Source organism: Saccharopolyspora thermophila, assembly GCF_014646075.1.
Taxonomy (GTDB): domain Bacteria; phylum Actinomycetota; class Actinomycetes; order Mycobacteriales; family Pseudonocardiaceae; genus Saccharopolyspora; species Saccharopolyspora thermophila.
The window spans coordinates 1-56,570 of the sequence record NZ_BMMT01000022.1; the positions used below are offsets into that span (position 1 = coordinate 1).

General features: G+C 70.5%; 56 protein-coding genes and 2 riboswitches (1 of these 58 running past the window's edge). Of the genes, 29 read left to right on the plus strand and 27 right to left on the minus strand.

The genetic code is table 11. The features are described from left to right. Positions 1-231 precede the first annotated feature (231 nt). Entirely contained in the window at positions 232-426 is a 195-nt protein-coding gene (locus IEY17_RS22770; protein ID WP_188991107.1) for a hypothetical protein, read from the plus strand. 2,103 nt (positions 427-2,529) lie between these two features. Here the strand turns inward: IEY17_RS22770 and IEY17_RS22775 are convergent. From IEY17_RS22775 to IEY17_RS22785, 3 genes are read right to left on the minus strand one after another with little or no spacing between them, the layout of a single operon-like run. Beyond that, on the minus strand, positions 2,530-3,837 hold the full coding sequence (locus IEY17_RS22775) for a (Fe-S)-binding protein (RefSeq protein ID WP_188991109.1): 1,308 nt from the start codon (positions 3,835-3,837) through the stop codon (positions 2,530-2,532). Further along, the gene (locus IEY17_RS22780) at positions 3,837-5,102 is read right to left on the minus strand and encodes an FAD-binding oxidoreductase (RefSeq protein ID WP_188991111.1); all 1,266 of its coding nucleotides are present in this window, start codon (positions 5,100-5,102) and stop codon (positions 3,837-3,839) included. The genes IEY17_RS22775 and IEY17_RS22780 overlap by 1 nt, the downstream gene beginning before the upstream one ends. Continuing rightward, on the minus strand, positions 5,102-6,589 hold the full coding sequence (locus tag IEY17_RS22785) for an FAD-linked oxidase C-terminal domain-containing protein (protein WP_188991113.1): 1,488 nt from the start codon (positions 6,587-6,589) through the stop codon (positions 5,102-5,104). The genes IEY17_RS22780 and IEY17_RS22785 overlap by 1 nt, the downstream gene beginning before the upstream one ends. Before the next feature lie 267 nt (positions 6,590-6,856). On the opposite strand from IEY17_RS22785, the gene IEY17_RS22790 reads away from it, so the two are divergent. Genes IEY17_RS22790 through IEY17_RS22805 form a run of 4 tightly spaced genes read left to right on the plus strand, consistent with a single transcriptional unit; the run spans position 6,857 to position 9,670 of the window. Continuing rightward, positions 6,857-7,183 (plus strand): hypothetical protein, encoded by a 327-nt coding sequence (locus IEY17_RS22790; protein WP_188991115.1) that lies wholly within the window; start codon positions 6,857-6,859, stop codon positions 7,181-7,183. Further along, positions 7,180-8,340 (plus strand): WXG100 family type VII secretion target, encoded by a 1,161-nt coding sequence (locus IEY17_RS22795; protein ID WP_188991117.1) that lies wholly within the window; start codon positions 7,180-7,182, stop codon positions 8,338-8,340. The genes IEY17_RS22790 and IEY17_RS22795 overlap by 4 nt, the downstream gene beginning before the upstream one ends. A 23-nt stretch (positions 8,341-8,363) precedes the next feature. Further along, the gene (locus IEY17_RS22800; RefSeq protein WP_188991119.1) at positions 8,364-9,131 is read left to right on the plus strand and encodes a hypothetical protein; all 768 of its coding nucleotides are present in this window, start codon (positions 8,364-8,366) and stop codon (positions 9,129-9,131) included. Continuing rightward, positions 9,125-9,670: a hypothetical protein gene (locus IEY17_RS22805; protein WP_188991121.1), complete on the plus strand. Its 546-nt coding sequence runs from the start codon at positions 9,125-9,127 to the stop codon at positions 9,668-9,670. The genes IEY17_RS22800 and IEY17_RS22805 overlap by 7 nt, the downstream gene beginning before the upstream one ends. Positions 9,671-9,736: 66 nt before the next feature. Here IEY17_RS22805 and IEY17_RS22810 read toward each other — a convergent pair whose 3' ends face one another. The 3 genes from IEY17_RS22810 to IEY17_RS22820 form a co-directional block, all read right to left on the minus strand. Next, positions 9,737-10,888 carry an alkaline phosphatase family protein gene (locus tag IEY17_RS22810; RefSeq protein ID WP_188991122.1) on the minus strand — a complete coding sequence of 384 codons (1,152 nt, stop codon included), beginning with the start codon at positions 10,886-10,888 and terminating at the stop codon, positions 9,737-9,739. A gap of 25 nt (positions 10,889-10,913) precedes the next feature. After that, positions 10,914-12,056 carry an acyl-CoA dehydrogenase family protein gene (locus tag IEY17_RS22815; protein ID WP_188991271.1) on the minus strand — a complete coding sequence of 381 codons (1,143 nt, stop codon included), beginning with the start codon at positions 12,054-12,056 and terminating at the stop codon, positions 10,914-10,916. Positions 12,057-12,140: 84 nt separating this feature from the next. Continuing rightward, positions 12,141-13,274, minus strand: a complete 1,134-nt coding sequence (locus IEY17_RS22820; RefSeq protein ID WP_229680512.1) for a CaiB/BaiF CoA transferase family protein — start codon at positions 13,272-13,274, stop codon at positions 12,141-12,143. Positions 13,275-14,327: 1,053 nt separating this feature from the next. Here IEY17_RS22820 and IEY17_RS22825 point away from each other — a divergent pair. Together IEY17_RS22825 and IEY17_RS22830 are read left to right on the plus strand one after the other, a co-directional pair. After that, positions 14,328-15,044: a MerR family transcriptional regulator gene (locus tag IEY17_RS22825; protein WP_188991124.1), complete on the plus strand. Its 717-nt coding sequence runs from the start codon at positions 14,328-14,330 to the stop codon at positions 15,042-15,044. 110 nt (positions 15,045-15,154) lie between these two features. Beyond that, positions 15,155-16,873, plus strand: a complete 1,719-nt coding sequence (locus IEY17_RS22830; RefSeq protein WP_188991126.1) for an AMP-dependent synthetase/ligase — start codon at positions 15,155-15,157, stop codon at positions 16,871-16,873. A gap of 60 nt (positions 16,874-16,933) precedes the next feature. On the opposite strand, the gene IEY17_RS22835 is transcribed toward IEY17_RS22830, so the two are convergent. Further along, on the minus strand, positions 16,934-17,461 hold the full coding sequence (locus IEY17_RS22835; protein WP_188991129.1) for a MarR family winged helix-turn-helix transcriptional regulator: 528 nt from the start codon (positions 17,459-17,461) through the stop codon (positions 16,934-16,936). A gap of 115 nt (positions 17,462-17,576) precedes the next feature. Here IEY17_RS22835 and IEY17_RS22840 point away from each other — a divergent pair, with 115 nt between their 5' ends. Continuing rightward, on the plus strand, positions 17,577-18,812 hold the full coding sequence (locus IEY17_RS22840; protein WP_188991131.1) for a glycosyltransferase: 1,236 nt from the start codon (positions 17,577-17,579) through the stop codon (positions 18,810-18,812). Between the two features lie 37 nt (positions 18,813-18,849). Here IEY17_RS22840 and IEY17_RS22845 read toward each other — a convergent pair whose 3' ends face one another. After that, positions 18,850-19,431: an MFS transporter gene (locus tag IEY17_RS22845; protein ID WP_188991275.1), complete on the minus strand. Its 582-nt coding sequence runs from the start codon at positions 19,429-19,431 to the stop codon at positions 18,850-18,852. Between IEY17_RS22845 and IEY17_RS22850 the strand changes: the two genes are divergently transcribed. Further along, positions 19,388-19,666: a hypothetical protein gene (locus IEY17_RS22850; RefSeq protein ID WP_188991133.1), complete on the plus strand. Its 279-nt coding sequence runs from the start codon at positions 19,388-19,390 to the stop codon at positions 19,664-19,666. The genes IEY17_RS22845 and IEY17_RS22850 overlap by 44 nt on opposite strands. Positions 19,667-19,699: 33 nt before the next feature. On the opposite strand, the gene IEY17_RS22855 is transcribed toward IEY17_RS22850, so the two are convergent. From IEY17_RS22855 to IEY17_RS22895, 9 genes are all read right to left on the minus strand, one after another. Beyond that, complete coding sequence (locus IEY17_RS22855) at positions 19,700-20,152, minus strand: hypothetical protein (RefSeq protein ID WP_188991135.1); 453 nt, start codon at positions 20,150-20,152, stop codon at positions 19,700-19,702. Between the two features lie 177 nt (positions 20,153-20,329). Next, a complete protein-coding gene (gene tgmC, locus IEY17_RS22860) occupies positions 20,330-21,481 on the minus strand; it encodes an ATP-grasp peptide maturase system methyltransferase (RefSeq protein ID WP_188991138.1) in 1,152 nt (383 codons plus the stop codon). Continuing rightward, a complete protein-coding gene (locus tag IEY17_RS22865; protein WP_188991139.1) occupies positions 21,478-21,852 on the minus strand; it encodes an MvdC/MvdD family ATP grasp protein in 375 nt (124 codons plus the stop codon). Before IEY17_RS22865 ends, tgmC begins: the two co-directional genes overlap by 4 nt. Continuing rightward, the gene (locus IEY17_RS22870) at positions 21,782-22,423 is read right to left on the minus strand and encodes an MvdC/MvdD family ATP grasp protein (protein WP_188991141.1); all 642 of its coding nucleotides are present in this window, start codon (positions 22,421-22,423) and stop codon (positions 21,782-21,784) included. Before IEY17_RS22870 ends, IEY17_RS22865 begins: the two co-directional genes overlap by 71 nt. A 4-nt stretch (positions 22,424-22,427) precedes the next feature. After that, positions 22,428-22,664 carry a putative ATP-grasp-modified RiPP gene (locus IEY17_RS22875; RefSeq protein ID WP_188991143.1) on the minus strand — a complete coding sequence of 79 codons (237 nt, stop codon included), beginning with the start codon at positions 22,662-22,664 and terminating at the stop codon, positions 22,428-22,430. Positions 22,665-23,038: 374 nt separating this feature from the next. Beyond that, positions 23,039-23,299 (minus strand): hypothetical protein, encoded by a 261-nt coding sequence (locus IEY17_RS22880; RefSeq protein ID WP_188991145.1) that lies wholly within the window; start codon positions 23,297-23,299, stop codon positions 23,039-23,041. A 130-nt stretch (positions 23,300-23,429) separates the two neighbouring features. After that, a complete protein-coding gene (locus tag IEY17_RS22885; RefSeq protein WP_188991147.1) occupies positions 23,430-23,771 on the minus strand; it encodes a hypothetical protein in 342 nt (113 codons plus the stop codon). Beyond that, entirely contained in the window at positions 23,768-23,980 is a 213-nt protein-coding gene (locus tag IEY17_RS22890) for a hypothetical protein (protein WP_188991149.1), read from the minus strand. Before IEY17_RS22890 ends, IEY17_RS22885 begins: the two co-directional genes overlap by 4 nt. Then, on the minus strand, positions 23,977-24,240 hold the full coding sequence (locus IEY17_RS22895) for an HC3 family zinc finger protein (RefSeq protein ID WP_188991151.1): 264 nt from the start codon (positions 24,238-24,240) through the stop codon (positions 23,977-23,979). Before IEY17_RS22895 ends, IEY17_RS22890 begins: the two co-directional genes overlap by 4 nt. 176 nt (positions 24,241-24,416) lie before the next feature. Between IEY17_RS22895 and IEY17_RS22900 the strand changes: the two genes are divergently transcribed. Genes IEY17_RS22900 through IEY17_RS22915 form a run of 4 tightly spaced genes read left to right on the plus strand, consistent with a single transcriptional unit; the run spans position 24,417 to position 26,203 of the window. Next, entirely contained in the window at positions 24,417-24,617 is a 201-nt protein-coding gene (locus IEY17_RS22900; RefSeq protein WP_188991153.1) for a hypothetical protein, read from the plus strand. 2 nt (positions 24,618-24,619) lie between these two features. After that, positions 24,620-25,150: a DUF6879 family protein gene (locus IEY17_RS22905; RefSeq protein ID WP_188991155.1), complete on the plus strand. Its 531-nt coding sequence runs from the start codon at positions 24,620-24,622 to the stop codon at positions 25,148-25,150. 13 nt (positions 25,151-25,163) lie between these two features. Next, complete coding sequence (locus IEY17_RS22910; protein WP_188991157.1) at positions 25,164-26,012, plus strand: helix-turn-helix domain-containing protein; 849 nt, start codon at positions 25,164-25,166, stop codon at positions 26,010-26,012. A gap of 5 nt (positions 26,013-26,017) precedes the next feature. Continuing rightward, entirely contained in the window at positions 26,018-26,203 is a 186-nt protein-coding gene (locus tag IEY17_RS22915) for a DUF397 domain-containing protein (RefSeq protein ID WP_229680513.1), read from the plus strand. A gap of 348 nt (positions 26,204-26,551) precedes the next feature. Here IEY17_RS22915 and IEY17_RS22920 read toward each other — a convergent pair whose 3' ends face one another. Both IEY17_RS22920 and IEY17_RS22925 read right to left on the minus strand, forming a co-directional pair. Then, positions 26,552-26,779 (minus strand): hypothetical protein, encoded by a 228-nt coding sequence (locus IEY17_RS22920; RefSeq protein WP_188991162.1) that lies wholly within the window; start codon positions 26,777-26,779, stop codon positions 26,552-26,554. Positions 26,780-26,843: 64 nt separating this feature from the next. After that, positions 26,844-27,614: an MFS transporter gene (locus IEY17_RS22925; protein ID WP_229680515.1), complete on the minus strand. Its 771-nt coding sequence runs from the start codon at positions 27,612-27,614 to the stop codon at positions 26,844-26,846. Between the two features lie 276 nt (positions 27,615-27,890). On the opposite strand from IEY17_RS22925, the gene IEY17_RS22930 reads away from it, so the two are divergent. The 3 genes from IEY17_RS22930 to IEY17_RS22940 all read left to right on the plus strand — a co-directional run bounded on the left by IEY17_RS22930 (position 27,891) and on the right by IEY17_RS22940 (position 29,132). Further along, on the plus strand, positions 27,891-28,301 hold the full coding sequence (locus IEY17_RS22930) for an SSI family serine proteinase inhibitor (protein ID WP_188991164.1): 411 nt from the start codon (positions 27,891-27,893) through the stop codon (positions 28,299-28,301). Between the two features lie 103 nt (positions 28,302-28,404). Next, positions 28,405-28,791: a YidH family protein gene (locus tag IEY17_RS22935; RefSeq protein ID WP_188991166.1), complete on the plus strand. Its 387-nt coding sequence runs from the start codon at positions 28,405-28,407 to the stop codon at positions 28,789-28,791. A 2-nt stretch (positions 28,792-28,793) separates the two neighbouring features. Then, positions 28,794-29,132 (plus strand): DUF202 domain-containing protein, encoded by a 339-nt coding sequence (locus IEY17_RS22940; protein ID WP_188991168.1) that lies wholly within the window; start codon positions 28,794-28,796, stop codon positions 29,130-29,132. On the opposite strand, the gene IEY17_RS22945 is transcribed toward IEY17_RS22940, so the two are convergent. The 3 genes from IEY17_RS22945 to gcvH form a co-directional block, all read right to left on the minus strand. Further along, complete coding sequence (locus tag IEY17_RS22945; protein ID WP_188991170.1) at positions 29,116-29,712, minus strand: hypothetical protein; 597 nt, start codon at positions 29,710-29,712, stop codon at positions 29,116-29,118. The two genes, IEY17_RS22940 and IEY17_RS22945, sit on opposite strands and share 17 nt — an antisense overlap. Before the next feature lie 118 nt (positions 29,713-29,830). Next, positions 29,831-31,186 carry an L-serine ammonia-lyase gene (locus tag IEY17_RS22950; RefSeq protein WP_188991171.1) on the minus strand — a complete coding sequence of 452 codons (1,356 nt, stop codon included), beginning with the start codon at positions 31,184-31,186 and terminating at the stop codon, positions 29,831-29,833. 85 nt (positions 31,187-31,271) lie between these two features. Beyond that, complete coding sequence (gene gcvH / locus IEY17_RS22955) at positions 31,272-31,646, minus strand: glycine cleavage system protein GcvH (RefSeq protein WP_188991173.1); 375 nt, start codon at positions 31,644-31,646, stop codon at positions 31,272-31,274. Between the two features lie 53 nt (positions 31,647-31,699). Then, positions 31,700-31,798: riboswitch (glycine riboswitch) on the minus strand. Beyond that, positions 31,799-31,897, minus strand: a riboswitch (glycine riboswitch). A gap of 115 nt (positions 31,898-32,012) precedes the next feature. On the opposite strand from gcvH, the gene IEY17_RS22960 reads away from it, so the two are divergent. From IEY17_RS22960 to IEY17_RS22995, 8 genes are all read left to right on the plus strand, one after another. Further along, positions 32,013-33,569 (plus strand): PucR family transcriptional regulator, encoded by a 1,557-nt coding sequence (locus tag IEY17_RS22960; protein WP_188991175.1) that lies wholly within the window; start codon positions 32,013-32,015, stop codon positions 33,567-33,569. Between the two features lie 241 nt (positions 33,570-33,810). Beyond that, positions 33,811-34,926, plus strand: a complete 1,116-nt coding sequence (gene ald / locus IEY17_RS22965; protein WP_188991177.1) for an alanine dehydrogenase — start codon at positions 33,811-33,813, stop codon at positions 34,924-34,926. A gap of 567 nt (positions 34,927-35,493) precedes the next feature. Continuing rightward, the gene (locus IEY17_RS22970) at positions 35,494-36,033 is read left to right on the plus strand and encodes a hypothetical protein (protein WP_229680517.1); all 540 of its coding nucleotides are present in this window, start codon (positions 35,494-35,496) and stop codon (positions 36,031-36,033) included. Between the two features lie 113 nt (positions 36,034-36,146). Next, a complete protein-coding gene (locus IEY17_RS22975; protein WP_188991182.1) occupies positions 36,147-37,127 on the plus strand; it encodes an ABC transporter ATP-binding protein in 981 nt (326 codons plus the stop codon). After that, complete coding sequence (locus IEY17_RS22980) at positions 37,127-37,981, plus strand: ABC-2 transporter permease (RefSeq protein WP_188991183.1); 855 nt, start codon at positions 37,127-37,129, stop codon at positions 37,979-37,981. The genes IEY17_RS22975 and IEY17_RS22980 overlap by 1 nt, the downstream gene beginning before the upstream one ends. Before the next feature lie 207 nt (positions 37,982-38,188). Further along, on the plus strand, positions 38,189-41,959 hold the full coding sequence (locus IEY17_RS22985) for an ABC transporter ATP-binding protein (RefSeq protein WP_188991185.1): 3,771 nt from the start codon (positions 38,189-38,191) through the stop codon (positions 41,957-41,959). Positions 41,960-42,574: 615 nt separating this feature from the next. Next, entirely contained in the window at positions 42,575-46,198 is a 3,624-nt protein-coding gene (locus tag IEY17_RS22990; RefSeq protein WP_229680525.1) for a multifunctional oxoglutarate decarboxylase/oxoglutarate dehydrogenase thiamine pyrophosphate-binding subunit/dihydrolipoyllysine-residue succinyltransferase subunit, read from the plus strand. Between the two features lie 178 nt (positions 46,199-46,376). Then, the gene (locus IEY17_RS22995) at positions 46,377-46,553 is read left to right on the plus strand and encodes a DUF6104 family protein (RefSeq protein ID WP_188991189.1); all 177 of its coding nucleotides are present in this window, start codon (positions 46,377-46,379) and stop codon (positions 46,551-46,553) included. Between the two features lie 399 nt (positions 46,554-46,952). On the opposite strand, the gene IEY17_RS23000 is transcribed toward IEY17_RS22995, so the two are convergent. Then, positions 46,953-47,372 (minus strand): hypothetical protein, encoded by a 420-nt coding sequence (locus tag IEY17_RS23000; protein WP_188991191.1) that lies wholly within the window; start codon positions 47,370-47,372, stop codon positions 46,953-46,955. Positions 47,373-47,381: 9 nt separating this feature from the next. Between IEY17_RS23000 and IEY17_RS23005 the strand changes: the two genes are divergently transcribed. From IEY17_RS23005 to IEY17_RS23025, 5 genes are all read left to right on the plus strand, one after another. Beyond that, positions 47,382-47,615, plus strand: coding sequence for a hypothetical protein (locus tag IEY17_RS23005; protein ID WP_188991193.1), 234 nt, complete (start codon positions 47,382-47,384; stop codon positions 47,613-47,615). A 152-nt stretch (positions 47,616-47,767) separates the two neighbouring features. After that, entirely contained in the window at positions 47,768-48,115 is a 348-nt protein-coding gene (locus tag IEY17_RS23010; protein ID WP_188991194.1) for a hypothetical protein, read from the plus strand. 149 nt (positions 48,116-48,264) lie between these two features. Then, the gene (gene tdh, locus IEY17_RS23015) at positions 48,265-49,305 is read left to right on the plus strand and encodes an L-threonine 3-dehydrogenase (RefSeq protein WP_188991197.1); all 1,041 of its coding nucleotides are present in this window, start codon (positions 48,265-48,267) and stop codon (positions 49,303-49,305) included. Further along, on the plus strand, positions 49,305-50,492 hold the full coding sequence (locus IEY17_RS23020) for a glycine C-acetyltransferase (RefSeq protein ID WP_188991199.1): 1,188 nt from the start codon (positions 49,305-49,307) through the stop codon (positions 50,490-50,492). Before tdh ends, IEY17_RS23020 begins: the two co-directional genes overlap by 1 nt. Next, positions 50,489-51,394, plus strand: a complete 906-nt coding sequence (locus IEY17_RS23025; protein ID WP_188991201.1) for a LysR family transcriptional regulator — start codon at positions 50,489-50,491, stop codon at positions 51,392-51,394. The genes IEY17_RS23020 and IEY17_RS23025 overlap by 4 nt, the downstream gene beginning before the upstream one ends. Positions 51,395-51,480: 86 nt before the next feature. Here the strand turns inward: IEY17_RS23025 and hutI are convergent, their stop codons facing one another. From hutI to hutU, 4 genes are all read right to left on the minus strand, one after another. Then, the gene (gene hutI / locus IEY17_RS23030; protein WP_188991203.1) at positions 51,481-52,638 is read right to left on the minus strand and encodes an imidazolonepropionase; all 1,158 of its coding nucleotides are present in this window, start codon (positions 52,636-52,638) and stop codon (positions 51,481-51,483) included. Positions 52,639-52,682: 44 nt separating this feature from the next. Continuing rightward, positions 52,683-53,999: a formimidoylglutamate deiminase gene (locus tag IEY17_RS23035; protein ID WP_188991205.1), complete on the minus strand. Its 1,317-nt coding sequence runs from the start codon at positions 53,997-53,999 to the stop codon at positions 52,683-52,685. A 5-nt stretch (positions 54,000-54,004) separates the two neighbouring features. After that, positions 54,005-55,186 carry an allantoate amidohydrolase gene (locus tag IEY17_RS23040; protein ID WP_188991277.1) on the minus strand — a complete coding sequence of 394 codons (1,182 nt, stop codon included), beginning with the start codon at positions 55,184-55,186 and terminating at the stop codon, positions 54,005-54,007. A 68-nt stretch (positions 55,187-55,254) separates the two neighbouring features. Then, positions 55,255-56,570: the 3' portion of a urocanate hydratase gene (hutU, locus tag IEY17_RS23045; RefSeq protein ID WP_188991207.1), read on the minus strand. Its footprint extends 337 nt past the window's final position; 1,316 of the gene's 1,653 nt are visible here — the last part of the coding sequence; the start codon falls outside the window, past its right edge; it ends in the stop codon at positions 55,255-55,257.

Consider the following 56,570-nt stretch of genomic DNA (forward strand, 5'->3'; position numbering starts at 1 on the left):
CCGCCGACGCTGCGACGTCCTGTTCGCCATGCTCCGCAACAAGACCCTCTACCAGCCAACCCGCCCCACAACCCAACCCCCGGCACCCCCAGCCGCCGCTTGACAAAACCATAGGAACACCCCCCCCCGACCGGCACGGCCACCGGTCACCATGCCGGACCGTCGCGCACCGTGCAGATCACTCCTATCCGGTAACCCGCAACAGAGAAGCAAGCGAGTCAAACACCACCCATGAACGTCGAAGAGATCAAAGCCCAGCTTTCCGCCATACCCGAGCAAATTCTCGATGAAATCGTCGGTCCGCTCATGGAAATCGAGAACAAGTTCGAACAGCACTACATCCACATCCGGATGCTCACCCATGGTTCCAACGATCCTGGCGGCAGCGTCACCGAAATGTTGGGACTACTCGCGCAGGCCAAGTAGGACACAGCCGATCTCATCGGCTACGAGGATAGGATTCGCACCGCAATCCAGTCATATGTAGGCGGCCTGTGACCCCAGTTGTCCGAACAACACCACCGCTGGCAGCACCCAGGAAAAATGCAGACGCACGCGGGATGCTGGCCGAGGTCATGCAGGCCAATCACCTGCATGCGGTGCATTTTCGGCGCAACCATCACCGCCACTAAAGGCTACACGGGTCGACGGTAGCGGCCCGCTATGAAATGAGTTCACCGGTCAGCGCGGGGATCGGCGCAGGTCCCCGCGTGCATATCACCAAGAAGGAAACGATGCGCGTCAAAACATTAGGCATCCTCATCGCAGGAGCCCTTCTCGCGACTCTATTCGTGGAGGCGAGAACCCGTTACGAAAGCACTGACCGAGTTTCAACCGACCTGATGGCTGATCTCAATGACTCCATCCAACAGCTCTGGTGGGGAGTAATTCGGTGACACGCCCAAGCCCACGGCCATCGTCCGCGTGGGCGGAGGACGCCGCCTGTGAGGCGCGGGCGACGAACGGATTCAGATCGATATCGCGCCTGCCACGACTCTGAACCGCGGTGAAGCGGGTCGTTGCCGAATTTTTCTCTACAAGATCAAGGGGCGCCGCCACGGCGGCGCCCTGCCGGGGACCCGCGCGGGCTGCGCCTGCGGCCTGGCGGCCGACCGCGCCCGCGCACCCCGGCAGCCGCCCGGGACGGACGCCAGCCACGGGCCTGTGATCAACGGACGTGCTAGCCAGAGACCGACACCTTCGACGCAGCCTACGTACGTGATCCATCCCCGATCTCGCTTTCCAACACCCCCGGTGAGGCATCCTGCTCCGCATCGTCTGTGTGAACCACGAGTAGCTCAACCGAGGTTCGCCGCGAGTGGAACCTGAACGCCACCCGCCGCAACTTGCTTGCGTCGTCGCAGTGCCGAAGAACCCGGTAGAGCCCCCATGCTCCGAACACCAGGAACGCGACCGTCACGATGACAAGCACCGACAACGCAAGACCGACGTTGTGGAACAAGGCATACCTCAGACATCACCACCGCCCAGTTCCGCGCGCCTGGACAATGCTGGTTGCCATGTCCTCAACGCGCCAAGCCACGTGGGGGTGATCCGGCTGCCGCCCCTACGCGGAGCCTGGTCCCCTCCCAGATTACGACCAGGCGAAGGCGGCCAGCCACGTTCACCAACGTGAACGGCGGACCCTGACGCAACCCCCACGCCACTCAGCGTGTTCAACCATAAACAGGACGTGACGTCGCCCTGTGCGCGGGGCACGACTGGGGCGCTCGCCGCCCCCAGACCCCAGGCAGGCCAGCAGGAAAAAGGAGGAGCCCGCAGGCTGCGGTCCGTTCGCGGACCTGCGCTCTTCCCGCCGACCTCCCCAAGGGGTATCAGACAGCGTCAAGGGGCAGACCGCATCCACCCTCACGTAAGACGCGAAGAGCGCCCCTTGACACTGCCTGATACGGCTAGCGCCAGGTCGGCGGGAAGAGCGCGAAGGCCCCTCACTTGCAGGTGGAGACCACCTACCACGAAACGAGCGGAGCACGAGGCAGCCTCGCCACCCCGTGCCCCGCTCATACTCACGACCTGGCGCGTCCGCTACCCCCGCCGACGCCGAGCGACCGAGCCACCGCCGCACCGGAACCAGCCGCCGTCGAGCGTCCGCCACGGCCGCCTCCACGTTGCCGAGCACTTCCGCCAGCCGCATCCACTCGTCAGCCGGACCGCCGCAGACCACCCACTCGCCATCACCCATGTGATGGTGCGCGAGGTCCGCGACCATCACCGCCATCACCGAGCCCGCGTGAGCGATCACCGCAGCATCAGCAGAGCTGAAATAATCATCACGGCACCACCCCGGCCGATCTTGCCCACCGTCCGCCAGGCCGTCACCAGGCCGTCCGAGGGTCGGAAACCGTCCAAACACGTCGGTACTCCTCAGCACTGTTTGTGCTGGTCAGAGCCCATATATGGACTGTCGACGCAGGCCCCGAAGGCCCCCGATACAAAGGGAACCTTCCTGTCACTTCTGGCAGGAAGGTTCCCTTGCTGGCGAACCCGCGGCGCCGCAGGGGCGTTCGGTCAGCTGCGGAGGAGGGAATCCACTCCCGCGCCGCGGATCGAGGCGTCGAGGACCTGGACCGTGTGCGCCATCGGGAGGTGTTCACCTCGGCGTTCGAGGGCCGTGCGGATCTGCATCGAGCAGCCCGGGTTGGCGGTCACCAGCAGTTGGGCCCCGGTGGCGAGGACGTTGGCCGCCTTGCGGTCGCCGAGTTCGCGGGCCGCCTGGGGTTGCAGGAGGTTGTAGACGCCTGCCGAGCCACAGCACAGTTCGGCCCGGTTGATCTCCCGGACCTCCAGTTGGGGGATGGCGCGGAGGAGTTCCCGGGGTTGGGACCGGATGCCCTGTCCGTGGGCGAGGTGGCAGGCGTCGTGGTAGGCGACGGTCACCGGCAGCGGGTGCCGTTCGGCGACCGGGCCGAGTTCGACGAGGAGTTCGGCGATGTCGCGCACGCGTGCGGAGAACTGCTCGGCGAGTTCGGCGTACTCGGGGTCGTCGCGCAGCAGCCGCGGGTATTCCTTGAGCGTGGAGCCGCAGCCCGCGGAGTTGATGACGACGTAGTCCACATCGGATCGGCGGAAGGTGTCGAGTAGGTCGCGGGCGAACTTCACGGCTTCGGTTTCCCGCCCGGAGTGTTCGCTGAGCGCCCCGCAGCAGCCCTGGGCGGGTGGGATCACGACGTCGCAGCCTTCGGCGGCGAGGATGCGCGCGGTGGCGGCGTTGACGTCGGGGAAGAAGGCGCTCTGCACGCAGCCGGTGACCATGCCCACGACTGCCCGGCGTTTGCCGCGCGCGGGCACCCGGGTGCCGAGTTTGGGGGCGCGGGTGATGGGTGGCGCGAGGGATTCCATCACCTGCAGGGCGTCCGGCAGTTTCGCCATGAGCCCGGTCCGCTTCAGCAGCCGCCCGAGGCCGAGGCGTTGGTAGAGGGCGAGCGGTCCGCGCAACGCCCGGAGCCGCCGGGGGTACGGAAACAGCGTGAAGATCGCGGTGCGCAGCAGTTTCTCCCAGCCGCTGCGGGGGTGCCGCCGTTCCACCTGGGCGCGTGTCTCGGTGATGAGGGTGCCGTACTGCACGCCGGAGGGGCACGCGGTCACGCAGGCCATACAGCCGAGGCAGGCGTCGAAGTGGCCGACCATGGTGTCGGTGAGCGGTTCGCCTTCCAGGCCCTGCTTCATGAGGTAGATGCGGCCGCGCGGGGAGTCCATCTCCTCGCCCCACAGCTCGTAGGTGGGGCAGGTCGGGAGACAGAACCCGCAGTGGACGCAGTCGTCGATGAGTTCGCGCTGCGGCGGGTGCAGCGCGTCGAAGGCACCGGTGTCGGTCATCAGATCCCTCCCACGTACCGGCCTGGGGCGAGCCGGTGCTCCGGGTCGAACTGGTCCTTGGTGCGCCGCATCAGCGCGAGCAGCCCAGGGTCGACGGGCCCCCACGGGTCTGTAGCGGTGAGCACGATGCGGGGTGCCCGTTCCAGCACCGTGTATTCGGTGCGGGCGCGCAGCGCGGCGAGGAGTCCGGCGACCGCGCTGGGGTCGGCGTCGCCGGGGAGTCCCGCGTGCAGCACGCCGAGTCCGGCGGCGCCTCGCACCGCCAGCGGTAGGCCGTGGGCGGACGCCGCTTCGCGGGTGGCGGTGAGCAGTCGCGCGAGCGCGGCGGGTTCGACGCCCATCCGCAGCCCGATGCCCGCGGCCGGGTCGAAGGGGTATTCGCCCCACCATCGCGGTGCGCGGTCGAGGACCTCGGCGCCGTGCCCGATGGCCGCGGCGAGCGCGACCGCGCGGTCGTGGGTGGCGGTGGGTCTGCCCTCGAGTTGCGCGCACACCGTGATCGGCCCACCAGGGTCGGGCTGGTCGAGTTCGATCGCGGTGGGCATGGCCTGGGAGTGCCGGACGGTGTCGGCGGCTTCGGCGGCGGTCGCGGGATCGTCGGTGGTGAGGGTGATCCAGCGGTGTTCGGCGGCGAGCGGGTGCAGACGGAACACCGCTTCGGTGATCACGCCGAGGGTTCCGTGGGAGCCGGTGTAGAGCTTGCCGAGGTCGTAGCCGGCGACGTTCTTGACGACTTTGCCGCCGGCGGTGGTGACCGTGCCGTCGGCGCGCACCACGGTGATGCCGATGAGCAGATCGCGGACGCCGCCGAAGAGGTGGCGGGCAGGACCCGCGGTGCCGGTGGCGATCACGCCGCCGACGGTGGCGGTCGGCAGCGGCTGGTCGATGGCGAGCTGCTGGCCCGCGGCCCGCACGGCCGCGTTGACCTCGGCGAGCGGTGTTCCGGCGAGGGCGTGCACGACGAGGTCGCCGGCGGCGTGCTCGACGATTCCGGTGGCGGCCGAGACGTCCAGCAGCAGGTCGACCGATCGCGGCGGCGCGCCCCAGTCGAGTTTGCTGCCGGAGCCCTTGGGCACCACCACCAGGCCGTGCTCGGCGGCGACCTTCATCGCCGCCGAGGCGCTTTCGGTGCCGTCCACGGTGGCCACCCAGCGGGGCTGGACCCCGCTGATGGCGTCATCAGCTGTCGCGTCCCGCACGTGTTCCGCGCCGAGCGCTGCAGCCAGCGCGTCCCGCGCGGTGTTCTCGGTTCCGGTGGTGTGCATCAGAACTGGTCCGCCAATCCCGCTTCGGTCAGGGGGTGCACGCCACGCCGGGGCCCGGGGACCTCGCCGCAGAGCCTCGGCGTGGGGAAGATCTTGCCCGGGTTGCAGATGCCGACCGGGTCGAAGGCGCAGCGCACGCGCTGCATGGTGTCGAGGTCGTCGGCGGTGAACATGCGGCCCATGTACTTGACCTTGTCCGCGCCGACGCCGTGTTCACCGGTGATCGAGCCGCCGTGCTCGATGCACAGGTCGAGGATCGCGCCGGAGACCGCCTCGGCGCGTTCGCCGGCGCCGGGTTCGGCGTCGTCGAACAGCACCAGGGGGTGCAGGTTGCCGTCGCCGGCGTGGAAGACGTTGGCCACCCGCACCCCGGTCTCGGCGGACAGGCGAGCGATGCGGCCCAGCACCTCGGGCAGCGCGGTCCGCGGGATCACCCCGTCCTGCACGATGTAGTCGGGGCTGATGCGACCGACCGCGGCGAACGCCGACTTGCGGCCCTTCCAGATCATTGCCCGATCGTGGTCGTCGGCGGCGACCCGGATCTCGAACGCGCCGTGCTCGCGGCAGTGCCGCTTCACCTCGGCGAAGGTGTGTTCGACCTCGGCGGCCGGGCCGTCGAGTTCGACGACCAGCACCGCCCCCGCGCCCGGCGGGTAGCCGCACTGCACGGCCTGTTCCGCAGCCTCGATGGCCAGGGCGTCCATCATCTCGATCGCCGCGGGGGTGACGCCGTCGGCGATGATCGCCGACACCGCCGCGCCGGCCTCGTCGGTCGAGGCGAACCCGGCCAGCAGGGTCTGCACGGCTTCCGGTTTCCGCAGCAGCCGCACGGTGATCTTGGTGACCACGCCGAGCGTGCCCTCGCTGCCGATGAAGGCACCCAGCAGGTCGTAGCCGGGGGCTTCGCGGGCGGGGCCGCCGAGTTGCACGATCTCGCCGTCGGGTGTGACGACCTCCAGGCCGAGGATGTGGTTGGTGGTGAAGCCGTACTTCAGGCAGTGCGCGCCGCCGGAGTTCTCCGCGACGTTGCCGCCGACCGAGCACACCTGCTGGCTGGACGGGTCGGGCGCGAAGTAGTAGCCCTGCGCGGCGACGGCGCGGGTGACGTCGAGGTTGATCACCCCGGGTTCGACCACGGCCCGCTCGTTGGCCAGGTCGATCTCCAGGATGCGCCGCATCTTCGAGGTCACCAGCAGGACCCCGTCGGCGTGCGGGAGGGCGCCGCCGGACAGGCCGGTGCCGGAGCCGCGGGCCACGAACGGCACCCGGTGTTCGGCGCAGATCCGCACGACCTGCTGGACCTGTTCGGCGGTTTCGGGCAGCACCACGACGGCGGGCACGACGCGGTGGCTGGTGAGCCCGTCACACTCGTAGGTGCGCAGCTGCTGGGGGTCGGTGATCACCAGGTCGGGCGGCAGTGCCTCGTGGAAGCGCCGCACCACCGCGGGGAGCGCGGGCCGCTCGACGTCGGGGCTGGTCGACTGCATTGTCAGCCTCCCGATGGAATTCCGGGCTACGGAAGAGCTGTTCCGATCACCGGGAACCCTAGGTTGTTCACAAGATAGATACAAGAGGTGGACCAGATGTCCGCTCCGCGCCCATTGTCCCCCGTGGGAGGATTGCGCCGATGATCTCGCGGCGCCACCGGAGCCCGGCGCCGCGCAATCGGACGGAACCGAGCGAACCCGGCGAACGTCAGAAGCCGACAACCAGACCCTACGACCGGAACCGGTCTGGCGTTGGGAGGTGACGACGTGGGTGGCCAACTGCAGGTGACGCCCGGGACGCTGTCCGGGCACGGCGGCGGCTGCGAAAGCCTCGCCGACAAGTTCGGGCAGCTGGCGCAGCTGCTGGAGCAGGCGCGCACCGACGACCAGTGCTTCGGCCCGGTCGGCAACGCGATCGGCATCAGCGACAGGTACTTCGAAACGCTGCAGGGCTGTCAGGAGACCGCCCGCAAGGCGCGGCAGTTCCTGATGGAGACCAAGCAGGCGCTTGAGGACACCATCAAGGACTACGACGAGACCGAGCGCAAGATCATCGAGGTGCTGAACAAGGCCGGGGAGGGACTCGCAGGATGACCGGACCGGGAACCTTCACCGAGCTGAACCAGGGCGACGCCACCCGCAAGAACTGGGCGGAGCAGACCCTCTCCCGCGGGTCGTCCGTGGCCAACGCGGCCTACGGGGTGCGCGACGCGGCGCTCAACACCAACGGCGACAACCTCACAGACGGCTCCGCCGCGCCGGAGTGGACCTCGGCGCTGATCTCCGGACGTCAGGAGACGCTGCAGCTCCTGCAGAATCCCGGACAGGCCCTACTGGACAACGGCCTGGGCTTTTTGGTGTCGATCGTGCTGACCCCGCTGATCGAGATCGCCGAACAGGCCATCGGCGACCCCGAGCAGATGCGCGCCACCGGCAAGGGCTGGGAGCAGGTCGCCCGGTGGCTCGACGAGGTCGCCGAGCAGGAACCCAAGCGCGCCGCGGCGACCGCGAGTACCTGGGTCGGCCAGGACGGCGACGCGTTCCGCAAGCAGATGACCGAGTTCGGCGCCGGGGCCAAGGCGCTGGCCGAGGACGTCCGCGGGCTCAAGGACACCCTCGACGGCATCGCGGACATGTTCGACATGTTCGTCGAGCTGGTCATCAACATCATCACCGAGTTGATCATCAGCCTGATCATCCAGTGGCTCGCCGCCCTCGCCGCGTCCTGGATCACCGCGGGCGCCTCCGTGGGCGCGGCCAGCGCCACCACCACGGCATCGGTCGGCGTCACCGGCGGCCGGATCGCCGCCCAGGTCGCGAAGGTCCAGGCACAGCTCTACAAGTGGCTGAAGAAGCTCGAGGAGCTGCTCAACAGGATCCGGTCCCAGGGCCGTTTGCAGCGGTTCCTGGTCGACCGGCTGGCCAAGACCAAGAGCAAGGAGATCGGCACCAACCCCGACGGCACGCCGATCTTCGCGTCCAAGACCAGCAACGTGTTCATGGGCCGGTTCGGAATGGAGAAAACTGGCGAGGCAGCCTTGGCGGCCAGCGTCAGCGGCAAGGTGATCGGCGGGGTGCTCGGCGGCAAGGACTCGCTCGGTAAAGCCGCGATGTCCGGTGTCGTCGAAACCGCCGAGGGCCAAGCCGTCAAGCAGATCCCCAAGGAGATGTACGACCAGGCAAACCAGCGCCTCAACGGCCAGCTCACCCCGGAGGAACGGAAAGCCGTGCAGGAGAAGGGCTTCTCGTGATCACGTTAGGAGTCCGCTGACCGGTGTACTACTCCCAGGAACACCTCATGCTCAGCGCGCGCAGGTGGTGGTGCGAACCGGGGGAACCCATCGTGTGGGCGTTCCCCGACCCTTACCACACCCCGCTGTTCGAGGTGCGTGGCCTCACCGAACACGGCAAGAAGCGTCGCAACATCCTCACCCGCGCCGCTTTCCAGGCCGGGGCGCTGCCGATCCGCATCAACGCGTGGCTGTTCGACAGCGCCGAGCAGGCTGACCAACGTTCCCGCCCGACCGCGGTGGTGTCGGCCCGGCAGGTCGACAGCCTGGCCGTGCGGATGACAGCGACCTCGGGCGAGGCCGTCCCCGGCGAGCTTCCCGGGATTCTGGTCGCCACACCTGCTCGCCTGGCACTGCTGGAGCTCGCCAAGCTTCCCGAGCAGCCGCGTGACGCTGTCGACAAGGTGCTGGACAAGGTCGACGCGTTCGTCAAGGGCAACCCGGTCGGCAGGCTCCTGGAGGACTTCACCGCCACCATGGGCTCCGTCGACAACTTCAAGGGCCGCATCATCCCCAAGGAGGGGGTGCCCGAGGTCGTCGAACGCGCCTGCGTGCGCACCGATCAGATCAGCGGCTACGAGGTGGTGCGGCGGGAGTTCCGCTGGCTCGGCTACGACAGGGACAACCGCGACGGCCAGTACCTGCGGATCACCTTCACCGACGGGTCGCGGCTCGACCTGCACATCCCCTCGGGGGCGGAGCCGGATCTGGTGCTGGGCCTGGTACGGGGCAACGGGGGCGGAAGTTGGTAGCGACACCGAACGACCTCACGCAGCTGGCCGGGCAGGGGTGGCTGCGCCCGGGCGAGTCGCTGCACCGGATCTTCGAGCGGCGCCCGGGGTTCCTGGCGTCCACAGTGGCCGGTCACAGCCGCGTGCCGCACGCACCGGTCAACCCGGTACCGACGTGCACGCAACCGGTGTCGGAGGACTACCCCGAGCCGTCCGAGCTGGTCGCCCGCGGGGAGCACCTCGGCGACGAGTGGGTGCACGACCGCGGGATTCGCGGGTGGGCGACGGCCGCCGAGGGCCGCCAGCTCGCCGTGCAGGTCGCCGACGTGCTGACGGCCGGAAACGGCTACGCCTGGCTGGTCGCCACGACGCAGCGGCTCGCCGTGGTCATCCCGGCCCGGTTCGTCGAGCAGCCCCCGGCCCCGCTGGTCACGTGGTGGGAACAGCCGCCGAGCGCGGTGCGGGGTGTCCGCGACGTGGTGCTGGGCCGCACGTTCCTCGGCGCACCGTTCGCGCAGCTCGACTTCGCCGACGGCTCGACGCTCCTGCTTCGCCGGTAGTCAGGTCCGCGACAGCGATCCCGGCCAGCAGGTCGCCGGGTCACTCACCGCGGCCCGAACAGCCCCTCACCCGCCCAGCACCAGCACCGGGACCAGCTGCTCGGCGGAGGTCAGCGACCCGTGGTGGCCGCGCAGCGCCGACTCCCCCGGCTCCACCGCGGAGCGGATCACCGCGCTGTCGCGCATGATCGCGAGCACGTCGCCGATGCGGCCGCGCACCCCGTCGCCGACCACCGGCCCGAACCAGCCGTCGTCGATGGCCTGCTGGCCGGTGATCACGACACCGCGGTCGCCGATCGTCTCCGACCACGTCGCCTGCACGTCCACCAGCGCCCCGGGTTCGACATAGACCTGGCGGGCGCGTGGTTCACCGCCGAGCAGGCGGACCCCGGCGCGCAGCGCGGGATCGGTGTCGGCGTCGAAGGCGTCGGCGGGGTCGACGGCGACCATGCCGTGGTCGGCGACCACCGCGAGCACCGCCGACGGCGGCAGGTGCTCGGCCAGCGTCACCACCAGCCGGTCGATCTGGGTCAGTTGCAGCCGCCACGGCAGCGAACCGGGCCCGTGGACGTGCCCGAGCAGGTCGAGGTGCCCGTGGTAGCCGTAGCACAGCGCAGGGCCGCCGGCGCCGAGCGCGGCCAGCAGTTCGGCGGCGAGGTCGCCCAGCGCGCTGACCCCGCGGAACTCGCCGCCGCGCAGCGCGGCCCGGGTCAGGCCGGTACCGCGGAACTCCCGCGGCACCGCGGTGCGGACGTCCACGCCCGCGGCGGCCGCGCGCTCCAGCACCGTCGCCGTCGGCTGCGCCTGCTCCGGCGGCCACTGCTCCAGCAGGCTGCGGCGGTTGCCGGTGGTGCCGTGGGTTCCCCAGCTCAACGGGTGCAGCAGCCCGCCCGAGGGTTCGGCGAAGGTGTAGCCGACGACGCCGTGCTCACCGGCGCAGCGGCCGGTGCCCAGCGAGGTGAGGCTGGTGACCGTGGTGGTCGGGAATCCCGCCTTCAGCGGTGGGGACGTCAGCAGCGAGGCCATGAACGGCGCGTCGGCGGCGTGCTCGCGCAACAGGTCGTGGCCCAGGCCGTCGACGAGCAGCACCGCGGCCGTGCGGCAGGTCGGGAAGCCGATGGTGTCGACGAAACCCGCCACCCCCATCGCGCCCAGCAGCGACGGCAGCACATCGGCCAGCGCACGCCCGTCGTGGTCGGGGGCGACGATCCAGTCCATGGCTGTGCCTCCTGCCGGCCGCGGGTCAGAAACCCATTCCACGCCCGATGATCTCCTTCATGATCTCGGTGGTGCCGCCGTAGATCGTCTGGATGCGCGAGTCCAGGAACGCCTTCGCGACCGGGTACTCGGTCATGTAGCCGTAGCCGCCGTGCAGCTGCAGACAGCGGTCCACGACCCGCTTGTTCAGCTCGCTGAGCCACCACTTGGCCATCGCCGCGTGCTCGCCGTCCAGTTCACCGCGAACGTGGTCCTGGACGCAACGATCGGTGAACACCCGGCCGATCTCCACCTCGGTGGCCATCTCGGCCAGTTCGAAGCGGATGTGCTGGAACGTGCCGATCGGGCGGCCGAACGCGGTGCGGTCCCGGCAGTACTGCTTGGTGAGCTCGAGGACCTTCTCGGCGGTGGCGGCCGCGGCGACGGCGATCGACAGCCGTTCCTGGGGCAGATTCTGCATCAGGTAGATGAAGCCTTTGCCCTCCTCGCCGAGGAGGTTGCGGGCGGGCACCCGCACGTCGTTGAAGAACAGCTCGGCGGTGTCCTGCGCCTTCTGGCCGATCTTGTCGAGGTTGCGGCCGCGTTCGAACCCGGGCATGCCGCGTTCCACCACCAGCAGGCTGATGCCCTCGTGCCCGGCGTCCGGGTCGGTGCGGGCCACCACGATCACCAGGTCGGCGAGGATGCCGTTGCTGATGAAGGTTTTCTGCCCGTTGAGCACGTAGTGGTCGCCGTCGCGGACCGCGGTGGTGCGAATGCCCTGCAGGTCGCTGCCCGCGCCCGGTTCGGTCATGGCGATCGCGGTGATCAGCTCGCCGGAGCAGAACCCGGGCAGCCAGCGCTGCTTCTGCTCCTCGTTCGCCAGCGCGATCAGATAGGGGGCGATGATGTCGTTGTGCAGCGGTGAACCGAACCCGGAGACGCCGGCGGCGACCAGTTCCTCGTCGAAGACGACATTGAAGCGGAAGTCGTCCACGCCGCCACCGCCGTAGCGCTCGTCGACAGCGAAGCCCAGCAGCCCCTGGGCGCCGGCGGCCAGCCACGCCTCGCGGCTGACCACCCCGGCGGCCTCCCACTCCTCGGTGTGCGGCACGAGTTCCCTGGCGATGAAGGCGCGCACCGTCTCGCGGAACGCCTCGTGCTCGGGTTCGAACAGCTCCCGGCGCATCAGGTCACGCTTCCTCTCGATGTCCAGGCCCGCGGTGAGCAAGGGAACGTTCCTGCCACGGGTGCGAGCATGGGAACTTTTCTGTCACTCACCGGCGGGCAGGATGGCGCCGGATTCGGCCAGTTCCGCGGGGATCTTCCAGTCCTGCAGCACCTCGACAGTGTCCGCGCCCGGCCGGGCGACCGGTCCGGGCGGCGGGTTGGGGGTGCGGCTGAAGCGGGGCGCGGGCGCCGGTTGCAGGACACCGTCGCGCCGCACCAGGGTCCGCCGGGCAGCGATGTGCGGGTGCGCCTCGGCTTCGGTCATCGACAGCACCGGGGCGACGCAGGCGTCGGAGTCGGCGAACAGCTCCGCCCACTCCTGGCGGGTGCGCTGCCGGAACACCGCGGCGAACCGCTCCCGCAGCGCGGGCCAGTTCGCCGGGTCGTCGCGGTCGGGCACCTGGCCGGTCAGGCCGAGGCGCTCCAGCAGCTCGGCGTAGAACTGGGGTTCGAGAGCGCCGACCGAGACGTACTCGCCGTCGAAGGTCTCGTACACGTCGTAGTAGGGCGCTCCGGTGTCGAGCAGGTTCGTGCCACGCTCGGTCCGCCAGTCTCCGGAGGCGAGGAAACCGAACAGCATGGCGCCCAGGTGCGCGGCGCCATCGACGATGGCGGCGTCGACGACCTGGCCGCGGCCGCTGGTGCGGGCCTCCAGCAGGGCGGCGAGCACCCCCACCGCCAGGTAGAGGGCACCGCCGCCGAAGTCACCGAGCAAATTAGCCGGGACCTGCGGCGGACCGCCCCGGCGGCCGATGGCGTGCAGCATGCCGGTCAGCGAGATGTAGTCGATGTCGTGCCCGGCGGTGGGCGCCAGCGGCCCGTCCTGCCCCCACCCGGTCATCCGCCCGTAGATCAGCCGCGGGTTGACCGCCCAGCACTGCTCGGGCCCCACGCCCAGGCGTTCGGTGACACCGGGCCGCAGCCCTTCGAGCAGCACGTCCGCCCGCTCGGCCAGGGCGAGCACCACGGCCGCGCCCTGCTCGTGTTTGAGGTCGACCCGGAGGGACCGCTTGCCCCGGTTGAGCAGGTCGTGCGCGCCGCTGACGGCGCCGGGTCGGTCCACCCGCACCACGTCGGCGCCCAGATCCGCCAGCAGCATCGCGCAGAACGGAGCGGGGCCGATACCTGCCAGTTCCACGACCCTGACCCCGGCCAGCGGGCCACCCGTCCCCGTCACGCCACACCCCTCCAAGCCCTGTGTCGCGCACCACGAAGCACGACGCGACCAGTGTTACACCGCAACTGTCACGGAGGTCAACACGCGACCCGTCCGGGCAGCGTTCTCCGGAAGAGCACCTGATCAGCTGCATTGTCCTCCACTCCACCGCCGCACCGAAGCCTTCGACGTCATGAGCAGCGGTGGCACGGATGCATCCGCACTCGTTGGGGCGCGCGGCTGATCAGCGCATGGCAAGGGTGATGTACCCCGGCAGCAGATCGAGGAGGCCCTGATCGCGGTTCTCGACGCGAAGCGCTGGCCGACCAGTTCATCCTCGGTGCGGGCGCGGCCAGGCTCCGGAGCGCCGCGAATCCCGGCGGGAGCCAGACGTTCCGCGCACGGCTAGCGCAGCCTCGGGGGACGGGTCCGGAAACGCGTAGGTGCTTCTTCCTGACCGCGGGCCTGGTCGACCGCGTGCTCGAGCTGGTCGGTTAGTTCTCTGACGAGCCGTTGCAGGGAACCACTCCACTCTGGACTGACCCCGAGGCGGACCACCCGCCGCTGGAGGGCGCTGAGGAGGTCGCGGATCTCCGCGTACTCGCGCTGCAACTCGTCGATCACATCATCAGTATGAGTGGCCTGCACCACACGGGCAGACATCGTTCCGGTAACCGTTCGGGCAACAGACCCGGTCGTAACCGCCGCAGCGCGACCATCGCGCGTCAGACCTGCCCGGGGCGGAGCACCGTCGACGCGGTGGACTGCCGGACCCTCTGGGGATGGAGACCGTCCGCCCCGGGCAAGCCGCGCGCCGGTTTCCCGGCACCGCCGATCGTGGGACACGCGAGCGAGTGAACAGCAGAGCACAACGTCCCGGGACCACTCTCGGACAGAGGTAAGCGCCTCCCGGCGGTGGACACCCGGACTGCGGCCTTGGTGATCACCACCAGGTCCCCCAACACCGGGTATCAACTCCCGCGCCCTGGCAGCGAGACGACCTCGGAACGCGATGATCACAGCACTGGTGCGACATCGTTGGTGTTACAGCAGCCCGGAGGTAACGTTGCGGGCATGCTCCGAACTGCGGACGAAGAGCTCACCATCGACGAACTGGCCGCCCGCGCCGGAGTCACCGTGCGGACCGTTCGGTTCTACTCGTCGCGCGGCCTGCTGCCGCCGCCCCGGCTGCGCGGGCGCCTCGGCCTCTACAGCGGCGACCACCTCGCCCGGCTCGAGCTGATCCGCGAACTGCAGGGGCTGGGCTTCACGCTCTCCGCGATCGAGCGCCACCTGGAGCGCATTCCCGCCGACGCCTCCGCCGACGAACTGGCGTTGCAGCGGGCGCTGATCGCCCCGTGGACCGACGAACACGCCGAGGACCTGGAGCGGCACGAACTGGACCGCCGCGCCGGTCGGCATCTCGACGACGCGCTGATCGACCAGCTCGTCGAGCTCGGCATCCTGCAGCGCATCCCCGACTCGACGCGGCTGCGGCTGCCCAGCCCGGCGATGCTCGGCGTCGGCCTGCAGATCCTCGACCTCGACCTGCCGCTGGACATGCTGGTGCAGGCCAAGGGAATCGTCGAGCAACACACCGCGCAGATCGCCGCGGAGCTGCGCGAGCTGTTCGCCGCGAACGTGCTGCGCCCCTACGTGGAGCGGGGCCGTCCGGAGGACGAGCGGGAACGCGTCCGCGCGGTCACCGACCAGCTGCGTCCGCTGACCATCCAGGTGCTGGTCAACGGGTTCCAGCGGGCGGTGAACGACGTCATCCGCGACCACGTGTGACACCGGTGGCGCCGATTGCGGCTTTGGGTGCTGGCCAACATCGCCCCGGATGAGGTTTCATCGCGTCGTGACGCACGTCACCTGGAGGGACCGAGGGGAGACCCGCTGCGATGAGCGATCCGCCGAACTGGGCCGAGACCGCGGTGAACACGACCGTCCCCCGACTCCTCGCCCGCAACGCCGCGCACTATCCGGACCGCCCCGCGCTCACCGACGGTGATCGCCGGTCGCGCACCTTGACGTGGGCGCAGGTGCAGGACGACGTGCACGTGCTGGCCGCCGGACTGGCGGCGCTGGGCCTGCAGCGCGGCCAGACGATGCTGATCATGATGCCCAACCGGGCTGAGCACTGGCTGGTGGACGTGGCGGCCACCCACCTCGGTGCGGTGCCGAGCACCCTGTACCCGACGCTCAGCCAGGACCAGGTGCACTACATCGCCCACCACAGCCGGGCCCACATCGTGGTCCTCGAAGGCGCCGACCAGGTGCGCCGCTGGTCCAAGGTGCTGCGCAACGCCTCCGCGGTCGAGCACGTGGTGGTGCTCGACGAGGCGGCGATGGTCAGTGCCGACCACCGGTTCCGCACGTGGGAACGGCTGCGGACACTCGGCGAGCAGCGGTTACGGGAGGACCCCGGGCTCGTACAGCGGGCGGGCGAGTCAGTCGCCCCCACCGATCCGGCCGCGGTGCTCTACACCTCGGGCACCACCGGTGAACAGAAGGGCGTGGTCCTCACCCACCGCAACATCTGCTTCGCGGCCGCCGCGCTGCACCAGGTCACCCGCGCCATACCGCATGCGCCGCGGTTGTGCTACCTGCCGCTCGCGCACATCGCCGAACGCGTGGTCGGGCTCTACTCGGCCCTCCACGACGTCGCCCACGTGCACTTCTGCGCGGACCAGGAGCGGATCGCGACCGCGTTGGCCCGGGTCCGGCCCGCGTTGTTCTTCGGCGTGCCGCGGGTCTGGGAGAGGCTCGCCGCCGTCGTCCGCACCGCGCCGCCCGAGCAGCGCGCCACCCCGCAGGGGCTGCGGCAGTTGCGCGCGCGCATCGGACTGGACCGCGCGGTGTGGCCCGCCAGTGGGGCGGCGCCGATCGACAGCGCGCTGCTCGATCTGTTCAGCGACATCGGCGTGGACATCCACGAGCTGTGGGGCATGGCCGAGACGACGGGCTGCGTCACCACCAATCACGCGGGCGCTCGCCGCCGCGGCACCGTCGGCCGCGCCGTGCCCGGTGTCGAGGTGCGCATCGCGCCGGACGGGGAGGTCCTGGTACGCGGCCCGCTGGTGTGCGCGGGATACCTGCAGGCGGACGGGGTGGTGCGGCCCGTGGTCGACGCCGACGGCTGGCTGCACACCGGCGACGCCGGATTCGTCGACGAGGACGGGTTTCTCACCATCACCGACCGCAAGAAGGAACTGATCATCTCCTCCGGCGGCACGAACATCGCCCCCACCCTGGTGGAGAACGCGCTGCGCGCGCATCCGCTGGTCGGGCACGCGCTGGCGTTCGGCGACCGCCGCCCGTACCTGGTGGCGCTGGTGGTGCTCGACGAGGAGACCGCGCCGCGGTGGGCGCGGGAGCACGGCATCGAGTTCCGGGACCTCGCCGAGCTCGCCGAGCACCCGGCGGTCCGATCCGAAGTGGACCGCGCGGTGCGGGACGCGAACGCCCGGCTGAACCCGCCCGAGCAGGTCAGGCGGTACCGGATCCTCGGCCAGCAGTGGGGCGTGGAGGGCGGCGAGCTGACCCCGACGCTGAAGATCCGGCGGCACGTGATCCAGCAGAAGTACGCCGACCTCCTCGACGAGCTGTACCGGGGCTGAGCGGAGCAAGGGAACTTTCCTGTCACTCCGCTCCCGGTGCGCCGGGACGCCGGCTCGGGCTCACCGGCCGATGTCGTCGCCGCGGTCGCCGGTCCGGTGCTCCGCGTCGTGGCGCGGGCCGCGGTCGCGGTCCGCCGGTGTGGCCCGCAGCCGCGCCAGTTCGGCCGCGCTGTTGTCGTGGACCCGCTGGATGAAGCGCAACACGGCGGTGAGTTCGGCATCGGTGAAGTCAGCGAGGTCGTCGCGGGTGTGCGCGGCCAGCTTGGCGTAGTAGGCGCGGACCCGCTCGAGTCCTTTGGCCGTGGGTTCGATGAGCACCCTGCGCCGGTCGCCGGGATCGCGGACCCGCTCGATGCATCCGGCCGCGTCGAGCCGGTCGATCATGCGCGAGACCGAGCCCGACGTCAGCCCCACGCGCTTGGCCAGGTCGGCCGCGGTGGCGGGTCCGTGCTTGTTGAGCGTGTGCAGGCAGTCCAGGTCGCTGAGCGTGACGCCCATCCGCTTGGCGATCTCGGCGTTGAGCTGGGAGGTGGTGTTCCCCCAGTCCGGCAAGGCGGCCAGCACCCGTCGGATCGCCGTGTCGCTCACGTCCGCGTTGCCCTCCCATCCGGCTTGCGGCCCGGACCCTAACACCACTAACCTGCGTGACGCAATTACTGCGTCACGCAGTTAATGTGCGACGCAGCTTTCTGAGGAGGTTCGCATGCGGGTGTTGTTGTCGACGATCGGGTCGCGCGGGGAGGTCCAGCCGGTGGCGGCGTTGGCCTCGCGGTTACAGGCGCTCGGCCAGGACGTTCGCGTCTGCGTGTCTCCCGACTTCTGCGACTGGATCGAGGACCTGGGGATTCCGGCGATCCCCCTCGGCCCGGCGATGCGCCCGGCGGCGACATCCGGGGAGCGGAGCTGGGACCTGTCCTCACCGGAGGGACGGCGTCGGGCGGCAGCGGACGCCGTGGCCGCGCAGTTCGCAACGCTCCCGGAGGCCGCGCGGGGGTGCGAGGTCCTGGTGGCGTGCGGGGCGGTGCTCGTCGCTGGGCGGTCGGTCGCCGAACTGGTGGGGGCCGGCTACGTCCACGTCCACTACTGCCCTGCCACCGTGCCGTCGCCGCACCACGCGCCGGCCCCGTGGCCGGGATGGCCGCAGGACGAGACGGGCCCCCACCGCCAGCGGTGGGCGTGGGACGCTCGGCGCTGGAACGACACATGGGGCCCCGCGCTGAACGCCCACCGCGCCCGTGCCGGTCTGGCCCCGGTCGAGGACGTGCGAAGCCACGTCCTCGGCGACCAGCCGCTGCTGGCCGCCGACCCCGTGCTGGGTCCCTGGCCCGAGCCCGACGACCCCGCCGTGCGCCAGACGGGCGCGTGGATCCTGCCGGACAAACGCCCGCTGCCGCCCGAACTGGCGGCCTTCCTTGACGCCGGCGAACCACCCGTCTACTTCGGACTGGGCAGCATGAGGTCCCCCCACGAAGACGTCAGCCGGGTGCTGGTCGACGCGGCCCGCGCGCTCGGCCGCCGTGTGATCATCTCCCGCGGGTGGGCAAATCTGCCGCTGCCGGACAAGGGAGACGACTGCCTGCTGGTCGGAGAGGTCAACCACCAGGCGCTGTTCCGCCGGGTCGCCGCCGTCGTGCACCACGGCGGCGCGGGCACCACGACCGCCGCCGCGAAAGCCGGGGCTGCCCAGGTCGTACTCCCTCAGGTCTACGACCAGCACTACTGGGCCCGGCGGGTCGACCACCTCGGGATCGGGGTCGCGCACCCGCGGGGCGTGCCGACGGTCGACTCGCTGACCGGAGCGCTCAGCCGCGCCCTGGCACCGGACGTCGCGGCCCGCGCCCGGGATGTCGCCACGACGATCCGCACCGACGGCACGAGGGTGGCCGCGCAACACCTGCTGGACCCACAGCTGCGGCCATCACGCGAAAGCCGGCCCTGATGCCCCACCCCGGCCGGAGTTCGATGTGGACCGTCGGTCACGCCGGTGCGGGCTCAGGTTCGCGGGCCCAGCGGGTCGGGTCGCCGGTGATGATCAGGCACGTGACCGTGATCAGCGCACCGACCACGAGGTAGGCGGCGATCGGCCAGGACGCCCCGCCCGACAGCGTCAGCAGGCTCGTCGCCAGCAGCGGGGACAGCCCGCCGCCGAGCACCGAACCGCCCTGGTATCCCAGCGAAACCCCGGTGTAGCGGACGTTCGTGGTGAACAGCTCCGCGCAGAACGCCGCCATCGGGCCGAACACCGCGGCCGAACCCGCGTACCCGAACGTCATCGCGAGCACGATCAGCGCCGGGTTCGCGGTGTTGAGCAGCCAGAACATCGGGAACGCGTACACCGCCAGGAAGATGCCGCCGCCCAGCATCACGCGGGTGCGGCCGAGCCGGTCCGACAGGTGCGAGAACAGCAGGATTCCGGCGATCTGCGCGGCCGATCCGCACAGGCTGCCCAGCAGCATCAGGTCGCGGGTCGCGCCGAGCTCCTCGGTGCCGTAGGTCAGCAGGAACGTGGTGAGGATGAAAATGAACGTGTGCCTGTCCCCGATGGGGCTCGCCAGGATGGAACGCGCCTATCTCCCACGTATCGAGGCAGCCGAGAAGCGGGCCGCGGAACTGCGCATCCCGTCCGTGCTCCGCCACGTCGTGCGACCGGACATCGCCCGGCATTGGCCGACGTTGGACATGAACCAGGAACGCGAAGTTCTGCGGGCGCTCATGGAGATTCACGTGATGCCGGCCGGGCGGGGGCGCAGGGTGGACCCCGTCGACCGGGTGAACATCACGTGGGTTCGGTGAAGCTCGGCCTCACCGCGAGATGCTGGGGCGCCGTCACGATGCGGGCGATTCGGTGGCTACCGAGGCGACCAGGGGTGCGCGGTTCTGCAGGATGTGGATCGGGACGTTGGGAACCGTAGGCGGTTCCGTCTGCTCGCCCGGCCGTCCCTCGATGTTGGGCTTGGCCATGCCGATGCTCGCGACCGCGGCCAGGGTCGAGGCGACAGCCGTGGTCGTTGCTGGGTGTTCGCGGGCGTACCCCTGAAGGCGCCCGGCGGGTCCCGTGCTCTTGACGCTGCGCAAGTGGCGACGATGCCGGGGCTGCGATGGGGCGGGTTGGTCGACCAGTCGCAACGCGGCTTCGTACTGGTCAATGCGCCGTTGCGCCCGGTGCGCATCCTGCCGTGCCTCTTCTGCATCTTGGCGAGCGCGGCGCGCACAGCGGATCGCGCAGACAGCTAACGCGATGGTGACCACCAATGCCGCTGTGAACATCAGTTCGAGCATGAGCCGATGCTCTCTCGCGGGTGGCGGTCGATGCCAGATTCAACCGGCCGCGCTGACCGAGGCCGCGAGGGCGTCGAGCGTCCTCCGGGATGACCTGCACGACGAACACGCCCCGCACCGGTCACCAGGTGCGGGGCGCATTCCCGTTCTGCCGCGGCGCAGCCGTTCAGCCGCCCATCACAGGTCGGTGACCGGGTTCGAGGGTTCGTCGAGCCAGACGCGGTGTTTCCCAGCCTCGACGGTGAGGCCGAACCGGTCGCGGGCCGGGCTGCCGAGCGCCTGCCATTGCTGGTGCGCGCGCTCGATGGTGTCCCACAGCCGGGCGGGGCCGCCTTGGCGCACGAGGTGTCGGCCGAGCTCTGGGGTGGTGTGGCAGACCCATGATCCGTCCGGGCGGATGAGCCAGGTTTCGGGCGCAGAGCCGTCGGCGGAGGTGAAGCCGATCCGGCTGTACGGGCCGGTGTGCAGGGCGGCGAAGAACTCGAACTCCCGCCCCGTGGCGACGTCCACGGCCAGGCTGGTCGGCTCGGGTTCGGTGGTGGCGGCGTCTCGGTGCGGGATGGTGGCGGCCGGTATCTGCTGGTCTCGGGTGGGCATGAACATGCCCGCGTCCGGGAGGAACGCGCCCTCGGCCCGGCCGTCGTCGACGGTGAGCCGAGCCAGCAGCCCCCCGACCGTGAGCGGGGCGAGGATGATGCCGCCGGGGCGGGTCTGGTCGATCCACGCGGCCGGGATGCGGTGCACGCCGACGGTGGCGATGATCCGGTCGAACGGCGCCTGCTCGGGGCAGCCGTCGCGGCCGTCGACGGCGGCCAGGTGCGGGGTGTAGCCGAGCTTGACCAGGCGGTCGCGGGCGAAGTCGACCAGCACGGGGTCGACGTCGACGCTGGCGACGTGGTCGCTGCCCAGCCGGTGGCAGAGCAGGGCGGCGTTGTAGCCGCTACCGGTGCCGATCTCCAACACCCGGTGCCCGTCGTGGACGTCGAGGGCTTCAAGCATGAGCGCCATCAACGACGGCGCCGAGCTGGAGGATGTCGGCTGACCGGTGACGGTTTCACCGCGCCGGGCGGCCAGCACCCCGTCGGGGTTGTTGTCGATCTGGGTGATGTGCGCGGCGTTGCGGTACACCCCATCGCGCCATTCGTCGCTGCGCTCCAGCAACCGCCAGCCGGGCCGGTCGGTGCGCGCCTCGAAGTAGTACGGGACGAACAACCCGCGGGGCGTGTCGCTGAACGCGGCGATCCACGCGGGGTCGCGCAGGTAGCCCTCGCCGGTGAGCTGGGCGACGAGTCGGGCCCGCAGGGCTTCGGTTTCGGTCGTGGTGGTCACAGAGGTCTCTCCTGGGTCAGGGCGTCGGCGAGCGCGGTGGTGATCTGATCACGTAACGGGTGGTCCCAGGCCCATTGACCCGCCGGATTCGCCTCAAGGAACCACCACCGGCCGTCGTGGTCGACGGAGAAGTCGCACGCGGCGAACCGCAGGTCGAGGCGATCGAGCAGCACCACCAGGCGGGCCCGCACCTCGGCCGGGATCTCGACGGCCTGCCAGGTGTTCGCCGCGTGGTCGACCCGCCAGTCCAACTGCGCCGCACCGGATTCCGTGCGCGGGGCGACCGCGAACACCCGCCCGTCAACGCGGGTGACGCGTGCGTCGAATGCCTTGTCGATGCGGTGCTGTAGCAGGATCGGGGCCACCCTCACCGACTCGGCGTGGCACTGCTGCGGGGGTGACCTCGGTGGCGTAGAACAGCCGCGGCTGCCCGTCGATCTCAACCGGGATTCCCCGGAACGCCTTGTAGAGCACCGGGTTCGCGCGCTCGGCGAACTCCGCGGCCTTCTCCGGGTCGTTGGTGATCAGCGTGTCCGGGACGGGCAAACCCGCCTCGGCGGCCTGGGCGAGCTGGTAGGGCTTGTGCTCGGCGGCATGCACCGCCGGGGGCCAGTTCACCCACGTGGCGCGGGGAAGGGCTGCGAGAAGACCCCGCAGCCCCCACCGCTGTTCGGTCTCGATCCACTTGGCGGCATCCCCGCTCACACCCTCCGTCGCGGTCGGGTTGGTGGGCCGCCGGTAGTAGATGCCCGTCACGTCGTCGACCTTCACCGCGTGGTGGCGGGTGGCGAGAACCCCGCTCCAGCGCGCGCCGTCGAGCTCGGCGGACACGATGAGGTCGCCGAGGTCGGCCCGCACCAGCGGCACCCCGCGCCGGTTGAGTTCGTCGATCACCACATCGGCGGTGGCGTCGAAACGCTGGGGCAGAACGAGAACCGCCACAGGATCAGTCCTCGGTCCAATCCGTGTCGGTCTCGGGCCCGCCGTGCCCGTCGGCGTTGGAGTTGGTCGTGGTCTGCCCGTCGGAGTGCTTGCACCACGGCGTGTTCACCCCGTCCTCGCCGGGGGCGAGCATGATCTGCCGCTTCGGGTCGAACACCAACCGGGTCAGATCCACCTCGCTGACCGGAATCGGCTTGCGGGCCGCGACTTCCAACCCGAACGCGGTCACAGATGCACTCATGCTGCCATTCCTTCCTCTTCCGTGATCCCTGGTGATCCTCGATGGGGTCCACCGGGGGCGTATACCCCTAGGCGGGTGGCTGTCGCCGCGGACGCATACGCCGAGCCCGGCGGGTTCCCCGGCGCGGTCGGGGCCGGTTGCGGCCCACCTGCCGCGCGTCGCCCCGTCACGGGCGCACAGGCCAGGCAACCCCGAGCCTGGCCCGTCCCGAATCCGCGGCCGTGCCGCGCCGGGGGCTGGGGTGGTCGGGCGACCGTCGGGGGGCTCGCCAGTCGCCCGACCGTCCGGGTGCCCATCCCGCCCTGGGGGATCGACGGTCAGGGAACCCGGATTCCGAACCGGTCGGCGCGCCGGGGGAAGCGCCGACCGGCAGCTCAAAAGGTCGCAATCAGGTTGCGGATCAGCGTCCGTACGCGATCCTCCCCGCCCTCCAATGCGAACGCGGCTTGCTTGTTCGCGTTCAGTTCTTCGAGCAGCGCGGCGACGTTCGGGTTGTTGCTGCCGGTCATCAGACTGCTGACCGTCACGTATGCCTGCTCGTACGCGGCGGTGACCGCATTCGCGGCGGTGCCCACGGCAAGGATGGCCTCAGGCACCTGGAGCAACGCCGCCTTGACGTCCTCGATGGAACTCATCAGGTCCTCTCGTGCTGGGCGCGGTCTGCGCCAATGTGGAACCCGGCGGGGCGGTGAACCGAGGGGCGATCCACCGCCCGCGCCGGGGCGACTCGGTGCCGGTCGGGGAAGTCACGACACCGAGCCGGGCCTACAGGTCTTCGAGCTTGGCCAGCACCCGCCGCAGCAAGCCGGGATGCTTGGCCATGGCGTGACGGTCGTCGACAGGTAGGCCGGATTCGACGAGCGGCAGGAACCGCGTTTCCTCGACGGCGAGCGCGTCGGCCAGGTCCCCGCGCAGCTGGACCGTGCGCGGCTCGCGCAGCCGGTGACGGCCGCCGCTCGTCTCGGCCTCGACTCGCGCGACCAGGTAGGCGACGGTCAGCGCGCCCTCGCCTCCACCGGCATGCCGCGCCGGTACGTAGTAGAACGTCGCCCACAACGCCAGTGCGCCGACGCCGAGCAGTCCGGCGGCGATCAACGCTGTGATCATCGTTCTTCCCTCCCGTCGACCACGCGGGGCGGCACGTAGGTGGCGGAATGGTCGCGCAGCGCTGCGGAGACCTCGTCCAACAAATCGGCCATCTCGGTGAGCTGGTGGTCGGTGGCGCGCCGCTCGCGCACGTCGTCGGCCAGGTCCTCCAGCACGGCCGCCGTGCGCACCAACAGCGTGTGCAGGGGCGTCGTAGGTTGCTCGCTCATCGCGCGCCGCCCGTCTTGGCGACCGCAGCGCCCAACATCGGCGGGAGCCCGGCGAGCACCCGCGCCGCGGCGTTGCAGTCCGGGCACGTCTCCCACAACCAGGCGAGTTCATCGGTTTCGGCCTTGACGCGGCGCTCGCACAGCGTCGTGACGTCGGCTCCTGTGGCGTACACGTTCCCGGCGCTGTGCGGGTCGGTGCTCGCGTGCCGTTGCCCAGCGGCGGGCACCCAGTGGAACGGGTGAGGCCGGTATGTGGCCATGGTGACCTCCTGTGGTGCTCGGGCCACGCTGAGCATGGACCACAAGAAACATCCGCGAAGCTTCGCGAACAACTCACCCAGTTGGGCCAAGGCGTGCGTGTGGTTCCTGGCGTTCGCTGGTGGTTGCGCGAACCGTGCGCGCTTGGTTCACTACCGGCCGACAAGGAGAGACCGACATGAAGCTCACCCACCTCGGCACCACGAGCGGCGGCGGCGGCTGCCCGGAGCTGTACGAGACGGACCGGGACACCTACGTCGTGCAGGGAACGCGAATCACCGACCCCGAGGCGTTGGCCACGCTGCGCGAACGGGGGCTACCGGACCACGAAACCGCTGTCGAGATCCCGAAGGCCCTGCTGCGGTTTGCGAGGGACTGACCATGGTTGATCTGGTCTCAGGTGCGGAGTTCGACCGGCTGTTCCGAACGTTCCGCGACACGGCGTTCCGGCTGGAAACCCAAGGCGTCTACCGGGAACCAGTCGAGGACGAGCCGCTGCGGCGGTTCCTGAACGGTGAACCGCCGGACGACTCGTGGCTGGCGCCCTGGACCGACAACGTCCGGGCCGCGACGAGCGAGGGACGCAAGTTCCAGCGCGTCCGGGTGCTCACCGAGCCGTTGACCGACTACCTGCGGTTCGAGATGGACCTGGCGCTGCGGGCGAACCTGCCCGCAGGAGAAGAGATCCGCAGCTTGTCGATGTCCAAGGCCGAGTCCCTGGGGTTGCCCATCGGGACCGACTTCTGGATGTTCGATGACGACCGGGTCGGCGTGATGCACTTCGGGGAACGGGGGATGCTCGGCCTTGAGATGATCACCGACGTGACCGAGATCGAGCGGTACCGGCAGTGGCGGGACCGAGCGTGGAGCGCCGCGGCACCAGCCGAGGAATGGGCCGTGCTGGTGCGGTGAGGAAGAGGAGAGCGTGACCAGCTTCGAACAGCGACGACAGGACTTCGGCGAGCGCTTGCGCCGCTTCCGAGAAGAAGCGGGCATGACCGGCCGCGAACTGGCGTCTGCGCTGGGCTGGCCGCACTCGAAGATCTCCAAGTTGGAGAACGGTAAGCAGACGGCCGAGGACTCCGACGTCACCCAGTGGCTCGACGCGCTCGGTGCGCCGGATTCCTCGGTCCGTCAGATGCTCGACGAACTCGCCGAGCTGCGCATCAGCAAAGCCGCGTGGCGGGCGCAGCTCCGCGCCGGACACCGGGCCCGGCAGCAGCAGAGCTTCGACCGCGAGCACGCCGCCGCCCGCATCCGCAACGTCGAATTCGGTGTCGTCCCGGGCCTGCTCCAGACCGCGGACTACGCACGGGCGGTGTTCCGCACCCAAGCCGAACTACTCCAAGTGCCCGACTCCGACATCGAAGCGTCGGTGCGCGTCAGGATGCAGCGACAGCAGGTGCTCTACCAGGGCAAAGACATCGAGATCATCGTGTCGCAGCACGCGCTACGGCATCCTGTCGCGGCGCCGGACGCCATGCTGGGCCAACTCGACCGGCTCGTGTCCGCCGTCGACATCCCAGGCTTGCGGTTCGGTGTGCTGCCCGAGTTCCGACGTCTGCCCAACATCACGATGAACGGCTTCACCATGCTCGACGACCTGGTGCAAGTCGAGCACGTCTCCGCCGAACTCAGCATCGACGACCCCGACCAGGTCGCCATCTACCACCGGCTCATGGACCGGCTGTGGCAGGTCGCATGCGAAGGAGACGACGCCCGCGCCATCCTGCAACAACTCGCCGCCGAGTACCGGCACCAGACCGAAGGGTGACGTCCGTGTCCGTCAGCGCGTGGAGGAAGTCCAGCCACAGCGGAACCCACAACTGCATCGAGGTCAGGCGCTTCGGTGACGGCGCCGCGGTGCGCGACACCAAGAACCGCGCCGCAGGGTACTTCACCACGACCGCGCCGCAGTGGTCTGCGTTCGTCGACGCGATCAAGGGCGGCCGGTTCGACCGCTGACCGCAGATAGAGAACCGCCCCCGGCATCCGTGGCGCCGGGGGCGGTTCCGTTCACATCATGAAGCGCGGCCCGACTGGGCAACGACCCGTTCCGGGTCCGGCACTCGTGGTGCATCCCTCAATGGATCACACTCGGCCGGGGCGTTCGTCGTTTCGATGCTCACCAGTGATCGGCGGGAAGCTCATCAACGGGCACGATGCGCTCGCGGCATGCCTCGATGTCCCAGATGCGCGCGAACGTCCGGGGGCGCATCACCTGGCATTCACCACGTTCGTCGGGACTGACCGCCCATTCCTCGTGGCGGCATCCGGCGCGTTCGGCGTAGGTAGTCGCGTGGAGGCGCAACGTCAGGCACGGGAAGGCGTCCCCGCAGGCGCGCACCCGTCCTCGCCGGGCCGGTGCAACATGATCTGCTGGCGAGTCACCCACGTGTACCTGCACAGCACCTCGTCCGGCTGCTCGCCGTACTCGTCTCGCAGGCACTCGCGCCACAGCCACACCGGCAGATCGCCGGTGAGCCAGTCTGGCAGACCGGTCTGGTCGGAGTCCTCATCGAAGATGCGCCGCTCGCTCACCTCTACACCCCACCTCTTTCAGCCGCTCACAGGACCGACGGCGAAGATCAGCAGGAAACAGGGTCTAAGAAAACCTGAGCAACCCGAGGTTCACTCCGGCGGCGAGCAGAATCTGCCGCCACGAGCGGGACAACGCCTCGGCGACCGGCAGCCGGGCGCGCTGGCCGCGCTGCCGCAGCCGCGCGAACTCGGGGCTCTCCCCCAGCCGCAGCCGCACGTAGAGGCCCACGCCCACGAGCACCAGACTCACCAGGAACGGCACCCGCCAGCCCCAGGCGAGGAACTGGTCGCCGGAGATCGCGGTGGCCGCCGCGAAGGCCCCGGTAACCAGAAACATCCCGGTCGGCGAGCCGAGGAACGTCCAGCCCCCGTACCAGCCATGGCGGTGCGGTGGCGCGTGCTCGACGGCCATCAGCACCGCGCCGCCCTGCTCACCGCCGAGAAAGAAGCCCTGCACCAGCCGCAGGGTCACCAGCATCAGCGGCGCCCACACCCCGACCTGCCCGTAGGTGGGCAGCAGCCCGATCGCGGCCGTGCACAGCCCGGTGACGGTGAGGGTGATCACCAGCATGAGCTTGCGGCCCACCACGTCGCCGAAATGGCCGATCACCGCGGCGCCCAGCGGGCGGGCCAGGAACCCCGCGCCGAACGTGGCGAACGCCAGCAGAGCGCCCACCCACGGGTCACCGGCGGGGAAGAACAGCTTGGTGAACACCACAGCCGCGGCGGTGCCGTAGATCAGGAAGTCGTACAGCTCGATGGTGTTGCCCACCGCGCTGGCGAACGCCGCCTTGCGCACCGTGGCCCTGCCCGGCTCTGCGAATGCCGTCGCCATCAGGTCTCCTGTCGCTGTCGGACGGGGTCGATCTTGTGCACCACAATGACCAGTCGACGACGAAAGGTCCACCATCTTTTCGAGGCAGTACGCCGCTTTCGAGCGACCTGCCGAGCGGCCGTATGCCCGTGTTTCGTGACGAGTGGTGACCAAAGCCGGTTCGAGTGAAACACCTTCCAGTGATCTGGAAGGTCATCAGCGAGCAACCGGGGCAGCTGCGGCGATAAAGGGAAGCGAACGTACCCAACGCACCCTTCGGAGGAGGGGATTACCACAATGGCTGCACAACAGCTGTTCGGCCGCGCTGTCCTCGTCGCTGCGACCCTCGCGGGGACGGTGCTGACCCCGGCGCTGGCCTCCGCCGAGCCCACCACCGCTTCGGCGGGCAGCATGCTGCACCTGTCGGTGCAGGGCACCGCGCGCGACGACCTGCCACGCACGGTGGTCCTGACCTGTGACCCGGCGGGTGGCTCACACCCGTACGCCCCCGCCGCCTGCCAGACCCTGCAGGCGGTCAACGGCAACCTGGACCTGCTCAACAGCGGGCACGCGATGTGCACGCTGAACTACGCGCCGGTGACGCTCACCGCCCGCGGCCACTGGCACAACCGGCCGGTCACCTTCGAGAAGACGTTCCCCAACGCGTGCGTGGCCGAGGCCGCGACGGGCAAGGTGTTCGCGTTCTGATCCGGGCACGGGTGCCGGGCCTCGCCGCGTGCGGGGTCCGGCACTCGCTGTGCGGGGTCGGCGCGGGGCTCATACCACGATGTGGGCGGGCTACCGTGAGGCCATGGCGCGAGACGACGAGGATTCCCGCTGGCCACGACGGCTGTACCAGGACGGCGCGGAACCCGATCCTCGGTTCACGCTCGCCAACGAGCGGACGTTTCTGGCCTGGATCCGGACCGCGCTGGCGCTGATGGCCGGCGGGGTCGGGATCGAGGCGCTCAACGCCGTGTCCGGCCACCCTGATCCACTTCGGACGGCACTGGCGGTGCTGCTGCTGCTCGCGGGAACACTGTGCAGCGCAACGGCTTTCACGCGTTGGATGATCACCGAGCGGGCGTTGCGGCTGGGGCGTCCGCTGCCCGCGCCGCGGTTGGCGCCGGTGCTGGGATACGGGCTCGGCGTGATCGGGCTGCTGGCCTGCGTGCTGGTCTTCCTCACGGGGTGGTAGGCATGTCGACACCGCCGAGGAGCCCGTGGGACCCGGGGCTGCAGTTGGAGCGGACCACACTGGCCTGGCTGCGCACCACGCTCGCGTTCGTGGTGGGGATGATCGTGCTGCTGCGATTGCTCGGCCACGCGAACGCGGTGGCGGCGGTGGTGTGCGGGGTGCTCACCCTGCCGCTGGCGGCGGTGGTGGTGTTCTGGCTGGTCTGGCGGCGCCACGTGCTCGGCGACCGCTGCCTGCGGGCCCGGCAACCGCTGCCGGGCGGGGCGCTTCCGGCTGCTGTCGCGGCGCTTTCCGTGCTGGTCGCCTGCTCGGGTCTGGTCTACGTCATGGTGACCGCGTAGCCAACGGACCGCGGCTGCGGACCAGCTCGTCGACGAGCTCGGCGACGCGGCCCGGGTCAGTGTCCTCGTTGACCACTGCCTTCAGGCGCTGGGCTTCGGCTGTCGTCGGCAGGAATCCCACCAGCAGGGCGGGCAGCAGCAGGCGGCGGACGAGCACTTCCGGTGCCGAGGTCGCCTGTGGTCGGCGCACGACGGAGACGTTCACCCGCACCGCGTGTTCGTTGCCGGGTGGAACACCGGGTCGGTCGGTTTCGATGGCGGCATACCGCAAGCCGTGGGCGAGCTCGCACGCGGCGCAGTCGACCGGGCCGCGGCCGAGCCGGTCGCCGCACCGGTCGCAGGTGATCCGGTCCAGGGCCGCGTCCACCACCCGCCAGTCGTGCCGGTCGGGTTCAGCCGCGACGAGCTCGGCAACCTCGGTTTCGGGGACGTCGCGCCAGTCGGCGAGGAACCTCCGCCACTCGTCCTCGACGATGCCGTCCACCAGCTCGGCGCACCGGCGGCAACCAGGCGCGCCAGCGTGTTCCCAACCGCCGCACTCGTCGCACCGGACCAGGACGGCACCCACCGCAGGTCGCACGGCCCCATCATCCCGCGACGCCGATGATCACGACCACTGGTTTTCGACGCGCCACACCGTCATCCAGGCGCCGACCGCCGCCTCGCGATCTTGGCTGGTCAGCGCGGTATCGGGCCGGTCAGCATTCGATGACGTTGACCGCGAGACCGCCGCGGGCCGTTTCCTTGTACTTGACCTTCATGTCCCGACCGGTCTCCCGCATCGTCTTGATCACCTTGTCCAGGGAGACGAAATGCGTGCCGTCCCCCCGCAACGCCATCCGCGCCGCCGTGATGGCCTTGACCGAGGCCACCGCGTTGCGCTCGATGCACGGGATCTGCACCAGACCGCCGATCGGGTCGCAGGTCAGCCCCAGGTTGTGCTCCATCGCGATCTCCGCGGCGTTCTCCACCTGGCGCGGCGTGCCGCCCAGCACCTCGGCCAACCCGGCCGCGGCCATCGAACACGCCGAACCCACCTCGCCCTGGCAACCGACCTCGGCCCCGGAGATCGAGGCGTTCTCCTTGAACAACACCCCCACCGCACCCGCGGCCAGCAGGAACCGCACCACCCCGTCCTCGTCCGCGCCCGGCACGAACCGCATGTAGTAGTGCAACACCGCCGGAACGATGCCCGCCGCACCGTTGGTCGGCGCGGTCACCACCCGCCCACCGGCGGCGTTCTCCTCGTTGACCGCCAACGCGAACAACGTCACCCACTCCAGCGGATCGTCCTGCGGGGTCAACGTGGCGGCCAACTCCGCCGCCCGACGCCGCACCCGCAGCCCACCGGGCAGCTCACCGGTGTTGCGGCACCCGTTGTCCACGCACTCCCGCATCACCCGCCAGATGCCCAGCAGCTCCTCGCGGACCGCGTCCTCCGAGCGCCACGACAGCTCGTTGGCCAGCATCACACCGCTGATCGACAATCCCGACTCCGCGGTGCGGGCCAGCAACTCCGCCCCGGTCCGGAACGGATACCGCACCGCGGTCTCATCCGGTTTGATCCGGTCCGCACCGGTGGCCTGCTCGTCCACCACGAACCCGCCACCCACGGAATAGAACACCGCGCTGTCGACCTCACCGCCGTCGGCGTCGGTCGCGGTGAACCGCATGCCGTTCGGGTGCAGCGGCAGCGACCTGCGCCGGTGCATCACCAGATCCCGCTCGACCACGAACCGGATCTCCCGGTCACCGTCCAGCCGCAACCGGCCCGTCTCGCGGATCTCCGCGACCCGGCCTTCCACCGCTGCCGGATCGACGGTTTCGGGGCGGTGGCCCTCCAGGCCCAGCAACACCGCCTTCGGGCTGCCGTGACCGTGCCCGGTCGCCCCCAGCGACCCGAACAGCTCGACCTTGACCCGGACCACGTGCGACAACCGACCCGCCGCACGCAACCGCCGGACGAACATCCCCGCCGCACGCATCGGACCCACGGTGTGCGAGCTGGATGGCCCGATCCCCACCGAGAACAGGTCGAAGACGCTGATCGCCATTGACCGCCTCCTCTTTCCCCACAGGTGTCGAGCGGACCGCGCCGCAGCCGGCAAGCTCCTGGCGGCCAGTCCGCAGAAGGTCGGGTCAGCCTTCGATCAGGGCCGCGTACTGATCGGCGGTGAGCACGGCACCGGTGGCGGTGGCCCGCACCTCCAGCAGCCAGCCGCCCTCGAACGGCTCGGAGTTGACCAGCCCGGGGTCGTCCACCACGGCCTGGTTGGTCGCCACCACCTCGCCGGTGACCGGCGCGAACAGGTCGCTGACGGACTTGGTGGACTCCAGTTCCCCGCAGGGCTGACCGGCCTCGACCTGGTCGCCCACCTCGGGCAGCTGCACGTAGACGATGTCGCCGAGGGCGTCGGCGGCGTGCCGGGTGATGCCGATGCGGACCAGGTCGTCACCCCGGTCCGCCAGCCACTCGTGCTCTTCGGTGTAGCGCAGGTGCGTGGGAACGGACATCTCGGGAGGCTCCGTCACTGTCGGGGGGCACGGTCGTGCCCTCGTTGGTCTGGGCCTCCCCCTCTGTTTCGGGACCTGAGAGCTTCACCGCGGCAGCCGCGGCTTGCACCGTGGGTGGCGCGTCGGCGGCGACGCGCGCTTTCCAGAGTTGCCTCGCCCGAACGGTCGTGGGTGCCTGAGAGTTTGCGGGGAGTCTTGCTCCTTCGGCGCCCGGTCAGCACGGCTGGCCGGGTCTCTCCCGCACGGGGTCGACGGCCGGTATGCGATTGTCGGTGATGCTCAGCAACGATAGACGGGTCCGCCCCGGTGTCAACGCCCCTCCCCCGGTGCGAGGGCGGTCCGATGTGCTCGGCGAGGAGGCCGGTGATGCTGGACATCCGGGCGCTGGTCGAACGGGTGGGGCCCACCCTGCTGCGGCCGGTGGTGCTCCCGGAGCCCACCTCGTGCGTCGGGGACGTCGTGATCGCCGAACCCGGCGAACCGGTGAACCCGGCGGGCGGTGACCTGGTGCTCGGCGTCGCGGTGTCCGACGTTGAGCCCGCAGTGGCGCTGATCGAGTCCTGCGGCGCTCGGGACGCCGCCGCGGTGCTGCTCAAGCCACCGGTCGCCACGCAGCAGGCGGTGTCCGCGGCCGCCGAGCGGGCCGGGGTCGCGCTGGTCGAGGTGCGGCCCGGCACGGCGTGGGCGCAGCTGGTGTGGCTGGTCCGGGCCGCGCTGGCGGGCACCGGCATCGAGGACGCCGACGCGCGCGGCCCCGGCGTCAGCGACCTGTTCCGCCTCGCCGACGCCGTCGCGGACGTGGTGGACGCGCCGGTCACGATCGAGGACGCGCACTCCCAGGTCCTGGCCTACTCGGCCCGGCAGGACCTCATCGACCCGGCCCGGGTGTCCACCATCATGGGCCGCAGGCAGCCCGACGACGTGCTCGCCAAGTTCCGCGCCCGCGGCACGTTCCGGCAGATCAGCAAGGGCAGCTCGGCCATCTTCGTGCCCGCCCAGCAGGACGGCACGCTGCCGCGCCTGGTCGTGCCGATCCGGATGGGCGGCGAACTCCTCGGCTCCATGTGGGCGGTCGTGCCCGGCGAGGTGTCGGAGGAGCGGTCGACGGCGTTCGCCGAAACCGCGCCGCTGGTCGCGCTGCACCTGCTGCGGTGGCGCGCGGTGGCCGACGCGGGGCGGCGGCGGACCGCCGAGCAGGTGCGGCTGCTGCTCGAAGGCGGCGAGGGCTGGCGGGCCGCCGCCAACGAGCTGGCCGTACCCAGCGAGGCGCACCGCGTCGTCGCCATCGAGACACCCGCCTCCGCCGGGCCCGCCGAAGGCCACCGGCTGGCGATGTGGGAGTGGATCACCCGCGGCATCGGGCGGCGCCCGCTGGTCACCGAGATCGGCACCCTGCTGTATGCGCTGGTGTCCGACCGCGCCGGGCCCGGCGGCTGGCCGGACCTGCGGGCCGCGCTCGCATCGCACGACGTGACACCGCGCCCCCTGATCGCCGTGGGCACCGCCGTGGCGGTCGCCGACCTGCCGCGGTCGCGGGCCCAGGCCGAGGAACTGATCAGCCTGCTGCGCGCCGGGCACCTGCAGCAGCGGGTGGCCGTGTACGAGCAGAACTGGCACCGCGTGGTGCTGAGCCGCATGGCGGGTGCGGCGACCGACGCCGGGGTGGGTGCCCTCGGGCCGCTGCCGGTGCTGCGGGAGCACGACCGCACACAGGGCACCGACTATCTCGCCACGCTGCACGCGTGGCTGCGCCACCCCGGCGATCCGCGGCAGGCCAGCCGGGAGCTGAGGGTGCACCCGAACACCTTCCGGTACCGGATGAAGCGCCTCACCCAACTCGTCGACATCGACCTCGACGACCCGGAGATCCGCTCCGCGCTCCTGGTCCAACTCCTCGCCGACCGCTGGGCCCAGCACGGCTGAAATTGCGAACCCACACGCCCGCACGCGCCGGGATGAAGCTCCCAAGTTTGTTTGCCGAAACCTGGGAACCAACACGCCCCCGCGTGTCGGGGCGAGACTCCCAACTTTGCCGAAACCTGGGGACGGATGCGCGTTGTGCTGCGAGCACAAAGCAGCCGGGGCAATCTCATTGCGCGGGAATGATGCGCCTCCGGCAGCGGCAGCGGATCGTTGTCCGCAACAGCCGAGAAAGGATTTCGTCGTGAAGATCGCAGTTCCGCGCGAGATCAAGAACCACGAGTACCGGGTCGCGATCACTCCTGCGGGTGTGCACGAACTCGTCTCCCGCGGTCATGACGTCTTCGTCGAGACCAACGCGGGCGCCGGCTCCTCGATCCCCGACGAGGACTATCTCTCGGCGGGCGCGAAGGTGCTGCCCACCGCCGAGGACGTCTGGGCCGAGGGCCAGCTGGTGCTCAAGGTCAAGGAACCCATCGCCGAGGAGTACCCGCGGCTGCGCCGTGACCAGGTGCTGTTCACCTACCTGCACCTGGCCGCCTCCGCCGAGCTGACCCAGGCGATGCTCAGGTCCGGCATCACGGGCATCGCCTACGAGACGGTGCAGACCGCCAACGGAGCCCTCCCCCTGCTTGCGCCGATGAGCGAGGTCGCTGGCCGTCTCGCCCCGCAGGTCGGCGCGTATTCGCTGATGCGCCCGAGCGGTGGTCGGGGCGTGCTGCCTGGCGGTGTTCCGGGCGTGCACCCGGCGCGGGTCGTGGTGATCGGCGGCGGCGTCGCGGGCCTCAACGCCGCCCGCGTGGCCGTGGGCATGGGCGCTGACGTGGAGCTGCTGGACACCAACGTCGACAAGCTGCGCGAGATCGACCGGGTCTTCCACGGCCAGATCCGCACGGTGACGTCCAACCGGTACTCGGTGGAGCAGGCCGTGCGGGCCGCGGACCTGGTCATCGGCGCGGTGCTGATCCCGGGCGCCAAGGCCCCGAAGCTGGTGTCCAACCAGCTGGTGTCGGAGATGAAGCCGGGTAGCGTGCTGGTGGACATCGCGATCGACCAGGGCGGCTGCTTCGCCGACTCGCGACCGACCACGCACGACGACCCGACCTACCAGGTGCACAACTCGGTGTTCTACTGCGTGGCGAACATGCCCGGCGCGGTGCCGAACACGTCGACGTACGCGCTGACCAACGTGACGCTGCCCTACGTGGTGCGCATCGCCGACCAGGGCTGGCAGCAGGCGTGCCGGACCGACGCGGCGCTCGCCGGTGGCCTCAACACCTACGACGGAAAGCTGGTCAACGCGCCGGTCGCCGAGGCCCACGGTCTCACCAGCACCCCCATCAGCGACGTCCTGTCCTGATCGGCGACCGCACCGGCGCCGATTCAGCGAGGGAACTTTCCTGCCACCCGCGCGGCAGGAAAGTTCCCTCGCTCGTTTTCCCGGGGACCTCCCGTGCCGCTGGGGTGGCAGGAAGGTTCCCTTCCGCACGTCGGGCCGGGCCTGCTCCGGTGGCAGCGGAGTTCCCTTGCTCGGGTTGGGGGATAGGGCCACTGGACGCTGTGCAGGCACCCCTGGATGAGCGGTTCATCACTGGTCCGGGGGCGAAATCCGACGAGAAATCGGTTACGGAGAGTCGCCAATCGGCGTGACATTACGGGGCGGCCCGCTCAACCAGCCTGGGGGTCACCGGGAGCAGGCCGCCACTGTCAGTGTAGGACACGACTGCCCGTTTGCCGACGCCGTGCGCCGCCCGCACACGGCCAATTTCGCGCCGAATCGATAACCACTCGATGGGGTGAGCACGGGGCGCGGGGCGTGCAGGCGGGCACGCCGACTGCCGATGTCACCCGTTGGAGTCGGCGCGGATGCTCCTGCCGTTCGCAGGCTCCACCCACGGCACCGACGCACCCCGAACGTTCGACAACGGTGGGAGACGACGTGATGGCGACAGCGCTGCGCACGGCTGTTCTTGAGCGGCTCGACAGTTTGGACCGGGTGGTGGCCGAGGACCAGACCGAGGTGCTGCTGCCGGTGGCCCGCTCCGAGCTGTACCGGCTCACCGAAGCGCTGCGCGCCCTGCTCGCCGCGCACCACCCGGGCGAGGACGGCCGTTGCCCGTCCTGCCAGGGCACGCTGCGCAGCAGGCCGTGGCCGTGCACGGTGTGGCGCACCGCCCACAAGCAGTTCATCAGCGACGCGGCAGCCCACCCGCTGCGCGCCCGCACCTCACGTTCGGCGGAACGGCGGCGTGGAGCCGCGCACACGGCCTCGGAGGTCGAGGTGGTGCCCACACCGATCGTGTCCTCGGGTGGGCGAGGTCCCGGCGACTGGGACACCAGCGAGTTCACCCGCCCCGACCTGACGACCGCACCGCCGCCCGTGCCGCCGATGGGCGGGTACCTGGAAACCGACCACACCAGGATCTACCGGGCGTCGGTGAGCGACCCGTCGATCCACTGGCCGTAGTCACCGCAGGTCACGCGGGCCGCACACGGCGAAACGACCACACCGCACCCCACGCCCGTTCCGGTCCGGCAGGATGAGCGCGGACGGGTGAACGGTGACGTGGGAGGGCGCGCGTGCACGACGGCAGCGGCCAGATCATGGTGCGGGGGCTCAGCAAGAGCTTCGGTCCGATCCACGCCGTGCAGGACCTCAGCTTCACGGTGCGGCCTGGTGCGGTCACCGGGTTCATCGGCCCGAACGGTTCCGGCAAGACGACGACCCTCCGCATGATCCTCGGTTTGGTCGCGCCCACCGCGGGCACCGCGACGATCAACGGTCTGCCGTTCCACCGGCTGCCGAACCCGGCGCACGTGGTCGGGGCGGTGCTGGACGCGCAGAGCTTCCACCCCGGCCGCACCGCGCGCAACCACCTGCGCTGCTACGCCGCTGCCATGGGCGTGCCGGACGCGCAGGTCGACCGGGCCCTGGAGCTGGTCGGCCTGGCCAGCGCGGGCAAACACAAGACGGGCGTGTTCTCACTGGGCATGCGGCAGCGCCTGGCGCTGGCCACGGCGCTGCTCGGCGACCCGCAGGTGCTGGTGCTGGACGAGCCCGCCAACGGACTGGACCCGGAGGGCATCGCCTGGCTGCGCAACTTCCTGAGAACCTTCGCCGCGAGCGGTCGCACGGTGCTGATGTCCAGCCACTTCCTCCGGGAAATCGAGCACACCGTCGACCAGCTGGTGATCATCAGCCGGGGCAGGTGCGTCTACGACGGGCATCTCGACGAGCTCCGCGCGGCGCAGCGCTCCCGCGCCCTGGTGCAGGCCGCCGAGCCCGGCAGGCTGGCCGACACACTGCAGCACGCCGGGTTCGGCATCGAGTACCTCCCCGACGGCAGGCTCGCCGTCAATGGCGCTGATTCGCGGACGGTGGCGGACCTCGCGCTGGAAGCCGGGGTCGCACTGTACGGGATGCAGGACGAGCGGATCGGGCTTGAGGAGTTGTTCTTCCAACTCACCAGCGGCCAGTACACCGGGGCTCGGCCGCCGGCGGACGCGCAGCAGTGGGCCCCGCCGGGCGGCGCGGGTCGTGGTTTCGGGGGGAATGCCTGATGCTTGGGCTGATCAGGGCCGAGTTCCGCAAGATCTTCACCACCAACCTGTGGTGGGCACTGCTCATCCCGGTGGCGTTGCTCGGTTTCGGGGCGGGCTGGTTGGGTACCGCCGTGGTGGCGATCATCGACATGGTCGAACAGTTCAACCGGTCGGTCCCGCTCGGTCTGCTGTCGGTGTCGATGTCGACGAACTTCAGCACCATCTTCGCGGCCCTGTTCGGGGCCATGGCGTACGCGGGCGAGCACCGCAACAAGAGCATCACGACCACCTACCTGACCGGCAACCCGCGCGGGGCTGTGCTGTGCGCGAAGCTCGTCGCCTACGGGGCTGTCGGGTTCGTGTACGGGTTGACCAACGTGCTCAGCGCGAGCCTGGGCGGGCTGCTCGGGGCCGGTCAGGACTTCAGGAACTTCGGCGACCCGGTCGACTGGATCAGCGTCGGCGCCGCGGGCGTGCTGGCGATGGTCCTGTGGACGCTGCTGGGCGTCGGCTTCGGGGCGCTGGTCGCCAACGCGGTGCTCGCGATCATCGTGCCGCTGGTCTACAAGTTCGTGGTCGAGTTCATCCTGTCACTGGGGCTGATGGACTCCCATGCGGCCGGGATCGGCCCCTATCTGCCGGGCGCGGCGGGCAACGGGATCGTGTCGAATCTGGCGGTGCCGCTGTTCGTGGCGGCGGTGGCGGGCCCGGACGAGCCGAACATCCCGCGCGCCGCGTTCGAGTTCCTGCACCTGTTCTTCGGCGGCGACTACGGCCACCCGTGGTGGGCGAGCCTGCTGACGTTCGCCGTCTACACCGCCCTGTTCATCACCGGTGGATGGCTGATCAGTCGCCGCCGCGACATCGCCTGACGCCTCCTGGAGCAAGGGAACTTTTCTGCAATCCATCCCGCCGACACCCACCCCGCCAACCAGCGGGTTCGGGGGCAGGCTCACGGCCTTCGCGACCGCCTGGTGACAGGAAAGTTCCCTTGCTCCACCTCCGCGGACCGGGTTGGTGAGGTCACATCGGTGGATGACGCGGGCTGCGCGGTCGGTGGCGCGGAATAACCTGGCGGGGTGAGCGACTCCGGTAGTCCCCCGTCGACGGGCGGCTGGATCCGCCGCCTCTTCGCCGCCTGCCGACGCCACCCGGTGGCCCTGTGCCTGGCGATGGGCGCCTCGGTCACCGCAGTGGGGTTGGAGGCGCTGGTCCCGCTGCTGACCAAGCTTGCGGTTGACGACGCGGTCGCGAACAGCACCGACCGGTTGTGGTGGATCGTGCTCGCCCTGGTGGGGTTGGGCCTGTTCCGCTTCGGCTCGGCGTTCGTGCGCCGCTACAGCGCGGGGCGACTGGCGCTGGACGTGCAGCACGACCTGCGCCGGGCGGTGTTCGCGGCGATGCAGCGGCTCGACGGCGGCAAGCAGGACGCCCTACGCACCGGGCAGGTGGTGTCCCGGTCGATCAGCGATCTGCAGCTGGTGCACTCGCTGCTGGCGATGCTGCCCCTGGCGGCCGGGACGGCGGTGCTGGCGCTGTTCGCACTGGCCGCGATGCTGTGGCTGTCGCCGCTGCTGACGGTGGTGGCGCTGGTGGTCGCGCCGTTGATCGCCGTGGTGTCGGCGCGCAGCAAGAAGAGCCTGTTCCCGGCGACCTGGTCGGCCCAGCAGCGGGCCGCCGACATCGCGCAGCAGGTCGAGGAGACGGTGACCGGGGTCCGCGTGGTGAAGGGCTTCGGCCAGGAGGAGCGGGAGGTCGGGCGCCTGGAGGCTCGGGCGCGGCGACTGTTCGCCGAGCGGCTGCGCGCGGCGCGGATGACGTCGCTGCCGGCGGCGAGCCTGGCCGCGCTACCTTCCGCCGGGCAGGTCGGGGTGTTGGGCCTCGGCGGGTGGATGGTGCTGCAGGGGCAGGTCAGCCTGGGCACGTTCGTCGCGTTCGCCGGTTACGTGGCGATGCTGTCCGGCCCGGCCCGGATGCTGTCGAGCGTGATGATCCAGGCGCAGCTCGCGCGCGCCGGGGTGGAGCGCATCCACGAGTTGATCGACTCGCAGCCGGAGGTGCAGGACAAGCCGGACGCCGCGGTGCTGCCGGCGGGTCCCCTGCAGGTGCGGTTGACCGACGTGAGCTTCGGCTACACCCGCGACCAGCCGGTGCTCAACAACGCCTCACTGCACGTCCGCCCGGGCGAGACGGTGGCGCTGGTGGGCCCGGCCGGGTCGGGCAAGTCGACGGTGTCGCTGCTGCTGCCCCGGTTCTACGACGTGCATTCGGGGAGCATCACGATCGGCCCGGAGGGGGACGGTTCCCCGGGACACGACATTCGCGACCTGCGGTTGGATTCGCTGCGGTCCGCGGTGGGGGTCGTGTTCGAGGAGGCGTTCCTGTTCTCCGACACCATCCGCGGCAACATCGCCTACGGCCGTCCGGACGCCACCGAAGCGGAGATCGTCGCCGCGGCGAAGGCGGCCGAGGCGCACGATTTCATCACCGCGCTCGCCGACGGCTACGACACGGTGGTCGGTGAGCGCGGCCTGACGTTGTCCGGTGGTCAGCGGCAGCGGGTGGCCCTGGCGCGGGCGCTGCTGTCCAACCCGCGGATCCTGGTGCTCGACGACGCCACGTCGGCCGTGGACCCGGCCACCGAAGCCGCCATCCACGACACGCTGCGCTCAGTGACGGCGCAGCGCACGACGTTGTTGATCGCGCACCGCAGGTCGACGCTGGCGCTGGCGGACCGGATCGCCGTGCTCGACGAGGGCCGGGTGGTGGACGTCGGCACCGAGCAGGAGCTCACGCAGCGGTGCGAGCTGTTCCGGTCGCTGCTGGCCGGGCCGGGTGAGTCGATCGACGACCGCTGCGATGGCCGCGACTCGGCGGACGGGGCGGGGACCACGCCGGAGCTGTGGCCGCCGGTCGAGAAGGACGAGTTCGCGTTCGCGAGCAGCGCGCCGACCCCGGCCGGGCCGCGCGCCATGGGCGGCATGGGTGGCATGGTGATGCCGCCGACCCCGGAGCTGGTCGAGGGCATCCGCACGCTCCCGCCCGCAACCGACCAACCGGTGCTGCGCGACGAGGACCCCACCGCCCCTGATCCGCGGTTCCGGCTGGCCCGGTTGCTGCGGCCCATCCGCTGGGGCCTGCTGCTGACGGTGCTGCTGGTCGCCGGGGACGCGTTGACCTCGGTGCTGCTGCCGTCGCTGGTGCGGCACGGCATCGACGGCGGCGTGAGCGCTGGTGATGTCGACGTGCTGTGGGTGGCCACGGGGGTGGGGGCGCTCGTCGTGGCGGCCGGGTGGCTGGTGGTCAAGCTGCAGACGGTGGTCACCGCGCGCACCGGCGAGACGCTGCTCTATTTGCTGCGGCTGCGCAGCTTCGCGCACCTGCAGCGGCTCGGCCTGGACTACTACGAGCGGGAGCTTGCGGGGCGGATCATGACCCGGATGACCACCGACGTCGACGCGCTGTCGACGTTCCTGCAAACCGGGTTGGCGACGTTCGTGGTCAGCGCGTTGACCCTGGTGGGGATCAGCGGGGCGTTGCTGGTCACCGACGTGTCGCTGGCACTGGTGGCCTTGGCGGTCCTGCCGGTGCTGGTGGTGGCGACCGTGCTGTTCCGGAGGGTTTCGTCGACTGCGTACGCGGAGGCACGGGAGCGGGTGAGCACGGTCAACGCCGACCTGCAGGAGAACGTCTCCGGGATGCGGGTGGCGCAGGCGCACCGCCGCGAGGGGCACGCGGCGAAGGCGTTCGCCCAGCGCAGTGACGCCTACCGGCGTTCGCGGCTGCGGGCACAGCGCTACATCGCCACCTACTTCCCGTTCGTCGCGCTGCTGTCCGAGATCGCGCAGGCCGCGGTGTTGGGCGTGGGCGCGGCGCGGGTCGCCTCCGGTGATCTCACTGCGGGGGTGCTGGTGGCGTTCCTGCTCTACCTCGGCCTGTTCTTCTCACCGGTGCAGCAGTTGTCCGGTGTGTTCGACGGGTACCAGCAGGCGAAGGTGGGGCTGCGGCGGATCGCAGACCTGCTGCGCACGCCCACCTCGGTTCCCGAAGCCGCTGAGCCGGTGCCCGTGCCGCCGCGGTTCGACGGCGAGGTGGAGCTGCGCGGGGTCTCGTTCCGGTATCCGGGCACCGACCAGTTCGCCCTGCGCGACATCGAACTGCGGGTGCCGCCGGGCGAGACGGTGGCGCTGGTGGGCGCCACCGGTGCCGGTAAGTCGACGCTGATCAAGCTCATCGCCCGGTTCTACGACGCCACCGAGGGCTCCGTGCTGGTCGACGGGGTCGACATCCGGCGTTACGACCTGGCCGCGTTCCACCAGCGGCTGGCCGTCGTCCCGCAGGAGGGGCACCTGTTCACCGGGGACATCGCCACCAACATCGCCTACGCGCGGCCCGACGCGACCCCGGCCGAGATCGAGGCGGCGGCGCGGGCCGTCGGGGCGCTGCCGGGGATCGCGATGCTGCCGCACGGGTTCCGGCAGCAGGTCGGTGAGCGGGGGCGGGGGTTGTCCGCGGGGCAGCGTCAGCTCGTCGCGCTGGCCCGCGCGCAGCTGGTCGACCCGGACATCCTGCTGCTGGACGAGGCGACCGCGGCCCTGGATCCGGCGACGGAGTCGATGGTGATCGCGGCCAGCGACCGGCTCGCCGCCAGGCGCACGACTTTCGTCGTCGCGCACCGGCTGGCGACCGCGGCGCGCGCCGACCGGATCGTGGTGGTCGACGGCGGCCGGATCGTCGAGCAGGGCACACACGACGACCTGCTCGACGCCGGTGGCCACTACGCGCGCCTGTGGCGGGCGGCGTCGGCGGATGCCGAACCCGACGAACTCGACGCCACCAACATCGCCTGACCGAAGCAAGGGAACTTTCCTGCCACCCGGCTTCCCGTGCGGCGGGTGCCGTGACGTGCGCAAGGGAACCTTCCTGCCACTTCCGCCCGGGCGTCGCGGGTTGGAGCAGGGGAACCTTTCTGTCATCCCGGGGCTGCTGCGGGCGGCGCGCGGCGTGCCAGGGATCCTCCTGGCACCGACCGCCACGGCCGGTTGGTGTTGGTCCCGCCGGGCTGGGGTGGGCGTGGCTGGTGCGGTGCGAGGTGTCGATGCGCTCGAAGGGATCGGGCGGTCCGGGACACAGTGTGTCCGTGAAACGTCATACTGGTCGTGGACGACAACCCAGATGGAGTAGTACCAGCAGCGCTGAACCGAGTGGGACATGCTACGGCGGTCGTCGATCGTTCTTGTGAGCCGAACAGGGTCTCTCACCCCTCATCAGGGCTTTCCTGATCGATCTTGTGACGGAGCTCTTCCGCCCGAATGGCCGTACTGTGTGTCAACCTCGCGAATCGGACCGCTAGCCTGGTATCCGAGTGTGTCTGTAAACCACGAGCATATGGATCGAGGCGAACGCCAGCCGTGTCCAGCAGCCCTGCGTCACAGTTCGGCCCCAACGAGTGGTTGATCGAGGAGATGTACGAGCAGTTCCTCCAAGATCCCACATCCGTAGACTCGGCGTGGCACGAATTCTTCGCCGACTACAAGCCGGGCCAGGCAGCCATCGAGAACACCGCTGCTGCGGCCACCGCGACAGCGGCCCAACCGACGACCACGGTTACCGCCACCCGGACGAGCGAGTCCAACGGCCAGGTTCCCGCCACTGCGACCGCCCCGGCGACGAAGCCCGCTGCTGCGCCCAAGCCCTCCCCACAGCAGGCAGCCAAGGCTGCTCCGGTCAAGGAGCCGCAGGCTGGTGGGGACGTCAAGCCGTTGCGCGGTGCCGCGGCTGCGATCGCCAAGAACATGGACCAGTCGCTGACCGTGCCGACCGCCACGAGCGTGCGCGCGGTGCCGGCCAAGCTGCTGTTCGACAACCGAATCGTCATCAACAACCACCTGAAGCGGAACAAGGGCGGCAAGGTCTCGTTCACCCACCTGATCGGCTACGCGCTGGTCCAGGCGGTGAAGGACTTCCCGAACATGAACCGCCACTACGGCGAGGACGCCAAGGGCAAGCCCGCGGTCGTCACGCCGGAGCACATCAACCTGGGTCTGGCGATCGACCTGCCGGGCAAGGACGGGTCGCGCAACCTCGTGGTCGCCTCCATCAAGGGCTGCGAGGACATGACCTTCTACCAGTTCTGGCAGGCATACGAGGACATCATCCGCAAGGCGCGCAGCAACTCGCTGACCGCGGACGACTTCGCCGGCACCACGATCTCGCTGACCAACCCGGGCCCGTCGGGCACCAACCACTCGGTGCCGCGGCTGACCAGGGGGCAGAGCGCGATCATCGGCGTCGGCGCGATGGACTACCCGGCCGAATTCCAGGGCGCCAGCGAGAAGACGCTGGTCGACATGGGCATCAGCAAGATCGTGACGCTGACGTCCACCTACGACCACCGGGTGATCCAGGGCGCCGAGTCCGGTGACTTCCTGCGCAGGATGCACCAGCTGCTGCTGGGCGAGGACGGTTTCTACGACGACATCTTCGCGTCGCTTCGCATCCCGTACGAGCCGGTGCGCTGGACGCAGGACATCCCGGAGGGCGCGGTCGACAAGACCGCCCGGGTGCTGGAGCTGATCGACGCCTACCGCACCCGCGGCCACCTGATGGCCGACATCGACCCGCTGAACTACCGGCAGCGGCGGCACGAGGACCTCGACGTGCTGTCGCACAGCCTGACGCTGTGGGACCTGGACCGGGAGTTCGCCGTCGGTGGCTTCGCCGGCAAGGAGCACATGAAGCTCCGCGACGTGCTGGGCGTGCTGCGCGACTCGTACTGCCGCACCGTCGGCATCGAGTACATGCACATCCTCGAGCCCGACGAGCGGGAGTGGCTGCAGCAGCGGGTCGAGAAGCCGCACACCAAGCCTGAGGCGTCCGAGCAGAAGTACATCCTGTCGAAGCTCAACGCGGCCGAGGCGTTCGAGACATTCCTGCAGACCAAGTACGTCGGGCAGAAGCGGTTCTCGCTGGAGGGTGCCGAGACCGTGGTGCCGCTGCTGGACGCGGTGCTGGACACCGCGGCGGCGCACGAGCTCGACGAGGTCGTCATCGGCATGCCGCACCGCGGTCGGCTCAACGTGCTGGCCAACATCGTCGGCAAGCCGATCTCGCAGATTTTCCGCGAGTTCGAGGGCAACCTGGACCCGGGGCAGGCGCACGGTTCCGGTGACGTGAAGTACCACCTCGGCGCCGAGGGCAAGTACTTCCGGATGTTCGGCGACGGCGAGACGAAGGTGTCGCTGACGTCCAACCCGTCGCACCTGGAGGCCGTGGACCCGGTGCTGGAGGGCATCGTCCGTGCCAAGCAGGACCTCCTGGACAAGGGTCAGGAGGGCTTCACCGTCCTGCCGGTGCTGCTGCACGGTGACGCCGCGTTCGCCGGGCAGGGTGTGGTCGCCGAGACCCTGAACCTGTCGTTGCTGCGGGGCTACCGCACCGGCGGCACGGTCCACGTGATCGTGAACAACCAGGTCGGTTACACCACCGCGCCGGAGAACTCGCGGTCCAGCAAGTACTGCACCGACGTGGCGAAGATGATCGGTGCCCCCGTGTTTCACGTCAACGGTGATGACCCGGAGGCGTGCGTCTGGGTGGCGAAGCTGGCCGTGGAGTACCGCCAGGCGTTCGGCAAGGACGTCGTGATCGACATGGTCTGCTACCGCCGTCGCGGCCACAACGAGGGCGACGACCCGTCGATGACGCAGCCGAAGATGTACGACGCCATCGACAAGATGCGCAGCGTCCGCAAGGTCTACACCGAGGCTCTGATCGGACGCGGTGACATCACCGTCGACGAGGCCGAGAAGGCCCTGAAGGACTACGCCGCCCAGTTGGAGCACGTGTTCAACGAGGTGCGCGAGCTGGAGAAGCACCCGCCGGAGCCGAGCCCGTCGGTGGAGTCCGAGCAGCAGCTGCCCAAGGGTCTGTCGACCGCGATTCCGCGGGAGGTCGTGGAGCGGATCGCCGAGTCGCAGATCAACCTGCCGGAGGGCTTCACCCCGCACCCGCGGGTCAAGCCGGTTCTGGAGCGGCGCGCCAAGATGGGCCGCGAGGGCGGCATCGACTGGGCCTTCGGCGAGCTGCTGGCGTTCGGTTCGCTGGTCATGGAGGGCCGTCAGGTCCGCCTGACCGGTCAGGACAGCCGCCGCGGCACGTTCGGCCAGCGACACTCGGTGCTCATCGACCGCAAGAACAACAGCGAGTACACGCCGCTGCAGCACCTGTCGCCGGACCAGGCGAAGTTCATGGTCTACGACTCGGCTCTGTCGGAGTTCGCGGCGCTGGGCTTCGAGTACGGCTACTCGGTCGGCAACCCCGACGCGCTGGTGCTGTGGGAGGCGCAGTTCGGCGACTTCTTCAACGGCGCCCAGTCGATCATCGACGAGTTCATCTCGTCCGGTGAGGCGAAGTGGGGTCAGCGTTCCGATGTGGTCCTGCTGCTGCCGCACGGCCACGAGGGCCAGGGCCCGGACCACACTTCCGGTCGCATCGAGCGCTGGCTGCAGCTGTGCGCCGAGGGTTCGATGACGGTCGCGATGCCGTCGACCCCGGCGAACTACTTCCACCTGCTGCGGCGGCACGCGCTGGACGGCATCCACCGCCCGCTGGTGGTGTTCACGCCGAAGTCGATGCTGCGGTTGAAGGCGGCGACCAGCCCGGTCGAAGCGTTCACCGAAGGCAAGTTCACCTCGGTGATCGACGACCCGACGCAGCCGGACCCGAAGTCGGTGCGCCGCGTGGTGCTGTGCACCGGCAAGCTCTACTACGAGCTGGCCGCGCACCGCGACAAGAACGGCATCACCGACACCGCGATCGTGCGTCTGGAGCAGCTGTACCCGCTGCCGCACCGCAAGCTGGGTGCGATCTTCGAGCGCTACGCGAACGCCGACGAGATCCGCTGGGTGCAGGAGGAGCCGGCGAACCAGGGCGCCTGGCCGTTCCTGGGTCTGGCGCTGCCGGAGCTGTTCCCGCAGCTGCTGGGTCGCCTCAAGCGAGTGTCGCGTCGCGCGATGGCCGCCCCGGCGACCGGTCTGGCCAAGGTCCACGAGGTCGAGCAGGCCGAGGTCGTGAACAACGCCTTCGCCTGATCCCGGGCTCGAAGCGGGCCGCCGGTTCCCCGGAACCGGCGGCCCGTTCCTTTTACCCGCCCCTGGCCTGACGGGTGGCAGGAAGGTTCCCTTGTTGAGGTCGCGGCGGGGTTTCGTACCCTGCTGTTCTGCCAGGCAGATCGCATCGGCAGACATCGGAGAGAACGAGGAGGAAACGGTGTACTTCACCGACCGCGGCATTGAGGAGCTCGAGGATCGTCGCGGTGACGACGAGGTCACCCTGGCGTGGGTCGCCGACCGGATGCGGGCCTTCGTCGACCTCAACCCGGAGTTCGAGGACGCCACCGAGCGGCTGGCCACGTTCCTCGCCCGCGACGACGCCGACGACGACTGAGGCGCGGCGCCTCCGCCCCGTCGGAGATCCCGGCCCTGCCCTGGCCCCACCCGAGGCAGGATTGCGCCGCTGAGATTCATCGCGCCTGGGAGCTCGGGGACCTGCTGGGCAGGAAGGTTCCCGGCTCCACACTGCGCGCACCACTCGCCCACTTCCCCATCGCACCGGCACCGGCGGACTCCCCGCCATGCCCGCACCTCCGCACCAGGCGACAGAAAGGTTCCCGTGCCGCCTCCCGGGCCAGCGGTGACAGGAAAGCTCCCTTCCTCCACCTCCGCCGGGCCCGTTGTGGCAGGAAAGTTCCCTTGCTGCTCTTCGTGAGCCGAAGTGGCAGAAAGGTTCCTGTGCTCCACCCCCACCGGGCCCGTTGTGGCAGGAAAGTTCCCTTGCTCCAGGCGGTCACGACACCCGGGTGAGGCTGCGGTGTAGGTGGTAGAGGTTGCTGGGCGTCAGGGGTTCGGTGTGGTGGGTGCTGGTGGTCGCCGATTCCGCGTCCGTCCACTCCTCGTAGAGCAGGACGCGGGTGCCGTCGGTGCTGATGTGGAAGTGGGCCGCGACGAGGCCCTGGGGCAGCGGCGGGCCGGCGATCCGGTCGTGGACGTCGGTGACCAGGTGGCGGGCCGCGTCGTGGCCGTCGGTGTCGACGGTGCGGACGGCGACCAGGTTCGCCGGTCTCTGGTCGGGCGCCACGATGCTGCCGCGCAGCCGGTACCGGACCAGCCCGGGGCGCTCGATGCCGGGCACGACTTCGTCGATGCCGCGCACCAGGGTCGGCCGGTGGTGCGCATGAACTCGCGGTGCGCGTCGTCGTCGGTCCACTGCGCGTAGTTGAGGACCGTCGTGCCGTCGGCGCTGATGAAGCAGTTCAGCGACAGGAACGCCGGTGGCCGCGGCGCGACGCGCCATTCGGCGATGGTGGCGTCGACCGTGGCGCGCTGCCGCTGGGGCGTGCCCACCAGCCACGCGCTCACGAGGATGGTGCCAACGTCGCGGCGGGTGATGTCGGGCAGCACGGGCGTCATCGAAGGCTACTCGCTGGTCGTGTTCCACCCGATCCTGTGACTTCCACTGAGGTGGAGGTCAAGACGGCACCGCTCGGGTGTCCCCCGGAATTGGGAAGTTGGTCCCCGTCATGGGGATCCACTCGGCAGGTTCCGTCGGAGTGTGATCACCTCCCTTCTGCCACAGCCCGAACGATCACGGAGGAACGCTTCATGCGACGTCTGCTCGCCAGCACCCTGTTCATCGGCCTGGCCACGCTGGGCACCACCGGAACCGCCGCCGCGGTCGACGAACCGCATGGCCTGGCCCAGGTGTCCGCGGTGTACAACGCCGTCTTCGCCGACGAGCCGCAGACCACGCCCGCGCCGCAGCTACAGCACTCCATCTCGACGCAGCACTCGGTGCAGCACCACGGGCAGCCGGTGTCGCAGCACAACCATTCGACGCAGAACGGTCCGGAGCACAACCAGAACTTCCAGCACAACTCGTACTCGAGCTCGCACCACTCGGTCCTGCACAACGGCAGGCCGGTGCCCGGCGGCTGGGACTGGCTCGGCTGAGCACCGGTGTTCCCGCGCCCCGCTCGTCGCCCGACGGGCGGGGCGCGTTGTGCAGGTCCGCTAACCAGGCAGTGCAGAAAGTCGAGATGGACCTGCCCGCGGTCCGGCGCGAAACTCCGTTGCAGCCATTGAGGAGAGAGGGAAGGACCTTGCGTGCACTGGTGAAGACCTCACCCGCACCCGGTCTGGAGCTGACCGAGCTGCCCGACCCCACGCCCGGCCCGAACGAGGTCGTGGTGCGGGTCGTGCGCACCGGGATCTGCGGGACGGACCTGCACATCGCGTCGTGGGACGACTGGGCGGCGCGCACGGTGCCGACGCCGCTGGTGGTGGGCCACGAGTTCGCCGGTGAGGTGGTGGCGGTCGGCGCCGCTGTCACCCAGACGAGGGTCGGTGACTTCGTCAGCGGCGAGGGGCACCTGGTGTGCGGCCGGTGCCGCAACTGCCTCGCCGGGCGGCGGCACCTGTGCGCGCACACCGAGGGGCTGGGCGTGCACCGCGACGGGGCGTTCGCCGAGTTCGCGGTGCTGCCGGAGCAGAACGTGTGGGTGCATCGTGGGCAGGTGGACCCGGACGTCGCGGCGATCTTCGACCCGTTCGGCAACGCGGTGCACACCGCGCTCAGCTTCCCGGTCGTCGGCGAGGACGTGCTGATCACCGGTGCGGGCCCGATCGGGCTGATGGCCGCGAGCGTCGCCAAGCACGCCGGGGCGCGGCACGTGGTGATCACCGACGTCAGCGAGCACCGGCTGGAGCTGGCGCGGCGCGTCGGCGTGGACCTGGCGGTGAACGTGTCGAAGACCCGGGTCGCCGACGCACAGCAGCAGCTGGGGATGAGCGAGGGCTTCGACGTCGCCATGGAGGTTTCCGGGCAGCCCGCCGCACTGCGGGAGGTCGTGGCGAACATGGCGCACGGCGGCCGGATCGCGATGCTGGGGTTGCCCGCCGAAAGTTTCGCGGTGGACTGGAGCGCCGTGGTGTTCAAGATGCTCACCGTCAAGGGCATCTACGGGCGGGAGATGTTCGAGACCTGGTACTCGATGTCGGTGCTGCTGGAGGCGGGCCTGGACCTGTCGCCGGTGATCACGCACCGGTTCCCCTACACGCAGCACGCCGAGGCGTTCGAGACGGCCCGCGGTGGCCGTTGCGGCAAGGTCATTCTGGACTGGACAGCGGGAGGTTCCGCCTGATGTACGCGTTCGCCGATGACCTGCGGGCCGAGCTGGCCGAGATCCGCGCCGCCGGCCTGTACAAGGACGAGCGGGTGCTGGATTCGCCGCAGCGCGCCCGGGTGGGGGTCGCGGGTACCGAGGTGCTCAACTTTTGCGCGAACAACTACCTGGGGTTGGCCGATCACCCGGCGCTGGTCGCAGCCGCCGAGCAGGCACTGGCCAAGTGGGGTTTCGGGATGGCGTCAGTGCGGTTCATCTGCGGCACGCAGGCCCCGCACAAGGAGCTGGAGCGGCGGCTGTCGCGGTTTTTGGGCACCGACGACACGATCCTGTACAGCTCGTGCTTCGACGCCAACGGCGGGCTGTTCGAGACGCTGCTCGACGAGCGGGACGTGGTGATCTCCGACGAGTTGAACCACGCGAGCATCATCGACGGCATCCGGTTGTGCAAGGCGCGGCGCGCCCGCTACCGCAACCGCGACATGGCTGATCTGGCGCGGTTGCTGGAGGAGCACCGGGACGCGCGGCGCAAACTGGTCGTCACCGACGGCGTGTTCTCGATGGACGGCTATCTGGCGCCGCTGGACGAGATCTGCGCGCTCGCCGACGAGCACCGGGCGCTGGTGGTGGTCGACGATTCGCACGCCGTCGGGTTCACCGGGCCGACCGGTGCGGGCACCCCGGAGCTGTTCGGCGTGACCGACCGGGTGGATGTGGTGACCGGCACATTGGGCAAGGCGCTCGGTGGCGCCAGCGGTGGCTACGTGTCCGGGCGGGCCGAGATCGTGGAGATGCTGCGCCAGCGGTCCCGGCCGTATCTGTTCTCGAACTCGCTGGCCCCGTCGATCGTGGCCGCGTCGCTGGCGGCGCTGGACCTGGTGGCCGCGCAGCCGGAGCTGCGCCAGCGGTTGCGGGACAACAGCGAGCTGTTCCGCCGCCGGATGACCGAGGAGGGCTTCGACCTGCTTCCCGGATCGCATCCGATCATCCCGGTGATGATCGGGGACGCCGCCGAGGCGGCGCGGATGGCGGACCTGCTGCTGGCGGAGGGCGTGTACGTCATCGGGTTCTCCTACCCGGTGGTGCCGAAGGGCAAGGCCCGCATCCGCACCCAGATGTCGGCGGCGCACAGCGCGGCGGACGTGGAGCGGGCGGTGGCTGCGTTCGTCGCGGCGCGCGAGCGGATGGGTACCCTCCGGGGGTGATCGACCCCCGTCGGCTGCAGGTCCTGCGCGCGCTCGCCGATCACGGCACGGTGCGAGCGGCGGCGGAAAAGCTGTATCTGACGCCGTCCGCGGTGTCGCAGCAGCTCACCGCGTTGGAGCACGAGGTCGGGCAGGCGCTGCTGGTGCGGCAGGGGCGGCGGGTGCGGTTGACCGCGGCGGGTGAGCTGCTGGTGGAGCACGCCAAGGCGGTGCTGGCGGAGCTGGAGCGCGCGGAGGCGAGCCTGGCCGCGTGCGCGGGAGGTACCGTCGGCACCGTCGAGGTGGCGTCGTTCGCGTCGGCGATCACGCAGGTGGTCGCGCCGGCGATCGTGGCGCTGCGGGAGCGGGCGCCGGGGGTGCGGGTGCTGGTGCGCGACGCCGAGGCGCACAACAGCCTGGTGATGCTGCTGGCCGGGGAGATCGACATCGCGATCTCGATGGAGTACACCTCGACGTTGCAGGCCGATGCCCGGCGGGTGAGCCGTTTCCCGCTCTATGCCGAGCCGTTCGACGTGGTGCTGCCGCCGGAGCACCGGCTGGGCGCGGCCGCCGAGGTGGCGTTGGACGAGTTGCGCGACGAGGACTGGATCGCGCCGCTGCCCGGTAACCCGTGCCGCGCGGTGGCGCAGGTGTCGTGCGAGAGCGCGGGTTTCCTGCCGCGGATCACGCACACGTCGGACGACTTCCACGCCGTCGTGGCGCTCGTGGCGGCGGGCACGGGGGTCGCCCTGGTGCCGCGCACCGCGATTTCCCATGAGCACGGCGCGGTCGCGCGGCCGGTTGCGGGCCGGGCCCCGACCCGCCGGGTGTTCGCGGCGGTGCAGTGCGGCCGGGAGGAGCATCCGCTCGTGCGCGTGGTCCTCGACGCACTGCTGGAGCAGCGCGCCCCCGCGATCGACTGAATCTGTCCACAGTGGTCATTGCGCGGCGGCCGGCACCGGGAATCCGGCGGTAACGGCGAGGTTGTGGAGCACGCGGGGACCTGCGCTCATCTGACGCGGGTGCCCCTGCGCCAGACGGCGTGGGTCAGCGGGACTCCGGGCCGGTATGCGAGCCAGGCCGCGCTGGGTGCGTCGAGGACGTGCACGTCCGCGCGGGCGCCCACGCGCAGGATGCCGACCGCACCGTCACCGGACTCGCGCCGCAGCGCCCGCGCTCCGCCCCACGTCGCGGCGCGCACGGCTTCGTCGATGCTCATCCGCATCTGCAGCACCGCGGTCGTCACGCAGAACGCCATGGATGACGTGTACGAGGACCCCGGGTTGCAGTTGGACGCCAGGGCCACGGTCGCGCCCGCGTCGAGCAGGGCCCGCGCGTTGGGCAGCGGTTGGCGCGTGGACATATCGCACGCGGGCAGCAGCGTCGCCACCGTGTCCGACCCCGCCAGGGCGTCCACATCGGACTCCGTGAGGTAGGTGCAGTGGTCCACGCTGGCGGCGCCGAGTTCGACCGCCAGCTGCACGCCCGGCCCCGGGGCGAGCTGGTTGCCGTGCACCCGCAGGCCCAGGCCGCGTTCCTTCGCCGCCACCAGCACCCGCCGCGACTGGTCGGCGTCGAAGGCGCCCGTCTCGCAGAACACGTCGCACCAGCCGACGTGCGGCGCCACCGCGTCGAGCATCTCGCCGCATACCAGGTCCACGTAGCGGTCCGCGTCCTCCCCGGGCGGGACGAGGTGGGCGCCGAGGAACGTCACCTCGTCGGCTTCCGCCGCGATGCGGGCCGCGCGCAGCTCGTCGGCGACGGTCAGCCCGTAGCCGGTCTTGGTCTCCACGTAGGTGGTGCCCTGCGCGGCGGCCTCGGCGAGGTGTTTGCGCAGGTTGGCCGCCAGCTCTGCGTCGCTGGCGGCACGCGTCGCCCGGACGGTCACCGCGATGCCGCCGGCCTGGTAGGGCTTGCCGTCCATCCGGGCGGCGAACTCGGCGGTGCGGTCCCCGGCAAAGACCAGGTGGGTGTGGCTGTCCACCCAGCCGGGCAGGACCGCGCGCCCGGCCACGTCCACCTGCTCGTCGGCTGCGGGGGCGCGCGAGGCGGGCCCGACCCAGGCGATCCGGTCGCCGTCGATGACCAGCGCGGCGTCGGTGAGCGCGCCCAGCTCCTCGTCGTTGGTCGTCAGCTCGCCGATGCCGGTGATGGCGGTGCTCGTCATCGTTGGATCCTCGTCGGTCGTAGGAGCGAAGACACGCGCGGGTTTCAGCCGCGTAGGGCGGTGATCGCGTCGTGCAGTTGCCGCGCCACGTCGATGGACTCGTGCGCGCCGTCGTGGACGATGCGGCGGCCGTCAACGAACACCTCCCGCACGTCGTCGGCGCGGGCGACGGCCGGGACGGCCTGCGGCGCGACCCCCGCCAGGCGGGGCGAGCCGAGGTCCACGGTGACGAAGTCGGCGCGGGCCCCGGTGTCGAGCCGGCCCGCGTCGGTCCAGCCGAGCGCCCGGTGTCCCGCCGCGGTGGCCGCCTCCAGCAGGTCACCGGCGGTGAAGTGGCCGCGGGTCTCGCTGTCCAGGCGCTGGTAGGACTCCACGGCCTGCACCTCGGCGAACGGGTCGATCACCGAGTGCCCGTCGCTGCCGACCGACAGCGGGCTGCCCGCGACGCGCAGTGCCGCGGCGGGGCCGATGCCGTCGGCGAGGTCGGCTTCGGTGGTCGGGCACAGGCACACACCGGTGCCGCTGCCGCCGAGCAGCGCCACGTCCGCCGCGGCGAGGTGCGTGGCGTGTACGGCGGTGACGTCGCAGCCCAGGACCCCGTGCGATTCCAGCAGTTGCGTCGGGGTGCGGCCGTGGGCGGCGAGGCACGCCTCGTTCTCCGCGCGCTGCTCCGACAGATGCAGGTGCAGCGGTGCTTCGGTCTTGCGCGCCCAGGCGGTCACCTCCGGGATCTGCTCGGCCGGCACCGCGCGGACGGAATGCAGTGCGGCACCGAGACGAACCCGGCTCCCGTCCAGTGTGGACTCGCTGAGGCGGTCGGCCCAGCCCGCCGCGTCGCCGTCGGAGAAGCGCAGCTGCACGCCGTGCAGCGGCCGGCCGAAACCGCCCGCCAGGTAGCAGGTGTCCAGCAGGGTCAGCCGGATGCCGACGTCCTGGGCCGCCTGCGCGAGGGCGTGGCCCATGACGTTCGGGTCGGCGTAGCGGGCGCCGCCGGTGTCGTGGTGCACGTAGTGGAACTCGCCGACGCAGGTGATCCCGGCCGCCGCCATCTCGGCGTAGACGCCCAGCGCCAGCTGGTAGTAGCGGTCGGGGTCCAGCGCCGCGGCCACCTGGTACATCTGCTCGCGCCAGGTCCAGAACGTGCCGCGTGCTCCGGTGTTCCAGCCGCGCAGCGCCCGGTGAAACGCGTGCGAGTGCGCGTTCGCCATGCCCGGCAGGGTCAGGCCGGCGAGGCGTTGGGCGTGCTCGGGCGGGCGCTGCGCCGCGCCCACCCCGGTAATGCGGCCGTCGGTGACCTCGACGACCACGCCCGGCCGCGCGCCTTCGGGCAGCCAGGCCCATTCGCACCAGTAGGTCGTCATCCGTCTCACCCCGCCAGGTGTTCCAGGACGCGGGCGAGCGCCTGCGCCCCCGACTCGCAGTCGTCCGGTTCGGCGTGTTCCTCGGGCGCGTGGCTGATGCCCGTCGGGTTACGCACGAACAGCATCGCCGCGGGCACCTCGGCGGCGAGGACACCGGCGTCGTGCCCGGCCCCGGTGGGCAGGGCGGGCGCGCCGTCGAGCAGGCCGCTGAGCTGGTCGCGGAACGCGGTGTCGAAGTGCACGGTGTCCCCGTAGGACTCCTCGGTCACCGCCACGTCGCATCCTTCCGCGGCGGCGAATTCTCGTGCCAGCGCGGAGAGTTCGGTGACCATGGCGCGGGTCGAGCGGTCCTCGGGGGACCGCGCGTCCAGCCATACGTCCACTGTAGAGGGGATGACGTTGGTGCCGCCTGGGTTGGGCACCAGGCGGCCCACCGTGGCCCGCCCGCCCTCGGTGCCCGCGGCCACCCGGCGCGCCTCCAGCACCAACCGCGAGGCGGGCAGCATCGGGTCGCGCCGGTCGCCGATCAGGGTCGCGCCCGCGTGGTTGCCCTGGCCGTGGAACCGGAACCGCCACCGGCCGTGCGCGAGGATCGACGACGCCACCGCCACCGGCCGGTCCAGGTCGACCAGGCCGCGGCCCTGCTCCACGTGCAGCTCGACGAACTGCCCGATGCGCCGCAGCGCCTCCTCGTCGCACCCCAGCCGCGCGGGATCGGCGCCGAAGGAGCGCACCGCTTCGGCGAGCGTCACGCCGTCGGGGTCGCGCAGGGCCAGTGCGCGGTCACGGTCGATCGTGCCCGCCAGCAGCCGCGAACCCAGGCACGGAACGCCGAACCGGCCGCCCTCCTCCTCGGCGAACACCACCACAGCCAGCGGACGCCGCGGCTGGAAATCCCGGGCGCGCAGCAGATCCACGGCGCTCAACGCGCTGACCACGCCCAGCGGGCCGTCGAAGGCACCACCGCCGGGCACCGAGTCCAGGTGGCTGCCGGTGACCACCGCGTCGTCACCCGGCTCGCCCCACCACGCCCAGATGTTGGTGTTGCGGTCGGCCTCCACCCGCAGGCCGCGGGCCTCGGCCTGCTCGGTGAACCACTCCCGCAACTGCCGCTCGGCGTCGTCGAAGACGTGCCGCGAGTAGCCGCCCCGCCGCCGGTCGACACCCACCTCGGCGATGGCCGCCATCAACTCGTTCGGACCCGCCACACCTGCTCCTCACTCCACGTCACCAGCACCGCGCATTCCCGCCCCGGTCACACCAACGGAGTGCGGACGCCGCGTTCGGCGGCGACCTGCTCGGCCCGCTCGTATCCCGCGTCGACGTGCCGGATCACGCCCATGCCCGGATCGTTGGTCAGCACCCGCTCCAGCTTCTGCGCCGCCAGCCCGGTGCCGTCGGCGACGCTGACCTGCCCGGCGTGCAGCGACCGGCCCATGCCGACCCCGCCACCGTGGTGCAGCGACACCCAGGTGGCCCCGGACGCCGTGTTGACCAGGGCGTTGAGCAGCGGCCAGTCCGCGACCGCGTCGGAGGTGTCGGCCATCGCCTCGGTCTCCCGGTACGGGGAGGCCACCGACCCGCAGTCGAGGTGGTCGCGGCCGAGCACCACCGGCGCCCGCAGCTCCCCGGACGCCACCATCTCGTTGAACCGCAGCCCCGCCTTGGCGCGCTCGCCGTAGCCGAGCCAGCAGATCCGCGCGGGCAGGCCCTGGAAGGACACCTTCTCCCCGGCCAGCCGGATCCACCGCGCCAGGTGCTCGTCCTCCCCGAACAGCTCCAGGATCGCCCGGTCGGTCCGGGCGATGTCGGCCGGGTCACCGGACAGCGCCGCCCACCGGAACGGGCCCTTGCCCTCGCAGAACAGCGGCCGGATGTAGGCGGGCACGAACCCGGGGTAGGCGAAGGCCCGCTCGTAGCCGCCGAGCTGCGCCTCGCCGCGCAGCGAGTTGCCGTAGTCGAAGACCTCCGCACCGGCGTCGAGGAACCCGACCATCGCCTCGACGTGCCTGGCCATCGAGTCCCGGGCCCGCTCGGTGAACTCGTCGGGTTTGCTGGCCGCGTAGTCGTCCCAGTCCTCCAGGGCGACGCCCAGCGGCAGGTACGACAGCGGGTCGTGCGCGGAGGTCTGGTCGGTGACGATGTCCACCGGGACGCCGCGCCGCAGCAGCTCCGGCAGCACCTCCGCGGCGTTGCCGATCAACCCCACCGAGTGCGCCCGCCTCTGCTGCTTGGCCGCCACCGCCTTGTCGATGGCGTCGTCGATGCCGTCGGCCACCTCGTCGAGGTAGCCGTGCCGGACGCGGCGGTGCGCGCGTTCCGGATCGCACTCGACGATTAGCGCCGCGCCCTCGTTCATGGTCACCGCGAGCGGCTGCGCGCCGCCCATGCCGCCGAGCCCGGCGGTGACGGTCAGCGTGCCGGCCAGGGTGCCGCCGAACTTCGTGCGGGCCACCGCGCCGAAGGTTTCGTAGGTGCCCTGCAGGATGCCCTGGGTGCCGATGTAGATCCACGATCCGGCGGTCATCTGGCCGTACATCATCAGCCCGAGCGCGTCGAGGCGGCGGAACT

Bases quoted from the DNA above. Each gene is read 5' to 3' on its own strand.
- IEY17_RS22890 (WP_188991149.1), bottom strand. From the start codon at position 23,980: ATGAGCGAGCAACCTACGACGCCCCTGCACACGCTGTTGGTGCGCACG.
- IEY17_RS23010 (WP_188991194.1), top strand. From the start codon at position 47,768: ATGCGACGTCTGCTCGCCAGCACCCTGTTCATCGGCCTGGCCACGCTG.
- IEY17_RS22885 (WP_188991147.1), bottom strand. From the start codon at position 23,771: ATGATCACAGCGTTGATCGCCGCCGGACTGCTCGGCGTCGGCGCACTG.
- IEY17_RS22990 (WP_229680525.1), top strand. From the start codon at position 42,575: ATGTACGAGCAGTTCCTCCAAGATCCCACATCCGTAGACTCGGCGTGG.
- IEY17_RS22810 (WP_188991122.1), bottom strand. From the start codon at position 10,888: ATGGACTGGATCGTCGCCCCCGACCACGACGGGCGTGCGCTGGCCGAT.
- IEY17_RS22795 (WP_188991117.1), top strand. From the start codon at position 7,180: ATGACCGGACCGGGAACCTTCACCGAGCTGAACCAGGGCGACGCCACC.
- IEY17_RS22770 (WP_188991107.1), top strand. From the start codon at position 232: ATGAACGTCGAAGAGATCAAAGCCCAGCTTTCCGCCATACCCGAGCAA.
- gcvH (WP_188991173.1), bottom strand. From the start codon at position 31,646: ATGTCCGTTCCCACGCACCTGCGCTACACCGAAGAGCACGAGTGGCTG.
- IEY17_RS22940 (WP_188991168.1), top strand. From the start codon at position 28,794: ATGTCGACACCGCCGAGGAGCCCGTGGGACCCGGGGCTGCAGTTGGAG.
- IEY17_RS22825 (WP_188991124.1), top strand. From the start codon at position 14,328: ATGCTCCGAACTGCGGACGAAGAGCTCACCATCGACGAACTGGCCGCC.
- IEY17_RS22840 (WP_188991131.1), top strand. From the start codon at position 17,577: ATGCGGGTGTTGTTGTCGACGATCGGGTCGCGCGGGGAGGTCCAGCCG.
- IEY17_RS22880 (WP_188991145.1), bottom strand. From the start codon at position 23,299: ATGAGTTCCATCGAGGACGTCAAGGCGGCGTTGCTCCAGGTGCCTGAG.
- IEY17_RS22905 (WP_188991155.1), top strand. From the start codon at position 24,620: ATGGTTGATCTGGTCTCAGGTGCGGAGTTCGACCGGCTGTTCCGAACG.
- hutI (WP_188991203.1), bottom strand. From the start codon at position 52,638: ATGACGAGCACCGCCATCACCGGCATCGGCGAGCTGACGACCAACGAC.
- IEY17_RS22785 (WP_188991113.1), bottom strand. From the start codon at position 6,589: ATGCAGTCGACCAGCCCCGACGTCGAGCGGCCCGCGCTCCCCGCGGTG.
- IEY17_RS22925 (WP_229680515.1), bottom strand. From the start codon at position 27,614: ATGGCGACGGCATTCGCAGAGCCGGGCAGGGCCACGGTGCGCAAGGCG.
- IEY17_RS22895 (WP_188991151.1), bottom strand. From the start codon at position 24,240: ATGGCCACATACCGGCCTCACCCGTTCCACTGGGTGCCCGCCGCTGGG.
- IEY17_RS22980 (WP_188991183.1), top strand. From the start codon at position 37,127: ATGCTTGGGCTGATCAGGGCCGAGTTCCGCAAGATCTTCACCACCAAC.
- IEY17_RS22875 (WP_188991143.1), bottom strand. From the start codon at position 22,664: ATGAGTGCATCTGTGACCGCGTTCGGGTTGGAAGTCGCGGCCCGCAAG.
- IEY17_RS23035 (WP_188991205.1), bottom strand. From the start codon at position 53,999: ATGACGACCTACTGGTGCGAATGGGCCTGGCTGCCCGAAGGCGCGCGG.
- IEY17_RS22850 (WP_188991133.1), top strand. From the start codon at position 19,388: ATGAAAATGAACGTGTGCCTGTCCCCGATGGGGCTCGCCAGGATGGAA.
- IEY17_RS23040 (WP_188991277.1), bottom strand. From the start codon at position 55,186: ATGGCGGCCATCGCCGAGGTGGGTGTCGACCGGCGGCGGGGCGGCTAC.
- IEY17_RS22780 (WP_188991111.1), bottom strand. From the start codon at position 5,102: ATGCACACCACCGGAACCGAGAACACCGCGCGGGACGCGCTGGCTGCA.
- IEY17_RS22950 (WP_188991171.1), bottom strand. From the start codon at position 31,186: ATGGCGATCAGCGTCTTCGACCTGTTCTCGGTGGGGATCGGGCCATCC.
- IEY17_RS22815 (WP_188991271.1), bottom strand. From the start codon at position 12,056: ATGCGCCGGGAGCTGTTCGAACCCGAGCACGAGGCGTTCCGCGAGACG.
- IEY17_RS22900 (WP_188991153.1), top strand. From the start codon at position 24,417: ATGAAGCTCACCCACCTCGGCACCACGAGCGGCGGCGGCGGCTGCCCG.
- IEY17_RS22830 (WP_188991126.1), top strand. From the start codon at position 15,155: ATGAGCGATCCGCCGAACTGGGCCGAGACCGCGGTGAACACGACCGTC.
- IEY17_RS23020 (WP_188991199.1), top strand. From the start codon at position 49,305: ATGTACGCGTTCGCCGATGACCTGCGGGCCGAGCTGGCCGAGATCCGC.
- IEY17_RS22775 (WP_188991109.1), bottom strand. From the start codon at position 3,837: ATGACCGACACCGGTGCCTTCGACGCGCTGCACCCGCCGCAGCGCGAA.
- IEY17_RS22855 (WP_188991135.1), bottom strand. From the start codon at position 20,152: ATGCTCGAACTGATGTTCACAGCGGCATTGGTGGTCACCATCGCGTTA.
- IEY17_RS22930 (WP_188991164.1), top strand. From the start codon at position 27,891: ATGGCTGCACAACAGCTGTTCGGCCGCGCTGTCCTCGTCGCTGCGACC.
- IEY17_RS22960 (WP_188991175.1), top strand. From the start codon at position 32,013: ATGCTGGACATCCGGGCGCTGGTCGAACGGGTGGGGCCCACCCTGCTG.
- IEY17_RS22935 (WP_188991166.1), top strand. From the start codon at position 28,405: ATGGCGCGAGACGACGAGGATTCCCGCTGGCCACGACGGCTGTACCAG.